The following is a 57,671-nucleotide window of genomic DNA, read 5'->3' as shown; positions in this document are numbered from 1 at the left end:
AGAATTGTTCAATGACATAGTGCCTGCCAAATAATAAGAAACGCCTAAGCTAACGGCCGATAATGCAATTAACCACTTTGAAACGAAGGGCGTCTTTTTTGGTTTTTGTTTATCTTTTAGTAAATCGACCACCTCCGCATTTCCAATGTGGAACAATGAAAGGAGCGATAATAGCTGAAATAGCAAAACGAAACCAACAATCGTATAAACAAAGGCCTCAGGGACAAAAACAAACGATATTGGTTGCTCTACAGCCAATAACCAAGAAACTGCCATTAAGAATAACTTTGAGAATAAAAACCCCAAGCCTACCCCAATCAGGATTGATATGAGGGAAACCATCGTTTGCTCCAGGTAAATCAGTTTTCTTAGTTGGGATTTGGACATTCCAAGCAGTGTCAGCAGCCCAAACTCTTTTTTTCGCGGCTGTATAAATGCGGCATTCGAATAAGCGATAAAGAAAACCGAAAATATGATAATCACTATTTCTGCTGCAATGAGTCCCCTACTAATTAGCTGTCCCCCAGGAATATTCGCATGGACCACATCAGGATGAAAGATAAATGATGCGTAAATAAAAAAGATTGAGACGGAAAGGACAATACTGAAAAAATAAGCTAGATATCGTTGTGCATTTCCCTGGATATTTCTCTTAGCGAGAAGTCGGATGTTCATGATAGACTCCTCCCAAAACGCTTAACGTATCTAAAATCCTTTGATGGAAACTCTGTCTTTCCCCTCCGCTGTGCACCTCCGAAAAGAACTTACCATCCTTTATGAATAGAATCCGGTCACAGAAGCTGGCGGCAGTCGGGTCATGAGTGACCATGAGGATGGTTGCTCCCTTTTTCTCCTGAAGTGTCGTGAGGGTATCCATTACCTGCTTGGCGGATTTGGAATCCAAATTACCAGTAGGTTCATCCGCTAAAATAATGGAAGGCTCATGAATCATCGCTCGTGCACATGCCGTTCGTTGCTGCTGACCTCCGGAAATTTCATAAGTCCGCTTTTCTAAAATCCCTTCTATACCAAGAAGGCTCGCCAACTGATTCACCCTATTTTCCATTTCCTGCAATTTATAATGATCTAACGCTAAAGGAAGGAGGATATTTTCGCGAACGGTAAGTGTATCAAGAAGATTGAAGTCTTGAAAAACAAATCCAATTTCCCTCCTGCGAAACAAAGCCAGGTCTTGATTGTTTAATTCATTAGGATTTTGATCATTTAGAATGACTTTACCTGTGGTGGGCTTATCAATCGTGGCCATTAAGTTAAGCAGAGTGGTTTTCCCGCTGCCTGATGGACCCATCACCCCGACAAATTCCCCTTTCTGTACATTCATGGTGAAATTATGTAACGCTTTATGAAATAAATTCCCCTGTTTTTGAAAATAAGTTTTGGATAATTGCTCCGCTTTTAAAATCGACATCCTGAAAACCTCCCTTTCTTACCGTAAGTATAATGAATAAAGCGGGAGGCTCCCATCGAAGTTTATTACATAATCGTTTAACACCCTTACAATTCTGTCACCTTTCATGTAAGGTATTTGTCTTAAAGAGAAATTCCACAGTAGTCCCTTCTGATACAGTCGATTGAATGGTAACACCATGCCCAAGCCTGTTAACGATTTCCTTCACTAGATATAATCCCATCCCGGTTGACTCTTGTTGGACTCGCCCGTTCTCTCCAGTAAAAAATGGATCAAACACCCGTTTTACATCATGTGGGACAATTCCAATTCCCTGATCAGTTACCCTAAGGAAAATCTCCGACTCTTTTTCAACAATGCTGAACGTTATGCTGTCATGCTCTTCCTGCCTTGAATACTTCAGTGCATTAAAGACCACCTGACTAATGGCGAAGTGGAGCCACTTACGATCCGAATGCACATATAAATTCTCAAGTTCCGTGTCAAGCCTGGGATATATGAACCGTTTGATGAACTGTTTCTTTTCCTCGTTAATCACTTGCTTGACTAGATTAATTAAGTCAACCCTTTCCGATTTTACATCCTCCGAAAAACGCTGCAGCCTTGCTCCATGCAATATAATTTCCAGTCCTCTGCGAAATCGATCATTCTCTTCTTCTACCTCTTTAAGATAATCCTTCATCGACTCATTCGTAAATGTCCTTTTGCCTTCTTGAACCAGTAAGGAAATGACTGAAACAGGTGTCTTCATTTGATGAACCCATTGATGAATCAACAGCTCATATTGCTCCTTCTGTTTGATTTGTTCTTGTAATTGCCCAATTGTTATCCGATTCATTTGTTGAAAAAGTTCCATCCACAACTTTTGTTCATTTGACAGGGGTTCCCTAAAGGCTTCGACAGATTCAAACGATAAGCTCGTTTCTTGCTTCATCCTTGCTAATTGATTAAGAAAACGGTAATGCCTTATGTAATCGGCCGCTAAAAATAGAAACATCATAAACAACGCGAGAATAATTAAATAGATGATATTTGAAATCGATATGTGATTCCCCGCTTCCAGAACGGCTAATGCATAAGCAATAATAAGCAGGCTTACCAATAGAACGGTATAAAAAATAAAATAAAGACGGTCTTTTATAAAGGATTTCAGCTTCACTTTTCTTCACCTTGCACTATTTTTAGTCGATATCCTTTTCCCCTGCTAGTTGTTATGGCTTGGTTGACGCCAATATCCTCAAGTTTTCTCCGTACCCTTGTGACATTGACGGTCAATGTGTTGTCATCAACAAATGAATCATCATTCCATAATGCTTCAAGTAAATCTTCACGCGAGACAATGGTGTCATACTGTCGTAGTAAACAACTCAATAATTTCAACTCATTTTGAGTTAACGTTACCCGATTGTCCTGATATTCGATCATCGCTTTTTCCGTATAAAGCGTTAATCCGTCCATTTCCTTTATTTGTTGGTGGAATGAAGATATTTCCGCATATTCACCATAAACCCTGCGTAGGACACTCTTTATTTTCGCTAGTACCACTTCCAAATGAAACGGTTTTGTTAAATAATCATCTCCCCCATATTCAATGGCCATGACTTGGTTCATTTCATCTGTCCTTGCAGAGATGAATATGATGGGAACCTTTGAAACCGTCCTTATTAGCCGGCACCAATGAAAACCATCATAATAGGGCAGATTAATATCCAATAAAACCAAATCTGGCTTTACCTCTTGGAACTCCGCAAAGACTTGGTCCAGTTGCTTCACTTCAAATACCTCATACCCGTACCTTTTTAAATAATTGACCAAGATTCCCGCTATTTTGAAATCGTCTTCAACCAATAATATTTTATACATCGTTTTCTCCTCATTCACATCAATCCTTCATATCAATTCAGCTATTGAAATGACAATAAAAAACCTTGAATGGTATGAGCCAATCAAGGGGATTCAAATAAAATTAGATTTCTTCCGGGATTTTCAATCCCTCAATGAAGGATTTAAAACTCGATGCAACTTTATAAATATTTTCATCCTGACTTGATGGATCCGAATACCAACCCTGATCCCAGAAGTAAACTCCCTTTTCCTCTTCATTATCTATCAGTAAGATTTTACCTGCACATGTATCATTACCTATTATAATGCAATTCTTATGTAAGTCTTCCCTATTTTCTTCATGCCATTTCTGTAAATCCAGTTCTTTATCTTGAAGCTCTAATCCATAAAGTAAATTTAAGCAAACGAGCGTGTCTAATCCATCTACATAAAACTTACTGTTTCGAACCGCAGTTGTGCCGCCATTATGCGTAAGGAGAAATTGTTTATAATCTGCAGGGATCTCAAAACCCACAAATTCCTGAAAATTATTCACTGCTTCTTGTGTCGCTTTTCCATATCCGTTAATATTAACCATTCTATCACTCCATTTCAGTTTATTGTAGCAAAATCAATTGATAATCTTATTCTGTAAGCCTGCTAATTGCTGTTTATAAAAAGGTCAGGACCTACACTCCATTTATGGAGATCGTTGAAAAATAAATTATCATTACTTAGAAAATAATACTTTTTTTAAATATATTAACATAATTTTACTATCCTTATCAGTATTTTCTGATATTTTTTTTGACAATTTCGTTGCATTTCAATAAGAAAATAGCTTTTATATAAAGAGTTTTTGTCGAAAAATCGATAAATCATATAATTCGTAGATAAATCAGGAGTTTTCGAAGATATATCTCCATTTTCGAAGATATATAGGGGGACGATGATGAAACTTAGCATTATTCCTCCTTCTTTATACAATTAAAAAGGCGCCCAACCATTATCTTCTAGGTTATGCGCCTTTTTCCTATTTATGAATTATCCCATTACAACTCAGACAACTTTATAGTCATCATAAGTAATTAATAACCTGCTCATAGAAACTGTCTCAGCACGAAGCCTATTCTTATCACGACAATAAGCAATGATTGAACTATTGGGAATTTTGGCTGTACAATTCCATTTACTATATTTTTCATTATACCTGGAGGATATTTCGATATTCTCACCACGAATCTTTAATATACTGCGTTCTACCAAGGGCATCATCTCCAATTCCGATAATATTCTTTACCCTAAATCAGATAAAATATTCCTGGGTCTCATTCAGGCATGGCATATTCAAAGATTATGGACATTATAGCAAACCAAACATATATTCAAAACAAAAGATGTCTACATATTCTGCCCATAGCCGGCGACAACCGAAAGATCCTGCCCCTATTATTATAGGAAATGCGGTGAATCCCAATCGTAATCTTATAGAATGTCTCTTTATTTAAGGTATTATAACCAGAATAATCATAATATTTTTTTGGAATATTAAGAGAAATCACAAAAACCACCTAATAACTGTTAATAATAACTATAAAAATTATATTCGTATCACAAAAGAAATATTTGAAATTAAGAGGTTAGAGTCGTATGATTAGTAGTATCGGCGGAAAACACATAAATCAAAATAATTAAGTTTAAAGGGGAATTAGATATGGTAGATGTAATCTCAAAACCTGAACATGAAACACTTAATATTTCTGCAAACCAAGAACAATTGGATATCCTTGATCAGCTTTTAAAGCCCGAGGTTCAGGAATCATTGAACACTTTAGTTGAGCAGTTACCAAAACTAACTGAGTTAGTGAATATTTTAACAAAGTCTTATGATTTCGCTCAATCGGTTGCGACTGATGATGTTTTGAAAAACGATACGGTCAGCGCCATTTCGGAGATCGCGACACCTGTAGTCGATTCAGTGAAAGGGCTTGCGGTTACTGCCATCGAAGCTAAGGATCGTGCTGAAGTGAATCATGACGTGATCGGTCTTTTTGGTCTGTTAAGAATGATGAAAGACCCTCAAGCACAAAAACTTTTCCGTTTCGCCCAAGCTTTTCTTGAAGTCTCTTCAGAACGTAAAAACCAAAAATAATTTGATAAACTTTCAATCAGTAAGGACGGGGGATTAACTATGTCAAAACAAATCGTCATCTTAGGTGCAGGTTACGCTGGATTGCTATCTGCCTTATCCGTACGTGAATATTACAAAAAAGATGAAGTACAGGTTACAGTGGTGAACCAATTTCCAACACACCAAATCATCACTGAATTGCACCGTCTTGCAGGCGGATCCATTTCTGAACAAGCTGTTTCCATTCCGTTGGAAAAACTTTTCAAAGGAAAAGATATCGACCTTATCATTTCCAAAGTGGATTCTTTCTCAGTCGATAACAAAGAAGTGAAACTTGCCAATGGTTCCACTTTATCTTATGATGCCCTGGTTGTTGCTTTAGGAAGCCAAACAGGATTCTTCGGCATTCCGGGACTTGAGGAAAACAGCATGGTCTTGAAATCCGTAAACGATGCAAACAAGATTTACAAACATATCGAAGATCGCATCCGCGAATATGCACAAACGAATAATGAAGCGGACGCAACTATCGTGATCGGCGGCGGCGGATTGACGGGCGTCGAGTTAATCGGTGAAATCGTGGATCATTTCCCTAAAATCGCCAAAAAATTCGGAGTGGACTTCAAGGACTTGAAAATCAAGCTTGTAGAAGCTGGTCCAAAAATCCTTCCGGTCCTGCCTGACCACTTGATCGAACGTGCGATGACAAGCTTGGAAGCACGCGGCGTTGAATTCTTGACAGGTCTGCCTGTAACGGGTGTTAAAGGAAATCAAATCGAATTGAAAGATGGACAAACGATAACGGCCAATACGCTTGTTTGGACAGGCGGAGTTGCGGCTCTTCCTATCGTAGGCGAATCAGGCCTTGAAGTGGATCGCGGCAAAGCGACCGTTAATGAGTATTTGCAATCCAAATCCCATAATGACGTATTCGTTGTCGGGGACAGTGCCGTTGCGTTCCCTCCAGAAGGCGGCCGTCCATACGCTCCTACTGCACAAAATGCTTGGCAAATGGGTGAGCTTGTTGGATACAACCTATATGCAGCCTTTGAAGGCAAGAAACTTGAAGAATTTTCACCTGTAAACTCAGGTACACTTGCGAGCCTTGGCCGTAAGGATGCGGTGGCAACCGTTGGGGCCAATAACACTTCCCTTAAAGGCCTTCCGGCTACATTGATGAAAGAAGCAAGTAATGTTCGCTATCTATCACACATCAAAGCCCTATTCAGCTTGGCTTATTAATTTTTAGATATAGCACTCATTGAATTTAAAAGGACCATTCATCATTTGATGAATGGTCCTCTTTTGTATTTAAGAAATCAAATCTTAACTTGGTTGATGCTGAATCTAAGGGAACATCCCTCAGGTAATTTTGCATTCGTCAAAATCCGGGTTTCTTTCAGGCGTTTATCATTATAAGAGGAGACTTCCATCAATTCTTCATCCATATAAGCAGGATGGGTCATTATCTCCACGCTCGCCCCATCCGTTACCCTCCCCTTCAAGTTTTGAAAATAATCTTCAACCACCATATCTCCATAAAAATCGTCCAGGAATATATCTGTAACGGTTTGAATCCCAGCCAGGTGCCTTCCGGCATTACGCACTGGCAATCCGTATTTATCAGACAGCTTTTTTATTACAGGTAGAAATGCTGTGATCCCGTGTACATGATGATGGCTGTCGAAATGAGTTGGAAATAGACCAAATTCCAAGAATCTTTCGATTTGTGCTGACCACTCCCTCTCCAATTCCCTCAAGGAAATACCGGCAGGATCCCCATATATCAACCCTTGCTTTTTAAAGAAACCTGATTCGTCAACTAAACTTGGAACATCACTCAATAAAGGTTTACCCCATGTCAGCACTAAGTGTATACCTACCTTCAGAGAAGGTGTCTTCTTTGCGATTTCAATCGCATGCTCCGTTGCTTTCGCATTCATCATGATCGTTGCCGAATTGACAATTCCATATTTGTGGCTATCCAAAATCCCATAATTCACCGCTTTAGTTAACCCGAAATCATCTGCATTTACAAGGACTTCAATCATGATAAATTATCCTGCAACTCCTTTTTTTCAAAAAACTGCGGCAAATAATCTTTATGCGCCTCAAGCATTTCGTCTAAGATAAGTTTTGCAACCCGATCACTTGGAACGAGTGGATTGATCGTCATGGCAAGCAACGCAGTTTCATAATCCCCTGTAATTGCAGCTTCGATGGCTACCCTCTCAAAGGATTTGATTTGCTGAATTAAACCGCGGACTGCGATAGGAAGCTCACCTACATTGATTGGCTTAGGACCATCCTTAGTTATCACGCAACTAGTTTCAATCGCCGAGCCATAGGGAATGCCTTCAATCGCACCATGATTTACGGTATTTACCGCTTGAATATCTCGCTTATCAGTATGCATCGAGCAAATCAACCGCACAGCAGCATCACTGTAGTACGCACCTCCGCGCTCTTCAAGCTGCGGCGGCTTGATTGCCAGATCCTTGTCTTTGTATAGCTCGAATAAACCTGTTTCAAGTCTTTGAACGACCTCTGCACGTGTTTCCCCTTTTTCTGCATCCTTCAATTCTTGGGCTAGCACATCTCCCGTTTTATAATAGTAGTTGTGGTATGGACACGGAAATAGGTTTAACGCTCTTAGGAATTCCGGTTCCCAGCCCATTGCATGGATATTCTTCATCGTGACAGCATTAGATGGATCTGTAATCAAATGGATGATTTGATCTTTGACACTCTCGCCATCAACGAATACATCCAAGCCGTAAACCATATGGTTCAAGCCAGCAAAGTCGATCCGGACTCTTGATGGCTCTACATCCATTAAATCCGCAACACCTCGTTCCATACCAATCGGCACATTGCAAAGGCCGATGATTTTGGAAATATTACTGTGACGCAGAACTGCTTCCGTTACCATTCCTGCAGGATTCGTGAAGTTAATCAGCCATGCTTCCGGACATAATTCCTCCATTTCATGAGCAATATCCAGAATGACGGGAATCGTTCTAAAAGCCTTGAAAAGCCCGCCTGGTCCATTCGTCTCCTGTCCGATCACTCCGTGTTTCAATGGAATCTTTTCATCAAGCGCCCTTGCTGCGAGCTGGCCAACCCGCAGCTGGGTTGTTACATAATCAGCGCCTTTAAGCGCTTTCTTTCTATCTAGCGTGAGATGGACTTCAATATTCACATCAGCCTTTTCAATCATCCTTTTTGCCAAATTCCCGACAATTTCTAGCTTTTCCTTTCCCGCTTCGATGTCCACGAGCCAAATTTCACTCACAGGAAGTTTTTCATGATATTTGATGAAACCTTCAATCAATTCAGGCGTATAGCTCGAACCTCCGCCAATCGTGACAATCTTCAACCCCTTGCTCATTCAGCAGTCCTCTCCTTCACAGCATCTGCATGTAAGAATTCTTCGCGTAGATCAATCATTTCAATTGCAAGATCCTTTATAGTCATCGCTGTCATTAAATGATCTTGTGCATGCACCAGGATAATGGGAAGATCAAATTGGTCCCCGCCCGCCTCAGCATGGATTAATTGGGTTTGGTATTTATGGGCCTGCAGTAATTCTGTTTCAGCTTCGGCTATTTTCACGCGAGCAGAATCAAAATTCCTTTTCTTTGCTTCCTGCATCGCTTCCATTGCAAAGCTTCTCGCATTCCCGCTATATAAAATCAATTGAAAGGATAGTTGGTATAATTCTTCTTTTTCCATTTTCATCACTTCTTTCTTAAACGCTTAGCGTTTCTGAATCTTTTGTAAGCTCTGTTTTATTTTTGGTGTCTATCTTCACTTGAGCATAAACGAATGGTAAATAAATGACTGTTGAAATGACTAAGTTGATTGCAGCCAAGACCGCTCCGGACATATGCCCGCCTGTTGCCAGGAATCCACCCACGATCGGAGGGGTAACCCATGGAATCTTGGCGACAATTGGGAAAACCATTCCGCTGCTTACTGCGATATAAGAAATCACAGTTGTAATTACCGGGCCGAGAACAAATGGGATGAACCACATTGGATTCAGAACGATAGGCAATCCGAAAAGAATGGGTTCGTTAATCTGGAACACTCCTGGTGCCCCTCCGAGTGCAATCATCTGTTTATACCGTTTCCGACCGGCAATAATCATTGCAATGATAAGGCCCAATGTTGCACCAGATCCGCCTAAATAAACAAATGCATCCAGGAAAGAACCCGCCAATACCCCGTATTGATCCATGTCTTTGACGCCTTTTGCATATAAATCGATATTTTTCACTCCCGAACTTTCAAAAAGCGGTGTCGTGATCCCGCCAAGGATATTGGGTCCATGCAAACCGATCATCCATAATAAATGAACAAGAAATACTAGTAAAATAGCGAATGGCAGTGAATCTACTGCACTTTGTAATGGAGATACAATCACTTTACTAAGCCAGTCATTCAGTATCTGCCCATCCGTAATTTTACGGAATAGCAGTCCGAATACACCAGCGATAAAGATCGTCGCCATACCCGGCACTAACTTTGCAAATGAACGTGCTACCGCTGGGGGTACTCCATCAGGCAGCTTGATGACTAAATATTTCACTCGTGAAAGTCTCACAAAGATTTCAGTGGCAATTAAGGCAACGACAATACCTGTAAATAGGGCTGTTGCATTAAAATAGTTAACGCTTACAAAACCCCATGCCCCGCCTGTTACATCCTTATCATCGATGGTTAAAGTGACATTTCCGATTTGAGGCAATAATAAGAAGAAACAGGCTGCGGAAACCAGCATCGCTTCAAAACCATCGTCACCGTATGATCGTGCCAATTTATAAGAGATGCCGAATACCGCGAATACCGTCATGAATGCAAAGGTTCCAAACCAAATATCACCGCCCAGCGTATTCCATGCAGGACCGAAGATGGCCTCCATCATTCTTCCGTAAGGCTTGATGACTTGCCCGAGATTATTAAACAGGACGGCGAATGACCCAATCATTGTAATCGCTATCATTCCAATCAATGTGTCACGAATCGCAAGCAAATGCCGGTTATTTCCTACCTTTACCGCCCCAGGCATAATATACTTATCAATAAAAGTCATCATATCCTTATTCTCCTTTTATTAAAGTAGTGGCTTGTTTTAATACTTCTTCACCATTACATAGTCCATAGAACATTGGATTGATGGTTGCGACTGGAATACCCTTTTCTTTCCCCGCTTCCTGTAACTTGGAAAGAAGATATCTAACCTGCGGACCTAATAAAATCACATCGGCCTTATCTATTTCATTGTTCACTTCTGTAGAACCCACAGCCCATATACGACATTCTATCCCTTGTTTTTTAGCGCTTTCCTCCATCTTGGTAACTAATAAACTAGTAGACATCCCCGCAGAACAACATAATAAGATATTCATTGAAATTACCCCCCTTTTTAATGATTGATTATTCAGTATTTTTAAGTAAGACTAAACCGCATTTTTGTAATAATCCATGTTACTTTGTTTTATCACTTCCCTTGAAAGGCTATATGAAATGGGTATTATTACCCTCATACATACATTGTAGTTACAAATTGGAAAAATATCAACACAATTTTTAATTTGTTACTACAAATTTTCGATTTAAAGTTGATTATTGAACTTATCCGAGATAATCTATATGTATAGATTGGGAATGAACATAGGAGGAATCACTGTGGAGACCATGAATAAAGAAGCGGCATTGCATTCCATAGTTAAGGAATCGATTATCGATCTCATAAAAAATGGCGAATATCAACCAAATACAAAATTACCGACTGAGGCCGAATTTTGTAAAATATACGGAGTAAGCAGGACAACAGTTCGTACGGCCTTACAGCAATTGAACGTCGAAGGCTACATCTACCGTGTTCAAGGCAAAGGGACTTTCGTTTCGGAGAATAAAGTGAAGCAATTTCTTACAAGCACGGTTGAAAAGTTCTCTGAGCAAGTCACGATGCAAGGAAAAAACCCTTCTACAAAGGTCATTAGCTTAAAGGTGATTGAAGCAAATGCTACCCTTGCCAAGCTTTTCAAACAAAATATTGGAGACCCCGTAAATAAACTGGAACGGATTCGTTACGTAAACGACATCCCCCTTCAATATGAAATTGCCTTTCTCCCTTGGTATAAAACACCCGGGCTAAATATCGAAGCCTGCGAAAAATCACTCTTTAAAGTACTTGAGACACAATTTAATTTAAAAGTAAAAAAAACAGTCGAACACTTGGAGTTTTCACTTGCCGACGATTCCATTTCTGACAAATTGGATGTACCGAACGGTTCACCTTGTTTTTCCTTAGAAACTTACACATATGAGAATGACGGATCGGTCATTGAATTCTCTAAAACTCTCTTTAGAGGCGATCGTGCACATTTTGTCATCGAGCGGAACTATTGATTATAAATATATAAAAGAAGAAGGATGCCTTATTAATTAAGGCATCCCATTTTTTTGTATACTTTTTATACGGCATATTGATTCTAATACGGAATGCTCACACCGAATCATGATTTTTAAAAGGAGACATTTTTTACTGATGAAACCCTCACAAGATTGAAGTAATTTGCGATACTCCTGCCGACAAGTCTCCGCTGGATGCTTGCTTTGGTGAGGCTTTGCAGACAATCGGCGGAAAGGGAGCGAATTTCTGAAACCAACTGGAACTTATTAAAAAAACTCTGTAGGCAAACTGGCTTTTCATCGAATTCGACTACATTATGAGAGGAAATCATAACGATTGCCTTTTTTCGTTGCGCACCTGGATATAGATATATATTTACATAATTACAAATACATTGATTACATGGGTAAAATTGATAAATATTGCATAATAAACTAATCTAATAGACTAGGGATATACGGACAACAGCCGGAAGCTCTGGACCATTTTAACTTTTATGGTTTGGCATCAAATTTATATAGAAAAACAATATGAATCACAGTCTCAAAAGATTTTACAATATGCTGTAAATTAAGCATCTTTAATGGCTTCACTCATTGCACCCAAGCACCAATGATTGCTTGGGTGCTTTTAATATTTACTTGATATCACCCAAAAAAACGTGTCTCCATTCAATTCAACAATTCGTATATGACGAATTTCTCAAAAGGATTAGATTCAGTCAAGCCAGGTAACATCACTTCGTTTTTCAGCTCGAAGGCAGTTTGATTTTCGAGGAAAAAAATATAATCCTGTGAAGGATAAAATAATATAAGTTCTATTTGGCGCGGTTCTTTTTCAAAGGAAAGCAAAATGTTATTGATGATTTTCATGAAAATCTGTACCGAGAACGGATTAAAGAAATAAAAACGATTGTCTTTCGTATCAATATCATATTCTTCTGCCAAACAACAGTGGAATTCTATATTTCCATTGTTGTTTTTCCTTTTCTTCATGTAGCCATTCAGATTCTCGATCGCTTCTTTATAGAAATTTTCATTCATCTCCACGCCAACCACAGATGATTGATATAAGTGATGGATAAAAAAATTCAAGCGTCCTTTACCGCATCCAAAATCCACAATGCGATCATTTCTTTTCAGTGCATATTTTTTGAATAAATGTTCTAATGCACTGTATGGCGTAGGTTCATAGCGGTGATAATGCAAAGAATCATTGAATTTTTTTTGTTCACCTTCCGTCCTGATGTTCAGCATTAAATCATAATTCGTTTCTTCCATTGTTATTTGCACCTGCTTCATGATTTTTAAAATTTAGGGCTTCCTAATTAAAAACCCCGGATAAGGCTAATCTTATCCAGGGTAAAGTTTTGTTATATGAATGTCCAGACAATTAATTGGATTTTGCTTTAGTTACATAATCATTAAAATCAGAGATGCTTGGGTTGGCCATATAATGACCGCCTTCTACTTGGATCGTCTGACCTGTAATGAATTTGGACTCATCAGATGCAAGGAATAGAACTGTATATCCGATATCATCCGCTTCACCATGATATGGCAATGCATTAAATTTGGCAAAAATATCGAGTACGGCCGGAGGCATATTATTTTTCGCTGCAGGAGTTAAAATAAGGCCTGGTGCCACTCCATTACAACGAATATAATCTTTACCATACTGTGCAGCGATATAACGGGTCAAATTCACTACCCCCGCTTTGGACGCACCATATGCAGATCGTACGGAGTCACCTGTAAACCCAGCCATCGAGGCAGTATTGATTATCGATCCCCCTCCCGCTTTAATCATGTGAGGAATTGCAAACCTGCTTCCCAATAAGACACTTTTTAAATTCACATCCATAAGTCGGTCCCATTCTTCCAAATCTAAATTCACGACATCCAGATCTTTATGCAGGTTAGTTAAACCCACATTATTAACAAGTACCGTAACCGTACCATATTGTTCAATTGTAAAGTCGACTGCTGCCTGGATAGAATCTGCTTGTCCAGCATCCAAGAATACTCCAGCCGCTTCCCCACCTTGTTTTTTAATGTTTTCGGCCGCTTCTTTTGCTCCTGCTTCGTTAAAATCAGCAATCACGACTTTTGCGCCTTCTTTAGCCATCAGTGTGGATATGGATAACCCTATACCCGAAGCTCCACCTGTCACTAATGCTACTTTACCTTGTACTCTTCCCATAATAACCCACCTGCTCTTCAAAATTGAATATCACTGCTTTATTCATCATGAATACCAGTACAAGAATACAATATCTATAAAGTTATTACAAATAATTATACCTATAGTACAATTTCTTAAAATGGAGATCATTAGAATATAATAAACCTAATGAAAATTTTGTTTACCAAATCCAAAACAGAAAAAAGCTGAAGCTTCAAAAAGAGCTTCAGCTTTTTTTCATTTTTCTTCTTCATCATCCCATATGATCCAATCATGAACCTCAAGAATTTCCAGAAACTTCATCAACCGCGGTAAGGCTGGTTCTGCTTCCTCACCAAAATGTTCACTCATCGCTTCAGAAATCTGATTTACATTCCTTTGGAACTGCATCTGTTTAATGGCATATGCCCCAAACTTATCAAGCTTGATTTTACGGACTGATGGTTGTTTAAAGAAACGAATTGTAATTCGTTCCACAAAATTGGTCCTTTGAATGACCAAAAAAGTTGCTTCCGAAGATTCATGTACCATAGTGACGCGTCTTTCCAAAAGGGGAACCATAGTTAACAGGTTCCTCTTTTTTGATTGGCGTTTATGAAGCATCTTCTTTTTTCCCTTTGCTGGATACGAACCATAGCAATCCAGCTAGAGCTAGGAATAGTAAGAATGGCAGCAAATTGCTGGCTAATTTAGCCGCAGCCGGAACTTGGACACCTGCTGCGATCAATATGGCAATAAGTACACCAATCAATGATTCACCTGCAATTAAACCTGAGGCAAATAATACCCCTCTATCAACCCGTGCTTTAAGCGCTTCTTTTGTTTTCGAGAAGAACTCAACGAAGAATCGAATAAATCCACCGATCATGATTGGGGCACTAGTATGAACCGGCAAGTAAATGCCGACTGCAACAACAAGTGAATTCAGACCGAAAAACTCTAATGTGATGGAAATAGCAGCACCGATAAAGATGAGAGTCCAAGGTAAATCCCCCCCAAGAACACCTTCAGCAAGTATTTTCATTAGTGCCGCTTTAGGTGCAGGTAGTTCTGCAGATCCCATCGTATATGCATTATCCATCAGAACCAGGATAAAACCAATGACCGAAGCGGACGCAACAACACCGATCATCATGGCAACTTGTTGTTTCCATGGTGTTCCGCCGACTATATATCCTGTTTTTAGATCTTGTGAAACATCACCTGAAACCGCAAGTGCTGTACAAATGATCGCCGCGACGGTTAATGCGGCTACCATTCCAGTCGTACCAGTAAAACCAGTAGCTTTATAGACAATGGCCACAATCAATAGTGTAGCTATCGTCATTCCAGAAACAGGGGAAGAAGAACTTCCGACGATTCCAACAACCCTTGAAGCCACTGTTACGAATAAAAATCCAAAAATCGCAATTGCAATCGCACCGATGATTCCTACATCTGTTATAGGTGTGAAAGCAATGATTAAAATTACGATGATCGTTCCCAGCCAAACGTATTTAGCCGGCATGTCTTGTTCTGTACGGATTGAACCTGATTTTAGTTGTCCTTTATTGGCTTTTACGCCTTTAAGAGTATCAAAAACTGAACTGAAAAGTATTGGTAATGTTTTGATCAATGTGATTAATCCGCCAGTTGCAACGGCACCAGCACCAATATAGCGTATATAATTATCCCAAATTCCCCATGCATCCAATTCACCGATCGGTACATCAGAAGGGAAAATGGCTGTTCCATTGCTTCCGCCAAAAAAGCTGATGGCCGGTATTAGAACGACCCAGGCTAATAAACCCCCACCTAGCATTTGTCCTGCAACACGCGGTCCAATAATATAACCTACACCCAAAAGGGAAGGAAAGGCATCAAGACCAACCACTGCATTTTTAAAATTCGTGATTCCTGTTTCAACCTCTGTCTTGAAAAGCTTAAACCCATCACCAAGCCCTTTAACGACACCGCCGATAACCAAACCGGCTCCGATTAGTTTCGCGCTTGTACCACCCTTTTCTCCTGATTTCAGGACCTCGGCACATGCCGTACCTTCAGGATATGGTAATGTTTCATGTTCCCTTACAATCAAAAGCTGTCGAAGGGGAACCATCATGAAGACCCCTAAAAATCCCCCAGTTAATACAACGAAAATGATGAATGCTTGACTCACGTCCATGTCCCACATGAATAGTGCTGGTATGGTAAATACAGCACCGGCACCAATAGCCTCACCTGCCGTGGTCATCGTTTGCACAATATTGTTTTCTAATATTGAATCCCTGCGAAAAACCCCTCTTAAGATAGCCATTGAAATTACCGCTGCGGGTATTGAAGCAGAGACAGTTAAACCAATAAGTAGGCCTAAGTATGCATTTGCCGCCCCGAATACGATTGCAAGAATGATCCCTAGAATGATTGCAGTTGCAGTCAATTCCGGTAGAGATTTAGATGCAGAGACGTACGGGACGAATTTACTCTCTTTTGAATTGTTCGACAATTTAGCCACTTCCTATGTTAAACTTTAAAATCATAAAGAACATTATATCACTGTAATTTAAAGTCACGCAATGGGAAAATTCTGCTTATCAAAAGTTTGATTATATCCAATAATCAGATTAGTAGTTTCGATTTTATAATATATAAAAATAACATTTATCTCATAACCATCTGTTTTCGGCCTATTCGTTACATGAAATCACTGCATCTCATTCATTCGATGTCGGGACCATCAGCACTCCTTATTAGCTCCATGAGCAAATAACCCACTGGGTTATTGCACATTAAAATGAGATTTAACATATCCTGAAAAATCAAGTATTAAAAAAAGGAATGATAAATTCATGGTTTCCTATATGGACTATACTTCACCATCCACACAATACTTTTTTGATGTTAATAAAAGCAATTTAATGAAAAAAGACAATCAAAACTATATAAATGTATTAGGTATCAAACAATTGAACACACTCGAAAATGTTTCTCTATTAGATATTTACCTTAGTTCAAACAATGTCGTAGAACCGCATTATCACCAAAATGCTGCAGAGCTAGTGTATTGCATTTCTGGAGCTGCAACCGTTTCATTACTGAATCCTTTTACTAAGCAAATACAAAATTACCCCATTAAACCTGGCCAAGTAGCCAATGTTCCACAAGGTTGGTGGCATTATGAAGTGGCTAATACGGATAATACTCACCTGCTGGCCATTTTTAATGCACCAACACCTGAGGTGATCCTGGGTTCGGATATCTTAAAATTGACACCTGCAAATATTATGGCACATACGTATTGCATGGATGAAAACCAATGGAAAAAAGCAATTGCGCCAGTTCAACCCTCAACATTCATCGGTCCGCCAGCCAGCTGCCATCGAGCGTACGAAGAAGACATGCAGCAATATCCGCAATATAATAATCACTATGATAACCAAATGTATACTGCCCCGGCATACAACTATCAATTCCAGCCCACTCCCCCATATTATTATTATTGAAGATAAGTGTTGTGAACTTAATTAACCCTGTCCAAGTCCTATATCCCTTTCATGGATGGCGTCTAATAAATCAGAATCGAAAAAGGCAATGGAGAACCCCATTACATAAGGGTTCTCCATTGCTTTTCATTACATGATCCTTTTGAACATTTTCTCCATTTCATAAATGGAATAAGAGATGATGATAGGTCTTCCATGAGGACATGTGAAGGGATCGGTTGTCCGCCTTAGTTCATCCAATAGTGCTTGGATTTCATCATTGCGAAGATGACGGTTTGCCTTTATTGAGGCTTTACAGCTCATCATGATGGCTGCTTCTTCACGCAATTTTTTAATGTCGACCTTTTTCATCGATAGCAATTGTTCTATCATTTCCTCAAGGATTTCCTGTTCAATTCCTTTAGGGAACCATTGTGGATGAGATCGGACAATATAGGCGTTATAGCCAAACTCTTCTAAATAGACGCCGACTTTTTCCAATTCATGCCGATATTCATTTATCCTGATACATTGGTCTGTTGAAAATTCAAGGGTGATGGGAACCAGCATATCCTGTAGCTCGTTTTCAACACGTCCGACCTTTTCTTTAAAATATTCGTATTTGATCCGTTCCTGGGCAGCATGTTGGTCTATGATGTACAAACCTTTTTCGTTTTGGGCGAAAATATAGGTTCCATGCATTTGCCCAATTGGGTACATGGGAGGGATGCGGCTTTCCGGTTCATTTACCTCAATTTCTTCCTCTTGTTCGACAGTGTAGGTTGTATACTTTTCAGCTGACTCGTAATTCGGTTTGCTTTCATCATCTTGTAAGACCGGAATATAGGCATCTGCCATTTGCTGCTGTTCATTGCTATAGATTATTTCCTTTATTGGTTCAAGATTGAAATCTTCATTATGATCCACGTAACTCTTTTGTTCCTGCTTTTCCCGAATCAAGGTATCCTTCAAGAGTGAAGCTTCTTTCTTGGCTTCTTCAAGGACCCGCTTGCCGCTTTCCACAACATGGTCCAATTCCAGCGTAGTTTGCTCACTTTTCACCTGCTCCGGCTTTGGTGTTGGTGTATATCCACTTGGTATTAGAGACATCTTTTTAAACGAAGATTTGATCGTTTCCCATACAAGACTGTACAATTCCTGTTCCTTGCTGAGCCTTACCTCCATTTTGGATGGATGTACATTGACATCGACAAGAATCGGATCCATTTCAATATTCAACAAAGCAATTGGAAAACGCCCAATTGGAAGAAGTGTATGGTATCCATCCAGGATTGCTTTCACGAGCGCATAGTTTTTAATGAAGCGGCCGTTTATCATGGTTGAAATATAATTCCTTGAAGCCCGGGTGACCTCAGGCATAACGATATATCCGGATAATTTAAAGTCCAAGGAGCTTGCCTGAACCGGAATCATCTTTTTGGCAATATTCGTACCATAGATTGCGGCTAGCACCTGCCTGACATCACCGTTACCATTCGTATGCAGGATTCGCTTCTCGTTGTGTGATAACCGGATAGAAACATCCGGATGCGAAAGTGCGAGCCTGTTAGCGACATCCGTAATATTTCCTAGCTCGGTATGAATGGTTTTCATGTATTTCAACCTTGCAGGAGTATTGTAAAACAAGTCGGAAACCAGGATATCCGTTCCTTTCCGGCTTGATGAAGCCTCGAGTTCCTTAACCATGCCGCCTTCAAGAAGTATGCGCGTTCCCACACCTTCGCCTGTGCTGCTTTTCATTTCAAAACGGGAAACTGAAGCAATACTGGGCATTGCTTCACCGCGGAAGCCAAGTGTTCGAATTCGGAAAAGATCATTTTCATCTTTTATTTTACTTGTGGCATGGCGTTTAAATGCCGCTTCTATGTCATCAGCCAAAATCCCATCGCCATTATCCACGATCCGAATGGAACCAAGCCCAGCCTCCACCAATTCAATCTCTATAATGGTACTGTTTGCATCTATTGCGTTTTCCACAAGTTCCTTAACGACTGAGGCTGGGCGTTCAACAACTTCGCCAGCTGCGATTTTATTTGATAAAGCCTCATCAAGCTGTATGATTTTTCCCATTTTTATCGCCTCGCTTTAATTCTCATTTAAGTTTCTTTTGTAATTTATAAAGGGTATTCATTGCCTCAAGCGGCGTCATTTCAAGGATATCCAGTGATTTTATGTCATCCAGCACCCTTTTTTCCTTAGGTGAAGAATTCACTCTTCCTTTTGGAGCCTCTTCCCCAAAGAAGGAAAGCTGTGCTTCATTGACGGATGTTACCGGGGCAGCTTCGGCAATAGGTGCTTCTACAGCGGCAGCAGGCTGTTCAGGCATCGCCTTTGCCTGTCCATTTTCATTTTCTAGCTGCGCTAAAATAGCAGCCGCCCGATCTATTAACTGCTCAGGTAAATCAGCTAGCTTAGCCACATGGATTCCATAGCTTTTATCTGCTGGCCCTTCTTTTATTTTATGAAGGAAAACGACATTTCCATTTTGCTCAATGGCACTGACATGGATATTTTTCAATTTTGGCAGTTCCGCCGCCAATACAGTCAATTCGTGATAATGAGTCGAAAAGAGAGTCTTTGCCCCAATTTCCTCATGAATATATTCAATGATGGCCTGAGCAAGCGCCATCCCATCATAAGTTGATGTTCCCCGCCCTATTTCATCAAATAATATCAAACTGTTTTCTGTCGCATTCATAATGGCATTTCTTGCTTCAAGCATCTCGACCATGAATGTACTTTGACCGGAAATCAAATCATCTGCCGCGCCAATCCTAGTAAACACCTTATCAAAAATAGGCAATTCAGCTATACTTGCTGATACGAAGCATCCAATTTGCGCTAGAATCGATGTTAGCGCAATTTGACGCATATACGTACTTTTACCCGACATATTGGGTCCTGTGATCAAAAGTAACTCCCTTTCTCCACCCATAAAGCAGTCATTGGGGACATACTCCTGTGATTGAAGGACTTTCTCGACCACTGGATGCCGGCCTTCCTTCAGTACGATTCTCCGATCATCAGAAAAGACTGGCTTCACATAATGGCGTTCTTCGCTAATCGTTGCAAAGCACTGCAGGACATCTAGTTCACTGACGCCTTTCGCTAAATCCTGTAAGCGCGGGATATAGCTTTTGACCTCTTCACGAAGATTGAGGAATAGGTCATACTCCAAACTGATGCTTTTTTCTTCTGCTTGTAAAATCAAAGCTTCCTTTTCTTTCAATTCAGGTGTGATATAACGTTCGGCATTCGTTAAAGTTTGCTTTCGTTCATACCGGCCTTCTTCAAGCAGATGCAAATTGGCTCGTGTGACTTCAATGTAATAGCCAAATACACGATTATATCCGATTTTCAATGATTTGATCCCGGTACGTTCCCGCTCTTCGCGTTCAAGCTGCGCAATCCAAGTTTTCCCGTTTCTGCTGGCATCCCTGTATGTATCCAGCTCCTTATGGAAACCATCCTGAATGATATTCCCTTCCTTCACGGACAATGGCGGGTTTTCTACAAGCGCCGTTTCAAGCAAATCCGTCACTTCTTCGCAAGGATCCAATTTATCGGCCAAAATTGAAATATCCTGATTGGATGCCATTGATTTCACGATTTCACGAATGATCGGCACCTGTTGCAATGAACGTTTCAGTTGAATCAAGTCCCGAGCGTTTACATTCCCGAAGGCCACCCTTCCGGCAAGCCGCTCCAAGTCGTACACTTCCTTAAGGCGTTCACGTAAGTCCTGCCGTTCGAAGTATTGATTTTTCAGGGTTTCAACAAGGCTTTGTCTCCGCTCGATCTGCTTTTTATTAATAAGCGGTCTATCAATCCATTGTTTCAACATCCTTCCGCCCATGGCCGTTTTCGTTTCATCAAGCAGCCATAATAATGAGCCTTTTTTACCTTTGGAGCGAATGGTTTCAGTTAATTCCAAATTGCGTTTGCTATAATAATCAATTTTCATATATTGTGATGTTTCATATGCAAGCACTGGCTGTAAATGATCCAGGCTGCGTTTTTGGGTACGGTAAAGATAATTCAATAAACGCGAGGTCGTTGTCGCCAGTTTCTGGTCTTTTAACAGATGAAGCAATGCAACGAATGACTCGCTTTGAACCAAATTATTCTCTAGGGATAGAGCGGCAGCGCCCCGTTCTTGCAGCCTTTTTTTCCATTCTTCATTGAAATCCTCGGCAATGACCACTTCACTCGCACCAAGTATGGCAAATTCATTCAGGACTTCCTCGAAACTCTCAATCAAAGTGACCTTATTTTCCCCTGTCGATAAATCATTGTATCCAAAGCCAAACTGACCATCCGTGAAATATGTGATGGTGGCAATATAATTATTTTCCTTTTCACGTAGACCCTTACTATCCATTTTCGTTCCCGGAGTAATCAGCTGGACAACTTCCCTGCGTACCACACCTTTGGCTTGCTTCGGATCTTCGGTTTGTTCACAAATAGCTACTTTAAAACCTTTTTCTATCAATATATCAATATAATTAGCAGCCGAGTGATACGGAATGCCGCACATCGGAATTCGCTCTTCACTACCGCCTTCTCGGCTCGTTAATGTGATTTCGAGCTCTTGTGATGCATTCAGTGCATCGTCAAAAAACATTTCATAAAAATCGCCTAAACGAAAAAATAAAAAGGCATCCTGATACTCTGCCTTAATTTTTAAATATTGCTGTATCATCGGAGTATATCCTGCCATTCCTTCAAAACCTTTCCAAACTAAAATCTATTACACATTTATGTCCTTCATTATAACATACGGGAAAGCAACATTGCCTGTATTCGAAATTGCATGGTAAATCAATTATCCTTTGAATTCAAACTTTTTTTTGAGCTACCTATGCAAAGCCATACGCACTGATATAGTAACATTCCATCCCTTTTTTAAATCATGGCCAGCCCTGCAATGGACTTGTCCCGCTTCAAATTAAATAAAACCGGATGAAGGGAATGTCATCCGGTATTAATTTCTAAATTCTATTCGTCTTCGAATTCATCAAGGAAATCCGGATCTAAATCTTCGAAATCCTCATCATCGAAATCAGAGCCCCAGTCATCCTCGCAGCGGCCATCTGGACTAACAGCGACACAAATTTTCGTTTCGCCGACGACTTCCACAAAGAATTCCCTTTCCACATGGACAATGATTTTTTGTCCACATGGGGAGATGACAGCTTCTAAACAATTCGGCTGTTGGACAGCGTTTGCAACGATTTCATGGTCATCAAGACAATCAGGATCACGGTATTTCAGCGAAATAACGTCGGTATATTGTACTTTTTCAGTTACAACTTCCGTCTTCGAATTACGGTTATAAGAATACCAGACGTTGATTTCGTAGCTGCCGTGAATTTCTACCTTTTTGCCGACTTTCTTTGCATCGTATTTATGGTTGATGATCCAACAACCTAGAATGCTAGAAGGATGATGAGCCGGGCAAATGGTGTGAGAGGACTTTGTGAATTTACGTCCTTTTGCCACCACCGCTTTAGTAATTATCTCTCTATATTGTGACATGCTAGCGAACCCTCCTCATACAGTTTCCATTCATCCTATGCGTGGTAAAAGTCTAGTGTGCGTAGAATTTTAATTGTTTGAAAACTGCTGTAATGTTTTAAACCTAGGTTATTTTATGCTCAAGTTTTGGGATATGTGTCACGAATGGGCACTGTATAAGGATTTCCGAATATTAAAAAGCCCTTCTGAAATCAGAAGGGCTTTTTATAATATTCATGAACAGCTTCCGCCGCCTGCTTGTACCTGTGAACCTGTCTCACCGCGAAGGACGTCTCCTTCGGTCGATTCAATGATCAGGTCGGTCACCTTGTTCGATACTTGTGATGAGACCATTTGTAAAAGATCATTTACATCCACTTGGGATTGTTTGAATTCCTGCACGATCGGAAGTTCATCCAATTGTTTTTCCAGCAAATCAATTTTGGCCTGAACTTGGCTGTATGCTTTCTCTTTGCCGTAATGCTGGAAGTTTACAGCCTGTTTTTGCAAGCTCTTGATGCTGGCGATCATTTCACGGATTTTTTGGTTTTCATTGATGTGAGCTTCTGCCCGTTTAAAGAAATCGACTTCTTCCGTGCTGGCGATCATTTCAGCAAGCTCGGCCGCTTTATTCAGAATGTCATCTTTAGTATATTTAGTCATATTACTCCACCTCAATCGCCGTTGCTTCTTCAACCATATCCCCATTTAATGACCATGTTTTCGTTCCGGTGATTTTCACTTTTACGATTTGGCCAATAGCGGATTTGGGTCCTTTGAAGTTCACGAGCTTATTTTTCGTTGTATAACCTGCTAATACTTCCGCATTCTTCTTGCTCTCGCCTTCAACGAGCACTTCAACAATCTGTCCATCATACTCTTTCATTTTCAATGCGCACGTTTCATTGACAAGGGCATTCAAGCGTTGCAGACGTTCCTTTTTCACTTCCATCGGTACATTATCCTGCATTTTAGCAGCCGGTGTTCCTTCACGTGGTGAATAGATGTAAGTATATGCTGCATCGAAACCAACTTCACGGTATAAAGACATTGTTTCTTCAAAGTGCTCTTCCGTTTCATTCGGATAGCCTACAATGATGTCAGTGGTTAGCGATGCACTTGGGATAGCTTCCTTGATCTTTTTTACTAGCTCTAAATATTGTTCGCGTGTATATTTACGGGCCATGATTTTAAGTGTGTCCGTACTTCCCGATTGAACTGGAAGATGGATATGGTCAACGAGATTGCCGCCTTTAGACAGTACTTCAATCAAGTGATCATCAAAATCACGGGGATGGCTTGTCGTAAAACGAATACGCGGAATATCGATTTTACGGATTTCATCCATCAAATCGCCGAAACGATATTCGATATCCGTAAAATCTTTGCCGTAAGCATTCACATTCTGCCCAAGCAGGGTTATTTCCTTGTAACCCTGTGCCGCTAAATGACGGACTTCTTGGATTATATCTTCAGGCCTGCGGCTTCTTTCTTTCCCCCTTGTGTAAGGTACGATGCAGTAAGTACAAAACTTATCACAGCCATACATGATATTGACCCACGCCTTCGTTTTTCCTTTACGCACTTTCGGAAGGTTTTCGATTACATCACCTTCTTTGGACCAAACCTCAATGACCATTTCCTTGGAAAGATAAGCTTCATTAAGAATTTGCGGCAGCCGGTGGATATTATGCGTTCCGAAAATCATATCCACAAAATGGTGCTTCTCTAGAATCCGCTTTACAACTGACTCCTCTTGTGACATACAACCGCAAACCCCAAGCAATAGATCCGGCTTTTCCAATTTCAATGATTTTAAATGCCCCAATTCACCAAACACTTTATTCTCTGCGTTTTCCCGAATCGCACAAGTGTTAAGTAAAATGACGTTAGCATCATCCACCGTGTCTGTCGGCTGATAACCAAGTGCCATAAAGATGCCCGCCATGACTTCTGTATCATGTTCGTTCATTTGACAGCCATAAGTACGAATGTAAAACTTTTTACCTTCTCCCATTCCACGGAAACCTTCAGGAATTGCAAAGTCATCATGATATTCTACTTCTTCTTTTCCTCGCTTTTTCGCATCTTTTAAGGAAGGCGGAATATAAACGGCTTGAAAGTACTTGCTGAAGTCCTTTTCGGATTTTTTGTCCGCTGGATTCTCAGCCTGTACTTGTTGTGATTCTAATCGTTGTTTCTCGTTCATAGTTAATCTCCTTTCAAAATAGTTAGTTTATTTCTTTCACCAACTATTTCAAGACCTATCTTCAAATGGTTTTATACGGTTTCCTTTTTAAGAATTCCCAGTAAATATTAGCTATTAAGTGTGATATATCCACATTATTATAGTATAAAGCTTTTAACAGCAAGAAACAATCATTCTGTCGTGGCTTCTTCGATTGTAAGAATTTTTTCACAAATACGGAAAATAGGAACATGAAATAAGAGGCTATTACAAAATTAGCCTCTCATCATTTTTGGATGACGTTTTCCATTGCTGATATTTTCCAAATCCAGACAATTCAATTTCAACCTTTTCAGATGATTAAGGAATAAGGAGAACCTTACCACACTGACCTTTGATCATCAGTTCAAATCCCTTTTCAAAATCGCCAAGTGAAAAACGGTGGGTAATCATTGGTTTTACATCAACCTTGCCACTTTCAAGCAGACTTGAAACCTGTTGCCAGGTTGAAAACATCTTCCTTCCAGTTATCCCTTGGACAGTAAGACCCTTGAATACAATATCCTCCGTTATATTAAGCGTGACGGGCTTAGAAGGCAGACTTAGTATTGATATTCTACCACCATTCGTCGCCATCTTAAACCCTTGTTGGATAGCTGCAGGATTACCGCTCATTTCGCAAACAACATCCACCCCATCCGCACTTGTGAGGCCTTTCGTGATTTCCAATGGATCCTGTTTAATTGAATGAATGAGGTCTGTTGCACCCATCTTTTTGGCAAGCTGAAGTCGATAATCATTAATATCTAGAGCGATTACTTTATCAGCTCCCGCGGCCTTTGCTACAGCAATCGCCATAAGCCCAATTGGACCACAACCGATTATTGCCACCGTTTTACCCAGCACCTCGCCAGCTAGCACTGAATGGACTGCGTTACCCATCGGTTCTTGGATGGTAGCAATATCGAGTGGCATATCACTTGGATTTTTCCATAAATTTTTGGCTGGCAGAGCTATATACTCTGCAAAGCACCCTTGTTTATCAACACCGATAATGTTTGTTTTTTTACAAATATGGAATTGCCCGGTTAAGCACTGCCTGCATGTACCGCAAACGATATGTGTTTCGGCAGATACACAATCACCAACTGAAACATTACTGACCCTTGCTCCTATCTCGATTACTTCCCCAGCAAATTCGTGCCCAAATACGTATGGTGGACTCACTCTTCCCTGTGACCATTCATCCCAGGTGAAAATATGAATATCCGTTCCGCAGATCGAGGTCATTTTCACTCGAATCAAGACCTCGTCATCACGAATATCCGGTATATCGACAACTTGTAATTGTGCCCCATAACCTCTGTGGTGTTTGACCACGGCTTTCATTTTACCTCTCAACATGTACATTCCCCCTGAAATAGGGCTGCTCTCTTCATCTACCTTAATATATAAAGATATGAAAAATCCATCACAAAAATACCATAATCACTTTTGTACCGACCTTTTCACATTAATAATGATGATTTTTAGGGCATTCGTACATTTTTGTTAAATGGGTCATGTTTCTATAGCATCTTGTCCGCTCTCGAATAAGATATCTTGTAAAACAAAATTATGAAGGAGTGACTTATATGTCATGTGGATGCAATAATCATGATCATCATGATCGGGACCGCGATCGGGACAGAGATCGGGACAGAGATCGGGACAGAAATAACGATAGAATCGCAGACGATTTTTGTCGTGCTGTGAGGGGCTGTAATAGGCGCGATCGAGACCGCGATCGGGACAGAGACCGTGATCGGGACCGCGATCGGGACAGAGACCGTGATCGGGACCGCGATTGTGATCGTCATCATCATCATCATCATCACAATGACCGTTGTTGTTGTAGAAGAAGGAATCGTTGCAATTTCTTCGGTTTCGGCGGTTTCGGTTGCGGTTTTTAACCGTAACTTCGGCGGATGCCATAACGATTGTTAAGCTAAGCCAGTAATAAGCGTTCTAGCATGAGGCATAATTACTGGAGCGCTTAATTTTTCACAAAAAAGGTTCACCCCATCTTAAGGGGTGAACCTTTTAACTTTTTACATAAATTCAGCAACAAGCTTATCAAAGTGTTCTTGATCCAGTGTCAGCTCTGATTTATTTAACGCTTTTTCAGCATACCCTGGCACTAATTCCTGGTACGAAGGGCGTGAAGAGTCCTGATAAATAATCCCTGTCACAAGGCTGTCATGTTGCATCAAAGTCTGCATGGCCTGTTCTTTATTTGATGAATCATAGCCTTCAATCGTGTTCAATTTAGTTAAGTTTTGTTTAAACCAATCATACGTATTGATCTTATTATATGTTACGCAAGGAGAGAAAACATTGATAAAGGAGAACCCTTTATGGTTTATCCCTGCTTCAATGATCGCCGTCAGGTCTTTCAAGTCAGTGGAAAAGCTTTGGGCGACAAACGTAGCACCAGCTGACAATGCTAATTCCATAGGTGAAACAGCTTGTTCTATTGATCCTTCTGGAGTGGATTTGGTTTTAAATCCAGCAGCGGACCTAGGAGAAGTCTGGCCTTTTGTCAATCCATAAATTTGGTTATCCATGACAATATACGTAATGTCGATATTACGGCGGATCGCATGGATGGTGTGTCCCATCCCGATTGCAAAACCATCTCCGTCACCGCCTGAAGCTATAACGGTCAATTCACGGTTGGCCATTTTTACTCCTTGGGCAATTGGCAGTGAGCGGCCATGGATGCCATGAAAACCATAGGACTTGATGTAACCCGATATACGACCTGAACAGCCGATACCGGAAACAACGGCCAAATTCTCCGGCTCCAATCCTACATTGGCTGCCGCACGCTGCATGGCAGCCTGAACGGAGAAATCTCCGCAGCCAGGACACCAGTTAGGTTTTACATCATTCCGAAACTCTTTAAACGTTGCCATATTCGAACATCTCCTTGCATTGTGTGTGAATTTCATGCGGGAGGAATGGGTTGCCATCATATTTTAGGATGCTTTTAATTTTATTAACATGTCCAACATTCATCTTGATAATATTAGCCAATTGTCCAGTCGCATTATTTTCAATAACCACTACTTTCTTAGCACTTTGCACCAATGATAGGACCTCATCAGCTGGGAAAGGATGAATCAAACGGATATGCGCATGATTCACTTTCATTCCATCCGTTTCTAACCGGCCGATCGCTTCATCAATCGTCCCGCGTGTTGAGTTAAAGCCAAGAATTAATAAATCCGCTTCTTCATGCGGTGTGTTTTTGTATACTGGTGTTTGGAATGTGTTAGTTAAATTATTCAGCTTACGCATCCGTTTATCCATTTGCAATTTACGATTCATAGCCGTCTCAGAAGGTCTGCCCGTTTCATCATGTTCAACACCTGTAACATGGTGAATTCCATTTTTCATACCAGGCACTACACGTGGTGAGACTCCGTCTTCCGTTACTTCATAACGCTTGAAGTAAGATTTGTTTTCAGACTCTTCAATTTCAAAGTCAACCAATTTTCCGCGTCTTATCTCCACTTTGCCATAATCAAGCGGCTGAACTGTTTGTTTACCTAATGATAGCTGTAGGTCGGATAAAACGATAACTGGACATTGATATTCCTCTGCAAGGTTGAATGCTTCTGCCGTATCATAAAAAGCTTCCTCAACAGTACTCGGAGCCATGACGATTTTAGGTATTTCACCATGTGTACCATAAATCATTGCCATTAAATCTGATTGCTCTTGTTTTGTAGGAAGTCCCGTAGATGGACCGCCACGTTGAGTATCGACGATGACAATTGGCGTTTCGGTAATGCCCGCTAAACCAATCGCTTCCATTTTCAAGGAAAGTCCAGGTCCAGCTGAAGCTGTGATGGCGCGTACACCGCCATAGTTTGCACCGATTGCCATTGTAGCCGCCGCGATTTCATCTTCAGTTTGTATGACCGTCCCACCAAATTGAGGAAGTTTTTTAATTAAGTATTCCATAATTTCAGAAGCCGGGGTAATCGGGTACGCTGCCATGAAGCGGCAACCGCCTGCAACTGCGCCTAAAGCGATGGCATCGTTACCGATCATGAACATTCGTTTTTGGCCGTCTGCCTTTTCCAGTTCCATTGCTCCCAGTTTTTCTCCAAGCATTACTTCCATTGCCTTATAGCCAGCAGTAATGGCATCCATATTCTTCTTAACGATTTCTTCACCTTTACGGCCGAATATTTCATCAACCACATCGTTGAATACGGAAATTTCCATTCCTAGAACAGCACATGTCGCGCCGATGGCCACCATATTTTTCATTAATGATGTTCCTAATTCAGCTGCTATTTCCGTAAATGGAACAATATATAATTCTGCCTTGGTATCTTCTGGGCAGACAGGTTTGAATTTTGCATCTGCGATTATGATGCCACCCTCATGTAATTCTTTATAATTGACGTCAATTGTTTCTTGGTCAAAAGCAACTAAGATGTCTAAATCATCAGAGATAGCACGAGTTTCCGTAGTACTTACACGAATTTTGTTATTCGTGTGTCCACCCTTGATTCGGGATGAGAAATGACGGTAGCCATACAAGTAATAACCTAAGCGATTGAGGGCAATACAGAATATTTCTCCTGTACTTTCAATACCTTCACCTTGTTGTCCGCCAACTTTCCATGAAAGTTGATTGATCATGTCTTACACTCCTTTAGGACGTTCGTATATAAATGCATTTAACCGCACCTCTCTTCAGAACATTCAACTATGTATAATTAATCGTTCTAATTTAGGAAAGGTGTACTAAACGCTTTCAATTCTATCGGTTAAATCATTAAATTGCAACCTTTTTGCTTTTATTTTTTATATTTTCAGAATATTTATTCATATCTATATAGTAAGAATTGAAAATCACTTAAGATATTACCTTTTCAGGGGAAAATTACGAGTGAAATTATCAAAAAGGAGTCCTTTTACAAACTCACTGGAATAAAGCCTGATCAGTTCATTGATTAAGTTATGATAATCCTTATATGACTTTAAATTTTCCACCATATGATCGATTCCATCAAAGTCAGACCCTAATCCAATTTGTCTTTCCCCGCCCAAACTGCATATATGTTCTATATGTTTCAAGATATCCTTTATCGTAGCCGAACCGCCATTTGAAAGAAATTGCGGGACAAAGGTTACGCCGATCACCCCATTTTTCTGCAAAAGGGCATTAATCTGCGCGTCCTTTAAATTTCGTGGATGCGGACAAAGATGATGAGCATTCGAATGAGAGGCAATTGGGAATTTCGCCAACTTTAGGGTGTCCCAAAATCCAGCTTCAGATAAATGGGATAAATCACACCAAATTGACTTCTCATTCAATAGGGCCACCACCTCTGTTCCAAACCCTGTCAAGCCGCCCCCTCTTGTTTCTAATGCCCCATCCGCTACCAAGTTAGCGTAATTCCAAGTTAGACCTACGGAGGACACTCCTAGATGAATAAGTGTTCTCAGTTTCAACAAATCATTCCCAATGCAATCGCACCCTTCCAAAGTTAGCATTGCACCTATTTCCTTTTCTTTTAAAGATTCGATGTCTGCCTTGGTCTTTATAAATTTCATTTCCGGCTCTGATAAAATCTTTTCATGAAAAATATCCACCATCGCCAAAGCGGCTTGAAACCTCATATCAGGGTGGACTTTTTCAGGAATATATATTGCAAAACATTGGACCTTTCCCCCTTCATCCAATAATCCCCGCTTTGTTATATGTAATTTATCACTATTCGTAAAAGAAATATCCGGATCGATGAACATTTTCATCAGCACATCACAATGTGCATCAAAAATCGCCAATGTAATTCTCCTTCCTGTATCTTTTTTAAGATCATATATTCCATTATAAAGGGACATTGAATTTTCGTCATTTGGATTTCAGGACAAAAAAGAGCCTGCTCGCCTTCCGACAAACAGGGCACCCAAACATGAAATTATCTTGGTTCAATGATTAGTTTTATTGCCGTTCTCTCTTCGCCATCAATAAGTATATCTGTAAAAGCAGGAATACAAATCAAGTCGACTCCACTAGGTGCGACAAACCCTCTCGCGATTGCTACTGCCTTGACGGCTTGATTTAACGCACCTGCACCGATTGCTTGAATTTCGGCTGCTCCTCTTTCCCTGAGCACTCCCGCTAGTGCGCCTGCTACAGAATTAGGATTAGATTTTGCTGAAACTTTTAATATTTCCATTCCTAGTCCTCCTTGTTTTCCCTGCCGATTCTAACTTGGCTCAATAGTTATAACACTTTCCACTGCTACTATATTCATCAAGTAAAACTTGTATGACAAAGAAAACCGGGATTGTCCACCATTTATTACTGAATGGAAAAACGGATGGACAGTTTGACTGTCCATCCGTTCGAATCATTGATAAAATGGATGATCTTCGTTAATCAGTATCCTTTCTATTTTTATTGCCTTGCCGGTTTTATCATCAATTTCAAGGAGAACCCCACTCAATAGCGTCCGACCCTCTTTTGGCACTTCGAAACGAACAGGAAGGCTAGTTAGGAACCGATGGATGACTGCCCCTCTCTCCATACCAAGGATGCCATCATATGGTCCTGTCATGCCTACATCTGATATGTAAGCGGTGCCTGCAGGTAATATACGGTTATCGGCTGTCTGGACGTGTGTGTGTGTACCGACAACGGCTGTAACCTTCCCATCCAGGAACCACCCCATAGCTTGCTTTTCACTCGTAGCTTCTCCATGAAAATCGACAAAGATGATCGGTGTCTTTTTTCGAGCCTCCGCCACGAGTTCTTCCGCCTTTTTGAACGGACAATCCAAATCAGGCATGAACGTTCTCGCTTGCAAATTGATGATCGCTATTTCATGATGGTTCAATTTTAAAAATTTCATTCCTTCTCCAGGTGCCCCGTCTGGAAAGTTAGCTGGACGGACGAGATATTTCGCTTCATCAATAAAATTGAAAATATCACGATTATCCCATGTATGGTTTCCCATGGTCACCGCCTGCGCTCCCCACTCTAAAAAACTTCGGTAAATCTTTTCTGTAATTCCCCGGCCACTTGCTGCATTCTCGCCATTGATGACCGTGATATGCGGACGATACTTTTCTTTTAACTTAGGAAGGTATTCTTGGATCATGTCACGACCAGGAGACCCCACTACATCTCCAATAAATAGCAATTTCATTGTAAAATCCTTTCTAGATTCACCTAAATAATATGAATTATTCAAGTATGTATTGTAACATAATTTGGGGTAATTATAGGAATTACGCTTAACGACTAAAATCGGAAATAGAAAAAACGAAGTGGTTTGCACCACTTCGTCTTTCCTTTACAATTATTTGGCGTATTCGACTGCTCTTGTTTCACGGATGACCGTGACTTTTATATGACCTGGGTAATCGAGCTCTTCTTCAATCCTTTTCCGGATATCACGAGCGAGTCGATGTGCCGAAAGATCATCGATTTGTTCTGGTTTCACTAGAATCCGCACTTCTCGTCCGGCTTGAATCGCAAAAGATTTTTCCACTCCATCATAGGATTCGGAAATTTCCTCAAGTTTTTCAAGTCTTCTAATGTAATTTTCAAGCGTTTCACTTCTAGCTCCCGGTCTTGCAGCTGATAATGCATCAGCGGCAGCCACAAGCACTGATATGATGGAAGTTGGTTCCGTATCGCCATGATGTGAAGCGATGCTGTTAATGACAGTTGGATGCTCTTTATATTTGGTTGCTAATTCAACGCCAATTTCAACATGACTGCCTTCTACTTCATGATCAATCGCTTTCCCAATATCATGCAATAAACCTGCACGGCGGGCAAGAACTTCATCCTCACCAAGCTCAGCGGCCAGTAAACCTGAAAGCTGGGCCACCTCAATTGAATGTTTAAGTACGTTTTGCCCATAACTGGTACGGAACTTCAAACGTCCTAGTATTTTGATGAGATCTGGATGGAGACCGTGAACTCCAACTTCAAAAGTTGTTTGTTCACCAATTTCACGAATATGTTCATCTACCTCACGTCTTGCTTTGTCAACCATTTCTTCAATGCGAGCCGGATGGATCCGTCCGTCCTGAACAAGTTTCTCAAGAGCCAAGCGTGCCGTTTCCCGTCTAATTGGATCGAATCCGGATAAAATGACAGCTTCAGGAGTATCATCAATAATAAGGTCAATACCTGTTAGCGTTTCTAACGTCCGGATATTTCGTCCTTCACGTCCGATTATCCGTCCTTTCATTTCATCGTTTGGAAGATTCACTACAGAAACGGTGGTTTCTGCAACATGATCAGCCGCACAACGCTGAATGGCAAGAGAAAGGACTTCTTTTGCTTTTTTATCAGCTTCTTCTTTGGCACGGGTATCACTTTCTTTAATCATAAGCGCTACATCGTGAGCCAGCTCGTTTTCCATTCGGTCGATAATGATTGCTTTAGCTTCTTCACGAGTTAAACCGGAAACACGTTCAAGCTCTGTTTGCTGCTTACGAACCGTCTCGTCCACTTTGCTTTCCATCTCTTCAATATGCTGTTGTCTTTGGTTTAGAGAATCTTCTTTTTTCTCCAAAAGGCTCTCACGTTTGTCTAACGTTTCATCCTTGCGGTCCAGATTCTCTTCTCTTTGCAATAACCGATTTTCTTGTTTTTGTAATTCGTTCCTTCTTTCACGGGCTTCCCGATCCGAATCGGCACGAACTTTATGAATTTCATCTTTTGCTTCCAACAAGGCTTCTTTCTTAAGTGCTTCCGCTTCACGTTTTGCATCCTCAAGGATGTGTTCTGCAGAGCCCTTTGCCCCTGCTATTTTACTCTCAAATTTTGATTTGTGAATAAAATAACCAACAACTGCACCGACGATTAGGCCAAGCAAAGTGAAGATGATTGTCATGGGTTCCATCGTTTCACCTCCCCTTGCTATGAACTTTTTACATAAAATGTTGAACTGTCGGCAAGTACATTGCACATAAATTCAATATACAGCACTTAATTTTCAAAATTTTAGTTTGAAAAATTGTAAAATATACATATTAATTGTATAGTTGAGAATTTTTATTGTCAAGCGTTTGTCCCTTATGTATCAATGATTATTCAAGTTTTCTTAATATCAACCATCATAATCTACAGCATTCATTATGGAAGAAGTCTGTAAATCTGATTTCAATGCCCTTTAATCCGCTGAAAATTTCGCACTTTTCTCAAAATATACATAAAAGGCCTAAGCGAACAAGCTTAGGCCTTTTATAAATATCATTAATCAAGCAATTCAAAATGCTCTTCTGGTTCATTTTCTTCTGGCGGTAATTCATGCTCTCCATCGAGATTATAGTGATCTCTGATTTTCTGAGAAATTTCCTGAGCGATATCCTGATTTTCTTTCAAGAACAGCTTCGCATTTTCGCGACCTTGTCCGACACGCTCTTCATTGTATGAATACCACGAGCCACTTTTAAGGACGATATCAAGATCTGCACCCATATCGATGATTTCACCTTCCTGTGAAATCCCTTGACCATACATGATGTCAACTTCTGCTTGACGGAATGGTGGAGCAACCTTGTTTTTTACAACTTTGATTTTCGTTTTATTACCGACGATTTCATTACCTTGTTTTAATTGTTCCGCACGGCGCACTTCCAGACGAACAGTTGAATAGAACTTCAATGCCCGGCCTCCCGGAGTCGTTTCCGGATTTCCAAACATAACACCGATTTTTTCACGGACTTGGTTAATGAAAATGGCAATGGTATTTGATTTATTAATGGAACCAGACAGTTTTCTAAGTGCCTGAGACATCATCCGGGCTTGAAGACCCATATGGGAATCTCCCATTTCGCCTTCGATTTCAGCTTTAGGAACAAGTGCTGCCACCGAGTCAATGACAATGATATCCACCGCTCCACTTCGAACTAACGCTTCAGCGATTTCTAAGGCTTGTTCACCCGTATCAGGCTGTGAAAGCAGTAACTCATCGATATTCACACCAAGTTTTTCTGAATATGCTGGATCTAACGCATGCTCGGCATCAATGAATGCAGCCGTGCCGCCAGTCTTTTGTACCTCTGCAATAGCATGTAATGCAACAGTCGTTTTACCCGAGCTTTCAGGTCCATATATCTCAATGACCCGGCCTCTTGGATATCCGCCCACTCCCAATGCTACGTCCAATGCTAAAGAACCGCTTGAAATCGTTGAAATCCTACGATCAGTCTGTTCCCCAAGTTTCATAATAGAACCTTTACCAAATTGTTTTTCAATTTGCTTTAACGCCATATCTAAAGCCGCTTGACGATCACTCACTCAATTTCCTCCTCTATATTCAAATAATCGGCTGCCCGATTAAAGATGTACTTACGTTAGCAATTATTTGAGATCAAGGTTTGTACCCTGTCTCAAAACCTATCTTTACTATATACTCTTTTTACTATTTTGCCAAGCAAAAAGTCGAACATTCATTCGTTTTTTTCTTCTGGGATATTATTTATAAAAAAAGCGTTTTATCTAAAGGAAATCTCCATTTCGTTTCACTTACTCCCCCAAAAAAACATTTTCATTGAATTAACTTTTTTCTTTTTATCCCTATTTTTCAAGAAACAAACTTCTAAAACCAAATAAAAAGCAGAGCTGTAAAAAGCTCTGCTTATAGCGTTTATAAATCCCTTAATAGGTAATGACAGCCGTACTTCACACTCCGAATACGGTTTTGCGCCCTGCTGCCTGAAAGATTCAACTCCTTGAAATGAGTGTTTCCATCCCGATAGGAAATGCCAATAAATACTGTACCTACAGGCTTGCCTTCTTGTTCATCCGGCCCTGCAACGCCCGTAAAGCTTATGCCTACATCCGCATCGAGCTTGCTCCGGACATTAGAGGCCATTTCCATAGCACACTCACCGCTGACCACCCCATACTCGGAAATGGTATCATCACTGACGCCGAGGACATTAGACTTCGCATCATTCGTATAGCAGACAATTCCGCCTTTGAAGACTTTACCGGCGCCCGGGATGGTTGTCAGCTGTTCTTGGAACATCCCTCCGGTCAAGCTTTCAGCTGCCGCAATCGAAAGCTTGCGGACCGTTAATTCTTTTACAAGTTCCTTTATTAGCGAAGTATTATCACTTCCATAATGGAACTTGCCGACCCTGCTAAGAATTTCTTTTTCCGCTTCCAATATAAGCTCTTCGCATTTTTCTTTAGATGAGTCTTTAGCGGTGATCCTTAACGTCACTTCCCCTTCGGCTGCCAGTGGGGCAATTGTCGGATTCGTTTGATTGACAAGGAGATCTTCAATCACCGTTTCCAGTTCGGCTTCGCCTATACCGTAGAACCGAAGAACCTTGGAATCGATCCGTTCATGCTTTTCCAATTTATTCATGATCTTTTCATAACCATAACTTAAAAACATCGGCTCCATTTCACTTGGCGGACCAGGTAGAAGCATATATGTAATCCCAGATTTGGACAAGACCATTCCCGGTGCCATCCCATGATCGTTTGCCAACACTTCACTGCCTTCTAAGACAAGGGCCTGCTTTTTGTTGTTTTCCGTCATCGGACGTTCCCGTTTTTGGAAGTAAGCTTCAATGGATTGCAAAGCTTCATCATTAAAAACGAGCTTTTTCCCTATATGGCGAGCAATCGTTTCTTTCGTCAAATCATCTTTGGTAGGACCAAGTCCACCGGTAAAGACAATCAAGTTCGCCCTTGATTCAGCGATTTCTATAGCTTGTTGTAAACGGCGGTCGTTATCCCCGACCACAGTATGGTAAAAAACGTTGATCCCCATTTCCGCAAACTGCTGCGATAAGAATCTTCCATTAGTGTTATTGATTTGTCCTAGAAGAAGCTCTGAGCCCACTGCAATGATTTCTGCATCCATCTTTTCAAAACCACCATTCGTTTTACTTTGAATTAACAAATACTTCTTTGTTTTTTATAAAATAATCCAAACCTGACCAGATTGTAAAGATTAATGCAATCCATAATGCGATATTAGCAAAAGGCAGTGAAATGAGGGCAAATGGAAGGTTATGCAGCAATAAAGCCGAAATAGAAACAATTTGTGCCCATGTTTTAATTTTTCCAAGCTGGTTCGCTGCTACCACTTCCCCTGTACCCGCTAACACCAAACGTAATCCGGTGACTGCAAACTCGCGACTTATGATCACGATGGCAATCCAAGATTGACCGTACATTAAATCTAGATCAACTAAAACGATTAAGGCAGCCGAAACCAGAAGTTTATCAGCCAATGGATCTAAAAATTTCCCTAAATCAGTAATCATATTATATTTTCTGGCAAAATGGCCATCGATCCAATCCGTAGTGGAAGCGATAATAAAGAGGATGGCTCCAGCTAAGTGCGCCACTGGCAAACTGTATTCTCCCCAAGTTAGCGTTCCCCATGAAAAGGGAACAAGCATGATGATTAAAAATACTGGAATTAAACAGATTCTTGCTACTGTAATCTTATTAGGCAGATTCAAAACTTTTACCTCCAAAATTTACGCCTGCCATTTGGGCAATGCGTCTTAGATCTGAAATAATGCTTATATGTATAATTTAACTCAAAATCCAATCTTATATGCCGGGTAAACCATTTCCCGTCGCCTTACTATTATATAGAGCAAAAATAGTCATCTAAAAGATGACTATTCGGCTTTCGTAAATTGTATCGTAACCAATTGCGTATTCACTTCAGTCGGTGAAATGGAATACTCCAGCTTCTCATCATTCACATAAATCTCAGTTTCATATGCTCTGCCTATATTGATGACAGCTTCTTTTTCATTGGTGAAATCAATTACCTGACTTTTGTCCTTGTCGATAGTGCCCTGGAAAAGTAATTTACCTTCACCATTTTTGATGCCTACCCATGGTGAGCCTTTGGAGGTCACCTTTAATTTAAAGGTATCGGTATTTTTTAATTCATACGTACTATTTTTACCGCTGGAACTGGTGACGGCAAGTTTTTGCTCTTTCTTTTCATCTTTGACAACTGCATCATCTTCATTCTTCTCATCAGATGAATCCGATTTTTCTTCATTCTGTTTTTGGTCTGCATTCTCTTTTTCTTCGTTAAACCCATCACTTTTATTGTAGCCCACGGCTTCATTCTCTTTAGCGTTCTTTTTGTCATCATTATCCGGGTTACTCATATAGTTCGATACCAGCACCCAAATCAATACGGCCGCACCAATTACTAAAACGACAGCCAAGATCTTCGGTAACATTTCTACAACCTTCGAATCCCCTGCCGGTATCGTTTTTCTGGATTGGACCCTTGAAAGCTGTTCTGGCAATTCCTCGCTATAGACCGATGGTATTTCACTCTTATATTGTTCGAAAATCTCTTCTGAATCCAGTCCGACCGCTTCACAATATTGCTTTATGAATGCCCGTACATAAAACTTTCCAGGCATCATACTGTAATTTCCCTCTTCAATGCCAATGAGGTAACGCTTTTGAATCTTTGTTAATTCCTGCAAATCTTCTAAGCTAAGACCTTTGGCTTCCCTAGCTTCCTTTAATCGATTACCTAACTCAGTCAAATAAAACACCTGCCATTTTAAAAGTCAAAGGAACCAAAATCGGACCCTGAAAACTGGTCTTTTTGGTCGACAACTTCATATGTTATTTCTTCTTCAGGATTGTTTCGCAATTCAATAATATAATCAAAGTCTTCGAGGGTATACTCCGTATTTTGGACAAAAACATCCGGATGTTCGATTACTTTGACAGCATCAAGCCTCATTATTTCGCGGATCAACTGCCAATGACGCTCATTTGCACGGCGAGTGGAAACAATTCCATCTAAAATGAACAAATTATCATTATTATATTCATCCTCAATAAGCTGACTGCGGATAGTCTGCTTTAAAAGGGTCGATGACACAAACAACCATCTCTTATTAGCACATACACTCGAGGCTACGATAGATTCAGTTTTCCCGACACGAGGCATCCCTCGTATCCCAATTAATTTATGACCTTCTTGTTTAAATAGCTCGGCCAGGAAATCGACAAGCAAGCCTAGTTCATCACGAACAAACCTAAAGGTGTTTTTCTCATCGGCATCGCGTTGAATATAACGTCCATGCCTGACTGCGAGGCGATCACGCAATTTAGGTTCCCTAAGCTTAATGACCTTAATCGTATCCATCGTACGGAGGATTGACTCGAATCTTTCTATATTACGGCTGTCTTTCGCCAACAAAAGTAAACCACGCCTGCCTTCATCGACCCCGTTGATGGTGATGATATTAATGGAAAGCATACCCAGAAGGGATGAAATATCCCCTAATAAACCAGGACGGTTGACTTGAATTTCATATTCAAAATACCATTCTTTATTATCCACGATAACACTCCTTAAGCCTAAAAGTTTTTACCCTATTCAGGGGCAAAAAACTTATCCATCGTAAATTTTCAAGGTCTGAACACTTTAATATTAATTGTCTAGCTTCTATAATATAGCATTTCGTGATAAGTTAAAAGGAAAAACCCTAGAAAAATATTCATTTTTATATAAGGGGATAAATAGTCATCCACTTCAATCCAAAAGGCCCTGTTAATTAATAACAGGGCCTTTTGGATTGATATTTTACTTCGTTGCATTGTTCTCGACTAACTTGACCATGACGCTTGCCATGGCATGCTTTTCTTCATCGCTTGCGACCGACCAAAGATCAGCAAGCACTTTCTCTTGATCATTCTGGGGCTCAACCTGATTAGCCAGGTAATCACCGATTTCGAAAGCCAAGTTGTTAACAGCACCTTCTGACAAACCTTGTTGTTCACCTTGATTTAATCTGTCGCCTAAGAAATTTTTCCATTGATCCCAATTGTCCAGTACAGACATGAATGGTCACCCTTTCCTTCAAAATAGTACATAGATATTTTGTGAAGGAACCGAGAAAATTATACATGTCTAAAAAAAATCATGTGTACCATCCGCCATTTACGCCTAAGATTTGCCCGGTTATATAAGACGACTTGTCGGAAAGTAAATAATATACGGCCTCGGCGACTTCTTTGGAATGCCCCATCCTGCCCATCGGGATATCGCCTTTGATGATCTCCAGATCTTCTGCACTGAATGATTCGAGCATGGAAGTGGAAATCGCACCGGGGGCAACGGCATTCACCCGGATTCCATTAAGCGATACTTCTTTGCTAAGCGCCTTGATAAAAGCATTTTGACTGCCCTTGACCATAGAATATAATACTTCACAAGATGCACCTGTCTGCCCCCAAATCGATGTGACCGCAACGATGGCAGCCTGTTCTTGGTACATAAGCTTTGGAAGCAGTTCCTTGGTTAATTGGAAAGGGCTCGTTACATGCAGCTGGACCATTTCATTAACGATTGTCTCATCCATGTCCGATATAAGCCCATAATAGCTATTGCCACTATTAAGGACGATTGCATGGAGGGCAAAAATATTTTCCGCCAATTTCTTGTATCCATCCGGTGCAGCCAAATCCGCTTGAACCGGAATAAGTTCGACTTGATGAGGCTTCAGTTCTTCAATCAGTTCAAGTATCGCTTCTTCATTGCTGTTATAATGTAAATAAAGTGAGTAATTCTCCTCGGCAAGCTTTATAGCGATTTCCCTGCCGATTCCTCCGCTGGCTCCAGTAATAAGGGCAAAACGTTTCCCCACATTGCCGCCCCCTTTATATTATTTAGGAAGTACCTGGCAGACAGTCATCCGTTGATCGGATATTAAGTCCTTGGCGACCTCCCTGATATCTTCGATCGTTAGTTTTTCCAATACCGATACAACATCGAACAAGTTCATATCATTGAATGCATATCTGGTGAATTGATTCGCTATATATTCCGGCGAATTCAGGGAACGAAGGAAAGAACCGATTTTTTTCTTGATTGTCCTTTGCAGGCTTTCTTCATTCAGGCCGGTTCCGGCTTTTGATTTTTGCAGGATACCAAATAAAGACTCCGTCAACTCGTCAGGTTTGGCACTGTCCCCGCCAATTAACGCAAACCCAAAACCTTGTTCCTGTGTATAATCATAAGAAAAGCTTTGATCAATCAACCCTTCCTCATATAGCTCCTCATGCAAAGGTGAACTCTTGCCAAACAGCATTTCCAAATAAATATTGGTCGCTAATTCCCTTTTCAAAAGCTGTAATCCTGATTGGTGCACGTTGATGGCCTTGATGCCCAGCATCACTTTTGGTGTCTGGACATTCATCCTTAAGACTTCCTTATCCTTGGCAACGACTTCCGGCTCTTCGTCAAATTTACGTTCCACTGCAGGTTGTTCGTTGTACCCTTTATTATTTTGATTATCCCGAATCAGTTTCATGGTGCTTTCGACATCTACCGGTCCTACAACGAATAAGAGCATGTTGCTAGGATGGTAAAACGTATTATAACATTCGTAAAGCATATCCTTCGTAATATCTGCAATGGATTCCACAGTACCGGCAATATCGATTTTCACTGGATGTTGATGATACATATTGGCTATCGTCCCGAAATATAATCGCCAGTCTGAATTATCATCATACATATTGATTTCCTGCCCAATGATTCCTTTTTCCTTCTCTACCGTCTTTTCCGAAAAGTAAGGATCCTGGACAAAGTCAATTAAGGTGGTTAGATTCCTATCGAAATCGGACGTGCTGGAAAATAAATATGCTGTACGGGTGAAAGAAGTAAAGGCATTTGCAGATGCTCCCTGCTTTGAAAATTGCTGAAAAACATCACCATCTTCCTTTTCAAATAGCTTATGTTCAAGAAAATGGGCGATCCCATCAGGTACTTTAGAGAATTCCGTTCCATTCAATGGTTTGAAATGGTTGTCGATTGAACCATAATTCGTCGTGAAAGTCGCAAATGATTTATTGAACCCACTTTTCGGAAGAATATATACTTCGAGACCATTATCCATTTTTTCATGGAAAAGTTCTTCTTTCAATTGAGTGAATGCTATTTTTTCCATTACCCTTGCACCTCCGCTTCCGTTAGGAAATAAATCGTATCAAGCTGAATCTTTTGAGCGACTGCAATGATTTCTTCCTTTGTCGTCCGTTCTGTTTTTGCAAACCAATCGTCGAGTGATATATCCTGCCCGGAAACCACATTATGATATAAAATTTCCACAAGTCCTCTCGAAACGTCAATGGTTTCAAGGAGTTGGTTCTTAACGACTGCCTTTGTCTGTGCCAGTTCTTCTTCGGAAAAGTTCCCTTGCTTCATTTCCTTCATTTGTGCGTGGATGATATCCAATGCCTGCTTGTAGTTGGCATTTTCAATGCCCGCCATGACCATTAAAAGTCCTTTATGACTTTCGAGCCTTGAAGCTGCATAATAAGCAAGGCTGGCTTTCTCCCTGACATTAATGAAAAGTTTCGAATGTGAAAAGCCACCAAAAATCCCATTGAATAGCTGAAGAGCATAATAATCCGGATCACCGTATGCAACTTGGGTTCGATAACCGATATTCAATTTACCTTGTTTCACATCTGAATTTTCAATGATTTCATTTTCCTTCTCCACTACCTTGCCTGGCTTCCTTGGCAGTCCCACAGGCACTCGTTCTTGCAACGACACATACTTGTCAGCTAGAACCTCCACTTCCGATTCATCGATGTCACCGATTACATATAAATCGATTTCATCCTCCGTCAGCACTTTTTTATAATGGGCGTAAAGGGATTCTGGAGTTATCGTTTCCAAGTCTTGAAGATTGCCGCTCGCTTCTAGAGAATATGGTTCGTTTTTGCACATTTCCTCTACAAGGCGTGTAGCTGAATATCGCATCTTGTCATCGGAAATGGATTGAATCCGCTGTTTTAAAGAACGGATTTCATTCGAAACCGTTTTAGAGTCAAAGGCTTCACCGTTCTTCTTCGGATTAAAGATCACCTCTGATAATAACCCAAAAGCCTTTTCGAGAAGCGGGGTTGAATCACTAAGGAATTTTTCATTAACGATATCGATCGTAAAACTTATGATTTGATATTCTCCTTTTTTAGCTACATCGACGTAAAACCCTGCTCCATATAAATCATCAAGATAAGATCGAAGCTCGGGTGTTGTAGGGTATTTACTTGTATTGCTTTGTAACACATATGGCAGCAATGCACGATATGTAACGTCCTCTTTTGTCAACGGGGCCTTCATCTTCAGCACGAGAGTATTCGTTTTATATTTATCCGTCTGGACCACATGAAGCTTGTAGCCGCTTTTTTCCGTAATTGTATCGGAAGCAATAGACATGAATAATCCTCCTCATTATATAAATCACCTTTATTAGCTTATTGTTTGTAGATTGGAACCCTTTTAAACATCTACTTAAAATATACATGTGAAAGGAAAAATCATGCAAGTTACAGCTACTTTTTTTGGTATTTCACCAGCTCACCATCACTTATGGCTCAATCTCAAAAGAAAAAACCGGCCAGCAAAGTTTGCTGACCGGTTAAATAATTATCTTTTCCCTTTGATGTATGGCTGTCCGGATGCTTTCGGAGCATCTGCACGTCCAATGAAACCAGTTAGTGCAATGATCGTCAGAACATAAGGAGCGATCAAGAGGTAAACAGATGGAATATCCTTGAAGAAAGGAAGGCTCGAGCCAACGATGCTTAAACTTTGAGCCAAACCAAAGAATAGTGCTGCACCCATTGCCCCGATTGGGTGCCATTTACCAAAAATCATAGCGGCAATGGCCATGAACCCTTGACCATTGATTGTCGCATGATTGAATTCATTCGAAAAGATGGTAGCATAAATCGCTCCGCCGATACCGCCAAAAGCACCTGATAATAAAACGGCGGCATAACGGATTTTCGTAACATTGACACCCATCGTGTCAGCAGCCATCGGATGCTCCCCCACTGCACGGATCCTTAATCCAAATGGCGTTTTATAAAGTACATACCAAACTACAAACGATATTAGGATCGCTATATAGACGATATAATACCCATTTGCGAAAAAGATAGGTCCTATAAATGGAATATCACTTAGTAACGGAACATCAATCCTTGGGAATGTTTCTGTGATCCTATCAGTTTGACCTTTGTCAAAAATCAGCTTCACCAAAAACATGGTCAGACCTACTGCCAACAAGTTGATGGCGACCCCACTAACCGTTTGGTCTGCCCTGAACGTAATGCATGCCACAGCGTGTAGAATGGAAAACAGTAATCCGGCAATCATTGCTGCTAAGACGGCAAGCCACGGAGTCCATTCGCCAAAGACATCAGCAAACATTAAGTTAAAAACGATCCCTGTAAAGGCACCAATGACCATCAATCCTTCTAAACCGATGTTTATGACACCTGCCCGTTCAGAAAACACCCCTCCGAGTGAAGTAAAAATAAGTGGAGCAGCTAGAGCAATCATGGATGGAATAATTATTTGCAGTACTTGGTAAAAATCCACTTATTTCACCCCTTTCTTAAATCGAGCGGCAATCCAACGAATAAAATAACTGGATGCGACAAAGAAAATAATCAATGCTATGACAATATCTACAATTTCACTTGGTATGCCGGTTTCTAGCGGCATATTTAAGGCACCTGCTTTCAGTCCCCCAAATAATAAGGCGGCCAGAACAACCCCAATAGCTGTATTCGCCCCTAGTAAGGCTACTGCAATCCCGTCAAAGCCCATACCTGTGAACCCGCCTTTGACCGCTGCATAACCGAAAGTTCCAAGACCTTCCATCGCACCCGCAAGCCCTGCAAAAGCACCAGAAATAACCATGGAAAGGATGATGTTCTTATTTACACTCATCCCTGCATATTCGGACGCGTGCTGATTGAAACCTACCGCTTTCAGTTCAAAGCCCGTTTTTGTTCTTTCAAGAATGAACCACATGATGATTACGCATATAATTGCTACGACTATTCCCCAATGCATCCGGGAAAAATCCGTAATACTTTCAAAAAAAGGAGAACGCAGTGATGCTGTATCTGCAATTCTTTCTGTTTTATCCAGCTTGTCAGTCAGTACATTCCGAATTAAATAATTCGTTACATATAAAGCTGTATAATTCAACATGATAGAAACGATTACTTCATGTACACGGAACTTCGCTTTTAAATATCCAGGGATGAATGCCCACAAGGCGCCCGCAGCTGCACCAGCTAAGATCGCCAACGGCAAATGGATGATCCTTGGAAGCTCAAAAGCGATTCCGACCCAAACCGCCGCCAGCCAGCCAACTATTAATTGCCCTTCCACACCGATATTGAATAGGCCCGTACGAAAAGCAAAAGCCACTGCCAAACCAGCAAGGATATAAGGGATGATTGTCCTGACGGATTCCCCTACATAATAAGAATCCCCAATAATTCCATTAACCATGGAGCCATAGCCGGCAACTGGGTCATAGCCGCTTACCAACATGATTATGGCCCCAACGACCAAGCCGAGGATAACTGCTATTAACGGACTCGTTAATTTAGATAAATACTTAGACATGTTGTTTTCCACCTGCTTCCGTCCGTTTACTGCCGGCCATAAGAAGGCCAAGCTCCTGTTCAGTCGTTTCTTTCGGATCGACAATTGCGACGATTTCCCCTTCGTATATAACGGCAATTCTATCGCTCACATTCATGATTTCTTCCAATTCAAATGAAATGAGAAGTACCGCTTTTCCTGCATCACGCTGTTCAATTAAACGTTTATGGATAAACTCGATCGCTCCGACATCAAGCCCGCGTGTTGGCTGTGCCGCAATCAATAAATCCGGGTTCCTATCAACTTCACGACCGATGATTGCCTTTTGCTGATTGCCGCCAGAAAGCGCCCTTGCCGGGGTATATTCACTCGGAGTACGAACATCGTAACTTTTGATCAATGAACGGGCTTTTTCAAATATTTTCTTTGAGTTTAAGATACCAGCTTTTGAGAAAGGCTGTTGATAGTAGGTTTGCAAGACAATATTTTCCCCAATGCTGTAATCAAGAACCAAACCATGCTTATGCCTGTCTTCTGGAATATGACCAACGCCCGCTTCCGTGATTTTACGCGGCTTCAGATTACTGATTTCTTTTCCATTTAACTTTATGGAACCTACTGTTGTCTTCCTTAGACCAGCCAATGCTTCAATTAATTCGGATTGACCATTTCCATCCACTCCAGCGATTCCGACAATTTCTCCTGCACGGACAGTTAAATCCAAGTTCCGAACAGCTGAAACGCCACGGGGATCCTTGACTTCCAGTTCCCGAACCTCGAGAACGACATCAGAAGGAGCAGCTGCCGTTTTTTCCGTCTTAAATAAAACTTCCCTACCGACCATTAAGCTGGCCAATTCGTTAGGGTTCGTTTCGCTGACATTCACTGTTCCGATTCCTTGCCCTTTGCGTATAACCGTTACCCGGTCACAAACCTCCATGATCTCTTTAAGTTTGTGTGTAATTAAAATGATAGATTTCCCCTCTTTGATAAGAGCTTTCATTATAAAAATCAGTTCCTTGATTTCTTGAGGAGTCAGAACAGCGGTTGGTTCATCAAAAATTAATATCTCCGCACCACGGTAGAGTGTCTTTAGGATTTCAACACGTTGCTGCATCCCTATTGAAATATCGGCTATCTTTGCATTGGGGTCGACACGAAGCTGATATTGTTCTGATAGTTTCCTAACTTCCTCACTCGCTTCTTTTAAATCGATCTTACCAGCCTTTGATGGTTCTTTTCCTAATATGATATTTTCTGTTACAGTAAAAGGGTCAACGAGCATAAAATGCTGATGGACCATTCCAATCCCTAAATCATTGGCAATGTTTGGACTGGTAATCTTGACTGGCTCACCATTCACACGAATTTCTCCCTGCTCTGGCTGGTATAAGCCGAATAAAACATTCATCAATGTGGATTTTCCCGCGCCATTCTCACCTAATAATGCGTGAATCTCCCCTTTTTTAACCTGAAGGGTAACGTTATCATTTGCGACGATGCCTGGGAATTCCTTACGGATATTGAGCATCTCAATTACATATTCCACGTATTATCAACTCCTAAAATGAGTGTAAATATTCTTAATTAATAAATTGATATCTTACCTTATTGATTTTTTTGAAAAAAACCAAATGAAAAACTACGAATCTATCATAGTTTTTCATTCGATATTTTACAGTGCCAAGCGCATTTTTTAGGAAAAGAAAGAATAGAGGGCAATTCTGCTCCCTATTCCTTCTGGCATTACAGCTTATAAACCAAGTTTTTCGAATTCTTCATCCGTACCCGGAACTACGAATTCACCTGATTTAATTTTTTCTGTCCACTCATCTACCGCTTTTAAAGATTCTTCTGTTACGTTATCTTTTGTATCGGAAATGCCTACACCATTTTCTTCGATACCGTACTCAATTACTTTTCCGCCTGGGAATTTTCCTTCTTTCGCTTTCTCGGAAAGGTCTTTAACTGCTACGTCAACACGTTTAAGCATGGAAGTCAGTGTGATATTGTCGTCAGTTCCCGGAACTGCCCCTAATTTAGCTTGGTCGCTATCTACACCGATTACATAGATTTCTCTCTTTGGATCTTTTTGCTTTTGCTCTACAGCTTCAGTGAATACACCTTTTCCAGTTCCGCCAGCAGCATGATAAATGATATCGATACCAGAAGAATACATGGAGCCTGCAGTGGATTTACCGATATCAGCTTTATTGAAATCTCCGGCATATTTAACTTCAACTTTTGCATCCGGATTTACAGATAAAACCCCAGCCTTAAAGCCAACTTCGAATTTCTTGATTAATTCAGATTCAACTCCGCCGATAAAACCGACCTTGTTTGTTTTCGTTTGCAATCCGGCAATTACACCTACAAGGAATGAACCTTGCTGCTCTTTAAAATTAATGCTGGCTACGTTCTTTTTATCAACAACAGTATCCACGATAGCAAAGTTTGAATCCGGACGTTGGTCAGCCACTTCACCAACAGCTTCGGCTAAAAGAAAACCGATACCATAGATTAGTTGGTAATCTTCACGTACAAGCGTATTCAGGTTTTTAGCGTAATCGGCATCAGATTTAGATTGCAGGTAGTTATAGCCATCTTTACCTTTTTCCAGACCATTATCCTTACCGAATTCCTGAATGCCTTTCCAAGCGGATTGGTTGAACGACTCGTCATCCACGCCGCCAGTATCAGTTACCATCGCAACCGTGAAATTATCTTTGTTTTTCCCATTTGAAGATTCTTTATCATCATTCTCTGAATTACCACATGCCCCTAGTAGCGTACCGGCTGCAAGAACAAGTGAAAGAGCTAGACCTAATTTGCGCTTTTTCAATTTTTATCCCCCTAATTTACATAGTTTTTTGAGCAGGAATGTTCTGAAAAGTCATTTATGTTTGCGTTTTCACTTCTCGTTAATTTTTTTTGCATACGTTTGATTTGACTTTTACGGAATCAAAACAAACGCTTGCATTCACCCGTATGCAGAGTCAAAGCCTACACACGTTTACGAAGAACATGAAAGCTGAACATATTGGCTTTAAAGTAGTTAACAGAATACAGAATAGGCTGGTCCCAATCATCCAGATGCATCTGCTTTAGAACGAGTAGTGCGGCTTCTGGAGAGCAATTAAGGATAGGAGAAACTTTCTCATGATATCCAATAGGCTCAATCTCCGCTACGGCATGCGTAATTTTCCGATGCGCATCTCTTTCCAAAATATCAAAAAGAGACTCATCATTACGGTCAAAATTTTCTGATAGTATAGATTCAGGAATTTTGTCAATACAGTAGACAACTGGCTCCCCATTCGCTGTCCTTACTCGCTCGATGATGACGATGCGTTCATCTGTTGAACAAGAAAACCTGCGTATATCCTCTTCTGTAGGTTCTTGGGCCGTCGAGCTTAAGAAAATCGTACCCGGCTTCATTCCTGCCTCTTCAATCATGTTCGTGACACTTTTTAATTGCTCGATACCTGAAGTGAACCGAGGTTTTGGATTGACGAAAGTCCCAACTCCATGGCGGCGAATGATGATGTTTTCTTCTTCTAAAATTCGCAGCGCTTCTCGAAGTGTCGCCCTACTCACTCCCAATTTTTTTGCAAGATCGAATTCTGAAGGGAATTTTTCATTTTCCTGATAGACTCCTGCTTCAATATCCTGCTTCAGGTAATCAATGACCTGCAAATATAAATGTCGACTATCTGATTTTATTGACATACAGTTTCCCCCAGCTAATTTCTTAAGACATCAGACCTCTGATGTTGAATCATTCCTACTAATCGAAAATAATATAACATTTTTTTTGATATAAATAAATAGTGTTTTACTATTTACTTTAAAAGAATTTAGGAGAAATTACCCTTCCATGTGTCTTTCAATCTAGATACAGCCGAGGAATTTGTACGATTATTCTCCTAAATCAGATAAATTTATTTTGAAAATGCAAAATGATTGCAGCTCTGTTCAAGATGATGTTTTCCTGTATAATAGGATTTATCTTCTTTGAAGGGATGTACACAAGATGTTAAAGATTACAGAATACACGATTGAAAAATTGAATGATCCATTTGGTATTTTGTCCGGGGAACGTTACGAGTTGTTCTTGGATATTGAAGTGCCTGAAGAGGATGAGCTCTTTTCAGAAAATGGTTTATATATCCGGGTGCTTTTTGCATTGGAAGAACAAATAGGCAAATTGATTAAATATGATATTTTTGAAAAAGGGAACGAAGGCGCACTCGAATTCGATTTAGAAGAAGATGAAGAAGCGATGATTACCGACTTCTGCCTTAAACATTTAGAAGAGGCGATGAATAATTAAAAAACCGGGCTGCAGCCCGGTTTTTTTCAACTATGATGAATGCGCTTCATCCTGTTCATCTTTAGTAACCAATACATTTCGTGGTTTACTGCCTTCATATGGACCGACAATTCCCCTCGCTTCCATTTCATCAATCAATCTTGCTGCCCGGGTATAGCCAATCCGGAAACGGCGCTGCAGCATGGAAACAGATGCAGTCTGCATTTCTACGATCAAGGACACCGCATCCCCGTATAAACTATCTTCGACTTCACCATTTGAAGTTTCTGCAATTTCATCCGGTATCATCTCTTCGTTATATTGTGCTTTTTGCTGTGAAATGACATATGTGACAACTTCCTCGACTTCATTGTCAGATAAAAATGCCCCTTGAACGCGAACCGGTTTTGAAGCTCCTGCAGGCAGGAAGAGCATGTCACCCCGTCCTAACAGTTTTTCGGCTCCGCCCATGTCGAGGATCGTTCTTGAATCGGTCATTGATGAGACACTAAAAGCAATCCGAGATGGGATGTTCGCTTTAATAACCCCTGTAATTACATCTACGGATGGCCGCTGAGTGGCAATTATCAAGTGGATGCCCGCGGCACGTGCCATTTGTGCAAGCCGTGTGATGGCATCCTCTACATCATTTGAGGCGACCATCATCAAATCTGCCAGCTCATCGACAATGACTACGATATAAGGCAAGAGCGGTTGTTTGGCATCTTCTTCTATGTTATACCGATTAATATAATCATTGTAGCCTTCAATATTACGGGTACCGGAATGAGAAAATAGCTCGTAGCGCCTTTCCATTTCACTGACCACTTTTTGCAAAGCCTGTGCAGCTTTCTTTGGATTCGTCACTACAGGTGCGAGTAAGTGGGGAATTCCATTATAGACATTCAACTCCACCATTTTTGGATCGATCATCATCATTTTCACTTCATGCGGTTTTGCCCGCATCAGAATACTCGTGATAATCCCGTTGATACAAACGGATTTCCCGCTGCCGGTAGCACCAGCCACTAGTAAATGCGGCATTTTATTAAGCTCCGCCTTAACCGCTTCACCAGAAATATTCCGCCCTAAGCCTATTTGCAGTTTTGCGTCAGGCTTGTCAACTTCTTTGGCCTCTAAAACTTCCCTTAATGACACCATTGCCACTTCGGAGTTAGGCACTTCTATTCCGATAGCCGATTTTCCGGGAATCGGGGCTTCGATCCTAATATCCTTTGCGGCAAGTGCAAGGGCCAAGTCATCGGATAGGCTGACAATTTTACTGACCTTCACCCCTACATCCGGATGGACTTCATATTTGGTTACGGCTGGGCCTAAATGAACTTGAGTGACTCTCGCTTTCACTCCAAAGCTATGAAAGGTGCGCTCAAGTTTTGCCGCATTTTCATGGATCAATTGGTACTCTCCGCTTTGGTCCGTTTTTTTGGGCTGCAATAACAAAGAAAGAGGCGGTAAAAGATATTCTTTATTTTCCACTTCCGTAAAATTCATAGGCGGAACGGCGTCATCCTGTTCCTCTGCACTTTCAGCTGCAGGTTCCGTAACTACGGGAATTATTTCGTTTTCGTCGCTATAGGCTTTATCAGCAAAGCTGGAAATGATCCGTTCGGTCGCCATTTGCTGTGTTTCCTCTTCTTGATGAAGGGGCTGATCCGTTTCCTCCACCGGATCTTTTTCCCGTTTCTTCTTTTTCACGGGATTCTTTTTCTTTTCTTTTTTGTCGTCATTCCACGTTTTCATATCATCTATGAATGCGGACCATTGCTTTTTGAAAAAGCCGCCAAGACCCTTGAAAAACTTCCCGAGGGTTTCACCTAACGTTTTCCCGGTCAATAGGACGGCACCTACAATGATAAAAAGGAATGAAACGATTTTCGATCCAGCTTCGTCGAATAAAAAGTATGAGGCTGCAAATAATATCGCTCCAATCATACCGCCCCCAAGGTCCTTTGTGCTGGCCTTGCCGGTCACTTCCATCCAGAATAGTTCCCATGTATTCGAAATGACGCTTGGCTTCGTAAACGGTCCTCCATCTGCAAGCATGTTAAACAGTGTCACATGGCTTAGCAGGAGCATGCTCGCGACAAGAAAATACATCCCGACGAATTGCCGTTTTAACAGGTAAGGGACCTCCCTCTTTATCATCAAATAGAAGCCAGCTGCAATTGCTCCCAACAATAAGAGGATATACCATTCCCCCATGAAAAAGCGGATTAAAAAGACCGTCCCGTTTCCCACTGCTCCAAGCTTGGCAATGGCAATGATGGCCAAACCTATTAAAGTGAGGCCGATCAATTCATATTTAAGCGTTAGTTTTAACTTCTCTGTACTATTCTTTTTTCTGCGTTTCTTCTTTGCCATAATATCACCTGATTCTTCATGAAACTATTCTAACTTTCCTATTCAACATCACTACATGATTTCCCTTCTCGAAACAAATGTTCGCTCACTGATTATACCAAATATATATGTACCTGTCCTTGTTATATATACCATTTATTATTAAGACGAACATTTTGCCCATATAATGAATAAAGCAGCCAAGCGGCTGCTGATTTTCATTCCAGTATATCATAATTTACCTCAGTTAGTCGTTTTTACTAATGATTCATCTGTTCGAACACATTTATGACAGCCCCCGGCTGAATGTGTACATTCATATAATCTTCAGGATCCGTGCTTACAATTCGATCAATGCGAAACGTGCGGCCACCGTCATGTTCAACCATTACATGTACACCATTATAGATCATTTCTATTAAATTTGCCGTCTTCTCATGGTGATGAGGGAAAATTATTTCTTCAGGAACGATCGTGTAAAGCGTCATTGCAGAAGCCCCTCCTCTTCCCCGGCAATTTTTGGCCTTCTTTCTTCCATGAAGCTATTTAGTTTTCTCATGGCCTGGCCTACTCCTCCTACATCATCGATCATACCGATTTCAACTGCCTCGGCCCCGATTACATTCGTGCCGATATCACGGGTTAAATTTCCTTTAGCAAACATTAAATCCTTAAAACTTTCTTCCGAAACGTTGGAGTGCCGCGTAACAAATTTAATGACTCTTTCCTGCATTTTATCTAAGTATTCAAAGGTTTGAGGCACGCCAATGACTAGCCCTGTCAAACGAATGGGATGAATCGTCATCGTTGCTGTTTCTGCTATATAGCTATGGTCACACGAAACCGCAATCGGCACACCGATCGAGTGACCTCCCCCAAGTACAATCGAGACGGATGGCTTTGAAAGGGAAGCCAGCATTTCTGCGATGGCTAGTCCTGCTTCGACATCTCCTCCGACTGTATTTAAAATGACAAGCAGCCCCTCTATATTGGGATTTTGTTCAATTGCCACAATTTGCGGAATAACATGTTCATATTTGGTCGTTTTATTTTGAGGCGGCAGCTGCATATGTCCTTCAATTTGTCCAATGATCGTCAAACAATGGATTTTTGAGTCTTGAGATAGTTGCGGAACATTAGTAGCCCCCAGCTGCTGAATCTTTTCGATTAAAGTTGAATTCTTACCTTCCTGCTTGCCTTCATTTTCATTTGGTAATGGTGCATTATCCACTATGCCAACCCCTTTCTCTTAAGCCTATAGCTTTATTATGTCTCGAGTCTCGGACTTCATTCTTCAAGATATAAGAGGTTTGACACAGAAAAAAGAACCCCTGACTGTTTAAGCCAGGGGTTCCTTACTTAATATTCCATGATTATTGGTAAAATCATTGGGCGGCGTTTCGTTTTTTCATAGAAGAATTGGTTTAACGCATCACGCATTTCCTGCTTCAGCGTGGACCAATCAAAAGGTTGGCGCGACCCATTTTTCTTTACGATTTCACTTACTATTTCAGTTGCTTCCCCAATCATTTTTTCAGATTCGCGAACATATACGAAGCCCCTTGAAATGATTTCAGGTCCTGCTGCAATGCTTTTATCCTGACGGTTCAACGTGACCACTACAATCAAAATGCCATCCTGGGATAACAAGCGCCGATCACGAAGAACGATATTACCCACATCTCCAACACCGCTGCCATCTATCAAGATATTTCCTGCAGAGACTTTGCCGGAAAGACCCATTTTATTGCCCTTTAGTTCGATGACATCACCTTTTTCGGCAATTATGATGTTTTCACGTTTAATTCCCGCAGCAACCCCAACTTTTTGATGGGCATATAAATGGCGGTATTCCCCATGTACAGGGATCAAGAATTTAGGATTCATCAAATTGATCATCATTTTAAGTTCTTCCTGGCTGCCATGCCCTGTTACGTGCACTTTATATTTATTTGCAGATACCACTTCAGCACCTACCCTGTAAAGCAAATCGACGGTTTTGGATAAAATAAGTTCGCCGCCCTGTAGGGGTGATGCACTGATCAAAACTGTGTCTCCCTTTTTGATCGTTACCTGCTTGTGGGTCTGTTTTGCCATTTTTTGAAGTGCCGCAATAGGCTCCCCCTGATGACCTGTCGATAACACGACGATTTCACGGTCGTCATACTGGCTAATTTCATTAATCGGGATTATCAGCTCTTCTTCGACCTTTAAGTAACCAAGGTTCAAGGCTGTTTCATAAACGCGTTGCAAGCTTTTTCCTACAACTGCCACTTTTCTGCGACTAGCTGCCGCTGCATTGAAAACATGTTGAATCCGGTTGATGTTCGAAGCGAAGCACGCTACGATGATCCTTCCGGAGGCTGCATGAAAAACCTCTGTAATATCTTTGGCCACAACTGCTTCTGATGTCGTATAACCTGGCCTCTCGGCACCGGTACTATCCGAAAGCAAGCATAGGACACCTTCTTCACCGATACCAGCCATTTTACCGATTTCCGGTTTATATAGATCTGTTGCTGCTTGATCGAATTTGAAATCCCCTGTATAAACGATTGCACCTTCACGAGTGTGGATCACGACTCCGACAGAATCGGGAATACTATGGTTTGTCCGGAAAAAAGACACGGCTGCTTGAGGGAAACTTAAAAGAGAATCAGAATCGATTTCAGTGAATGTTGCCCTGCCGTTAAAGCCATCTTCCTTTAATTTCGTTTTGATTAAAGCTAGTGTAAGCTTTGTTCCATAAACAGGTGCCGGTAAATATTTCAAGACATAAGCAAGCGCTCCCATATGGTCTTCATGACCATGGGTAATGAATATCCCCTGCACCCGTTCCTTATTATCCATCAAATAAGAAATATCAGGGATAACCGCATCGATTCCGAGCATTTCGTCTTCTGGCAGCATTAACCCTGCATCAAGAAGATAGATGTCTTCGTTCACCTCAACGACGTACATATTTTTACCAAGTTCCCCTTGTCCTCCAAGAGAAATGACTTTTATTCCATTATTTTTATCTTTACCCAATCGAATATCCTCCTTAAAAATTCCCGTTCATAATTTCCCACTGAATTCATTATAACCGATGTTTAAAAAACATGACAACACTTACCATTTTCAGAGGGACTTTTTCATTTAATTCAAGAAAACAACCTATTATGTAAGAGATCCTTTGTACTTTTATCCAGTTTCGATTGATAATAAAACATTCAAATATTTTCATCCCGAAATCGGAAAGGATATCCCATTCATATACATCATTATGTAAAAACAAGCCAATCTTCAACGATCAGCTTGTTCCGTGTCTTTTTATTTATTTAATACCTTGGTTAATGCAAGGCGCTCCTGTTCAGTCAATGGCACGATTGGAAGTCTCACCGAGCCAACGTCAATTCCATTTAACTGAAGCGCTGTTTTGACAGGTGCAGGGCTTGGCGCTGCAAACAAACCTTTTATAAGCGGTAACAGTTCCTGATGCAGCCTGGCTGCCTCTTTCAAATTCCCACTGATGAAGGCCTCCACTATTTTCTGCAACTCATTACCAGCAATATGTGAAGCAACCGAAACTACACCCACACCACCAATCGCCAATACTGGAAGTGTTAAAGCGTCGTCCCCACTATATAACGCAAAATCTTCATCCGTGCCGGCTATGATTTGGGTCATAGCGTTTAAATCCCCGCTCGCTTCCTTAACGGCCACGATATTAGGAATTTTTGAAAGGCGGATGATCGTTTCCGGTTCAATGTTAATCGAAGCGCGCCCAGGAATATTATATACCATAACAGGGAGAGTCGTACTAGCTGCAATAGCCTTAAAATGCTGGTACAGACCTTCTTGATTCGTTTTACTATAATACGGGGCCACCAGCATTATCGCATCGGCGCCATTTTGTTCCGCTTTTTTTGTCAACTCGATGGAAGCATACGTATTGTTGCTTCCTGTACCCATGATGATGGGCACACGTTTTTCAACAACCTTAGAAACATGACGCAATAACGCAATTTTCTCCTCCGAAGATAAAGTCGGGGATTCCCCTGTCGTTCCCGAAAGCACAAGCGAATCGGTTCCATTCGTTAATAAGTAATTAACCAATGAAGTCGTCTTTTGAAAATCGACATTTCCCTTGCCATCGAAAGGGGTGACCATTGCGGTTGATACTCTACCAAATATCATCATCTAACACCTCTTTAATTTTTAAAACCTTTATTCATTAAAAAACCAGATCATTGGACTTCCCTTTCATGCAATTGAAATGCATAGTGCAGGGAATTAACAGCTTCTATTAAATCTTCCTCTTTTACGAGTACCCAAATTGTCGTATGGCTATCCGCTGACTGGAGAATGGCAATTTCCTTTTCGGAAAGCGCTGTGACAATCTTCGCTGCAACGCCTGGCACTCCATTTATACCTGCACCGACTACAGAAACCTTGGCACAATTTCTTTCAATGACCGGTTCATGACCAAGCTCGGCCAAAATCGAGAGGGCAAGTTCTGTCATCTCTTCCGAAACGGTATACACTACGCCGCTTGGATATATATTTATAAAGTCCACTGAAATAGAGGCATTGGCCATTGCTTTGAAAACTTCTGCCTGAAGATTATATTGATCTTTTTTCGCACGGACCTTGATTTGAGTGATCTTTGGTACATGGGCAATCCCGGTCACGAGCCTTTCACGTATGTCACTGCCCTGGCTTCCCTTGTTCATGCTTGTAACAAGGGTCCCCAATCCTTCGCTGTATGTTGACCTTATCCGAATCGGGACTTTCGCCTGCATCGCAATTTCAACAGCTCTCGGATGAATGACCTTCGCCCCTTGATATGCCATATTGCAAACTTCCGTGTATGAAACGATTGATAATGGACGAGCTTGATCGGCAATACGTGGATCTGCCGTCATGATTCCTTCCACATCCGTAAAAATATCGACCCGCTCAGCTTGCAATGCCGCACCTAATGCAGCGGCTGAAGTATCACTTCCACCACGGCCGATGGTCGTGATGTCCCCGTTTTTAGCCGCTCCCTGGAAGCCTGCTACAACGATTACATCCTTCACCTCAAGTTCTTTCATGAGACGGTCGCATTTCATTTCGGTAATTTTCGCACTTGAATAGTCGGTATTCGTCAAGAATCCCGCCTGAGCTCCAGTATAAGCGACCGCATCAATACCATGTTCCAAGAGCATGTTCGTAAATACGACAGATGATATAGTTTCTCCAACTGACATAAGTAAATCCTGTTCCCGTTTTGAAAGGCTGGCCTTCGCTCCATTTACTAGGGAAAGTAAGGTATCCGTTGCATAAGGATCGCCTTTTCTTCCCATTGCTGAAAC

Annotated in this window: 52 protein-coding genes (2 of these 52 only partly in view); 6 read left to right on the top strand and 46 right to left on the bottom strand. The window is 40.9% G+C overall.

Annotated features, from left to right (window positions below):
• The 5 genes from MKY17_RS08875 to MKY17_RS08855 all read right to left on the bottom strand — a co-directional run.
• Positions 1-675, bottom strand: partial view of an ABC transporter permease gene (locus MKY17_RS08875; RefSeq protein ID WP_098372702.1) — the 5' portion only. It extends 1,266 nt beyond the left edge of the window; only the first 675 of its 1,941 coding nucleotides appear in the window; its start codon is at positions 673-675; its stop codon lies beyond the left edge, outside the window.
• On the bottom strand, positions 653-1,429 hold the full coding sequence (locus MKY17_RS08870; protein WP_096341012.1) for an ABC transporter ATP-binding protein: 777 nt from the start codon (positions 1,427-1,429) through the stop codon (positions 653-655). Before MKY17_RS08870 ends, MKY17_RS08875 begins: the two co-directional genes overlap by 23 nt.
• A gap of 97 nt (positions 1,430-1,526) precedes the next feature.
• Positions 1,527-2,588, bottom strand: a complete 1,062-nt coding sequence (locus tag MKY17_RS08865; protein WP_098372701.1) for a sensor histidine kinase — start codon at positions 2,586-2,588, stop codon at positions 1,527-1,529.
• Positions 2,585-3,292: a response regulator transcription factor gene (locus MKY17_RS08860; RefSeq protein WP_098372700.1), complete on the bottom strand. Its 708-nt coding sequence runs from the start codon at positions 3,290-3,292 to the stop codon at positions 2,585-2,587. Before MKY17_RS08860 ends, MKY17_RS08865 begins: the two co-directional genes overlap by 4 nt.
• Before the next feature lie 103 nt (positions 3,293-3,395).
• Positions 3,396-3,851 (bottom strand): SMI1/KNR4 family protein, encoded by a 456-nt coding sequence (locus tag MKY17_RS08855; RefSeq protein WP_098372699.1) that lies wholly within the window; start codon positions 3,849-3,851, stop codon positions 3,396-3,398.
• A 1,116-nt stretch (positions 3,852-4,967) separates the two neighbouring features.
• On the opposite strand from MKY17_RS08855, the gene MKY17_RS08850 reads away from it, so the two are divergent.
• Together MKY17_RS08850 and MKY17_RS08845 are read left to right on the top strand one after the other, a co-directional pair.
• Entirely contained in the window at positions 4,968-5,405 is a 438-nt protein-coding gene (locus tag MKY17_RS08850) for a DUF1641 domain-containing protein (protein ID WP_339201663.1), read from the top strand.
• A 39-nt stretch (positions 5,406-5,444) separates the two neighbouring features.
• Entirely contained in the window at positions 5,445-6,626 is a 1,182-nt protein-coding gene (locus MKY17_RS08845) for an NAD(P)/FAD-dependent oxidoreductase (RefSeq protein WP_098373865.1), read from the top strand.
• Positions 6,627-6,703: 77 nt separating this feature from the next.
• Here the strand turns inward: MKY17_RS08845 and chbG are convergent, their stop codons facing one another.
• Genes chbG through MKY17_RS08820 form a run of 5 tightly spaced genes read right to left on the bottom strand, consistent with a single transcriptional unit; the run spans position 6,704 to position 10,798 of the window.
• Complete coding sequence (gene chbG, locus MKY17_RS08840) at positions 6,704-7,435, bottom strand: chitin disaccharide deacetylase (protein WP_339201662.1); 732 nt, start codon at positions 7,433-7,435, stop codon at positions 6,704-6,706.
• Positions 7,432-8,775 carry a 6-phospho-beta-glucosidase gene (locus MKY17_RS08835; RefSeq protein ID WP_098370951.1) on the bottom strand — a complete coding sequence of 448 codons (1,344 nt, stop codon included), beginning with the start codon at positions 8,773-8,775 and terminating at the stop codon, positions 7,432-7,434. The genes chbG and MKY17_RS08835 overlap by 4 nt, the downstream gene beginning before the upstream one ends.
• Positions 8,772-9,119, bottom strand: a complete 348-nt coding sequence (locus MKY17_RS08830) for a PTS lactose/cellobiose transporter subunit IIA (protein ID WP_098370952.1) — start codon at positions 9,117-9,119, stop codon at positions 8,772-8,774. The genes MKY17_RS08835 and MKY17_RS08830 overlap by 4 nt, the downstream gene beginning before the upstream one ends.
• Before the next feature lie 16 nt (positions 9,120-9,135).
• Positions 9,136-10,485 carry a PTS transporter subunit EIIC gene (locus MKY17_RS08825; protein ID WP_098370953.1) on the bottom strand — a complete coding sequence of 450 codons (1,350 nt, stop codon included), beginning with the start codon at positions 10,483-10,485 and terminating at the stop codon, positions 9,136-9,138.
• Positions 10,486-10,489: 4 nt separating this feature from the next.
• Entirely contained in the window at positions 10,490-10,798 is a 309-nt protein-coding gene (locus tag MKY17_RS08820; RefSeq protein WP_076366378.1) for a PTS sugar transporter subunit IIB, read from the bottom strand.
• Positions 10,799-11,087: 289 nt separating this feature from the next.
• Here MKY17_RS08820 and MKY17_RS08815 point away from each other — a divergent pair, with 289 nt between their 5' ends.
• Complete coding sequence (locus MKY17_RS08815) at positions 11,088-11,804, top strand: GntR family transcriptional regulator (RefSeq protein WP_098371373.1); 717 nt, start codon at positions 11,088-11,090, stop codon at positions 11,802-11,804.
• A 675-nt stretch (positions 11,805-12,479) separates the two neighbouring features.
• On the opposite strand, the gene MKY17_RS08810 is transcribed toward MKY17_RS08815, so the two are convergent.
• The 4 genes from MKY17_RS08810 to MKY17_RS08795 form a co-directional block, all read right to left on the bottom strand.
• Positions 12,480-13,088: a methyltransferase domain-containing protein gene (locus tag MKY17_RS08810; protein ID WP_098370954.1), complete on the bottom strand. Its 609-nt coding sequence runs from the start codon at positions 13,086-13,088 to the stop codon at positions 12,480-12,482.
• Positions 13,089-13,200: 112 nt separating this feature from the next.
• The gene (locus tag MKY17_RS08805) at positions 13,201-14,010 is read right to left on the bottom strand and encodes an SDR family NAD(P)-dependent oxidoreductase (protein WP_098370955.1); all 810 of its coding nucleotides are present in this window, start codon (positions 14,008-14,010) and stop codon (positions 13,201-13,203) included.
• Positions 14,011-14,229: 219 nt separating this feature from the next.
• Positions 14,230-14,595 carry a PqqD family protein gene (locus MKY17_RS08800; RefSeq protein ID WP_098370956.1) on the bottom strand — a complete coding sequence of 122 codons (366 nt, stop codon included), beginning with the start codon at positions 14,593-14,595 and terminating at the stop codon, positions 14,230-14,232.
• Positions 14,585-16,477, bottom strand: a complete 1,893-nt coding sequence (locus MKY17_RS08795) for an oligopeptide transporter, OPT family (protein ID WP_098370957.1) — start codon at positions 16,475-16,477, stop codon at positions 14,585-14,587. Before MKY17_RS08795 ends, MKY17_RS08800 begins: the two co-directional genes overlap by 11 nt.
• Before the next feature lie 343 nt (positions 16,478-16,820).
• On the opposite strand from MKY17_RS08795, the gene MKY17_RS08790 reads away from it, so the two are divergent.
• The gene (locus tag MKY17_RS08790) at positions 16,821-17,474 is read left to right on the top strand and encodes a cupin domain-containing protein (protein WP_098370958.1); all 654 of its coding nucleotides are present in this window, start codon (positions 16,821-16,823) and stop codon (positions 17,472-17,474) included.
• 129 nt (positions 17,475-17,603) lie between these two features.
• Here the strand turns inward: MKY17_RS08790 and mutL are convergent, their stop codons facing one another.
• The 6 genes from mutL to tdh form a co-directional block, all read right to left on the bottom strand.
• On the bottom strand, positions 17,604-19,544 hold the full coding sequence (mutL, locus tag MKY17_RS08785; RefSeq protein WP_339201660.1) for a DNA mismatch repair endonuclease MutL: 1,941 nt from the start codon (positions 19,542-19,544) through the stop codon (positions 17,604-17,606).
• Positions 19,545-19,566: 22 nt separating this feature from the next.
• Entirely contained in the window at positions 19,567-22,194 is a 2,628-nt protein-coding gene (gene mutS / locus MKY17_RS08780) for a DNA mismatch repair protein MutS (protein WP_098370960.1), read from the bottom strand.
• A 278-nt stretch (positions 22,195-22,472) separates the two neighbouring features.
• Positions 22,473-23,012, bottom strand: a complete 540-nt coding sequence (locus MKY17_RS08775; protein WP_098370961.1) for an outer spore coat protein CotE — start codon at positions 23,010-23,012, stop codon at positions 22,473-22,475.
• 213 nt (positions 23,013-23,225) lie between these two features.
• Entirely contained in the window at positions 23,226-23,654 is a 429-nt protein-coding gene (locus MKY17_RS08770) for a RicAFT regulatory complex protein RicA family protein (RefSeq protein WP_098370962.1), read from the bottom strand.
• 1 nt (position 23,655) lies between these two features.
• Entirely contained in the window at positions 23,656-25,200 is a 1,545-nt protein-coding gene (gene miaB, locus MKY17_RS08765; protein ID WP_098370963.1) for a tRNA (N6-isopentenyl adenosine(37)-C2)-methylthiotransferase MiaB, read from the bottom strand.
• Positions 25,201-25,539: 339 nt separating this feature from the next.
• Positions 25,540-26,580, bottom strand: coding sequence for an L-threonine 3-dehydrogenase (gene tdh / locus MKY17_RS08760; RefSeq protein ID WP_098371374.1), 1,041 nt, complete (start codon positions 26,578-26,580; stop codon positions 25,540-25,542).
• A 399-nt stretch (positions 26,581-26,979) separates the two neighbouring features.
• Here tdh and MKY17_RS08755 point away from each other — a divergent pair, with 399 nt between their 5' ends.
• Positions 26,980-27,165: a hypothetical protein gene (locus tag MKY17_RS08755; protein WP_179891035.1), complete on the top strand. Its 186-nt coding sequence runs from the start codon at positions 26,980-26,982 to the stop codon at positions 27,163-27,165.
• Between the two features lie 104 nt (positions 27,166-27,269).
• On the opposite strand, the gene MKY17_RS08750 is transcribed toward MKY17_RS08755, so the two are convergent.
• The 20 genes from MKY17_RS08750 to MKY17_RS08655 form a co-directional block, all read right to left on the bottom strand.
• Positions 27,270-28,136, bottom strand: coding sequence for a 2-oxoacid:ferredoxin oxidoreductase subunit beta (locus MKY17_RS08750; protein WP_098370964.1), 867 nt, complete (start codon positions 28,134-28,136; stop codon positions 27,270-27,272).
• A complete protein-coding gene (locus tag MKY17_RS08745; protein WP_098370965.1) occupies positions 28,123-29,880 on the bottom strand; it encodes a 2-oxoacid:acceptor oxidoreductase subunit alpha in 1,758 nt (585 codons plus the stop codon). Before MKY17_RS08745 ends, MKY17_RS08750 begins: the two co-directional genes overlap by 14 nt.
• Positions 29,881-30,105: 225 nt before the next feature.
• A complete protein-coding gene (locus MKY17_RS08740; protein ID WP_098370966.1) occupies positions 30,106-31,032 on the bottom strand; it encodes a dipeptidase in 927 nt (308 codons plus the stop codon).
• Between the two features lie 134 nt (positions 31,033-31,166).
• On the bottom strand, positions 31,167-31,427 hold the full coding sequence (gene spoVS, locus MKY17_RS08735) for a stage V sporulation protein SpoVS (RefSeq protein ID WP_029281188.1): 261 nt from the start codon (positions 31,425-31,427) through the stop codon (positions 31,167-31,169).
• A 174-nt stretch (positions 31,428-31,601) separates the two neighbouring features.
• Positions 31,602-32,399: a TIGR00282 family metallophosphoesterase gene (locus MKY17_RS08730; protein ID WP_076366401.1), complete on the bottom strand. Its 798-nt coding sequence runs from the start codon at positions 32,397-32,399 to the stop codon at positions 31,602-31,604.
• Between the two features lie 153 nt (positions 32,400-32,552).
• On the bottom strand, positions 32,553-34,112 hold the full coding sequence (gene rny / locus MKY17_RS08725; RefSeq protein WP_063231807.1) for a ribonuclease Y: 1,560 nt from the start codon (positions 34,110-34,112) through the stop codon (positions 32,553-32,555).
• A gap of 353 nt (positions 34,113-34,465) precedes the next feature.
• Positions 34,466-35,512 carry a recombinase RecA gene (recA, locus tag MKY17_RS08720; protein WP_098370967.1) on the bottom strand — a complete coding sequence of 349 codons (1,047 nt, stop codon included), beginning with the start codon at positions 35,510-35,512 and terminating at the stop codon, positions 34,466-34,468.
• Positions 35,513-35,861: 349 nt separating this feature from the next.
• A complete protein-coding gene (locus MKY17_RS08715) occupies positions 35,862-37,094 on the bottom strand; it encodes a competence/damage-inducible protein A (RefSeq protein WP_098371375.1) in 1,233 nt (410 codons plus the stop codon).
• Positions 37,095-37,116: 22 nt separating this feature from the next.
• Positions 37,117-37,701, bottom strand: a complete 585-nt coding sequence (gene pgsA, locus MKY17_RS08710) for a CDP-diacylglycerol--glycerol-3-phosphate 3-phosphatidyltransferase (protein ID WP_034313524.1) — start codon at positions 37,699-37,701, stop codon at positions 37,117-37,119.
• A gap of 165 nt (positions 37,702-37,866) precedes the next feature.
• Positions 37,867-38,775 carry a helix-turn-helix domain-containing protein gene (locus MKY17_RS08705; protein WP_311608284.1) on the bottom strand — a complete coding sequence of 303 codons (909 nt, stop codon included), beginning with the start codon at positions 38,773-38,775 and terminating at the stop codon, positions 37,867-37,869.
• Between the two features lie 8 nt (positions 38,776-38,783).
• Entirely contained in the window at positions 38,784-39,575 is a 792-nt protein-coding gene (locus tag MKY17_RS08700) for a DUF3388 domain-containing protein (protein WP_034313530.1), read from the bottom strand.
• A gap of 243 nt (positions 39,576-39,818) precedes the next feature.
• Positions 39,819-40,076 (bottom strand): DUF3243 domain-containing protein, encoded by a 258-nt coding sequence (locus MKY17_RS08695; RefSeq protein WP_076366409.1) that lies wholly within the window; start codon positions 40,074-40,076, stop codon positions 39,819-39,821.
• Positions 40,077-40,155: 79 nt separating this feature from the next.
• On the bottom strand, positions 40,156-40,881 hold the full coding sequence (locus MKY17_RS08690; protein ID WP_098370969.1) for an SDR family oxidoreductase: 726 nt from the start codon (positions 40,879-40,881) through the stop codon (positions 40,156-40,158).
• Between the two features lie 18 nt (positions 40,882-40,899).
• Positions 40,900-42,186, bottom strand: a complete 1,287-nt coding sequence (locus MKY17_RS08685; protein ID WP_098370970.1) for a pitrilysin family protein — start codon at positions 42,184-42,186, stop codon at positions 40,900-40,902.
• The gene (locus MKY17_RS08680) at positions 42,186-43,466 is read right to left on the bottom strand and encodes a pitrilysin family protein (protein ID WP_098370971.1); all 1,281 of its coding nucleotides are present in this window, start codon (positions 43,464-43,466) and stop codon (positions 42,186-42,188) included. The genes MKY17_RS08685 and MKY17_RS08680 overlap by 1 nt, the downstream gene beginning before the upstream one ends.
• A gap of 210 nt (positions 43,467-43,676) precedes the next feature.
• Positions 43,677-44,636, bottom strand: coding sequence for an ABC transporter permease (locus tag MKY17_RS08675; RefSeq protein WP_094246576.1), 960 nt, complete (start codon positions 44,634-44,636; stop codon positions 43,677-43,679).
• Positions 44,637-45,680: an ABC transporter permease gene (locus MKY17_RS08670; protein WP_098370972.1), complete on the bottom strand. Its 1,044-nt coding sequence runs from the start codon at positions 45,678-45,680 to the stop codon at positions 44,637-44,639. It lies immediately after the preceding gene.
• Positions 45,673-47,208, bottom strand: a complete 1,536-nt coding sequence (locus tag MKY17_RS08665) for an ABC transporter ATP-binding protein (protein ID WP_098370973.1) — start codon at positions 47,206-47,208, stop codon at positions 45,673-45,675. The genes MKY17_RS08670 and MKY17_RS08665 overlap by 8 nt, the downstream gene beginning before the upstream one ends.
• A 204-nt stretch (positions 47,209-47,412) precedes the next feature.
• Positions 47,413-48,501: a BMP family protein gene (locus MKY17_RS08660; protein ID WP_098370974.1), complete on the bottom strand. Its 1,089-nt coding sequence runs from the start codon at positions 48,499-48,501 to the stop codon at positions 47,413-47,415.
• A 161-nt stretch (positions 48,502-48,662) separates the two neighbouring features.
• A complete protein-coding gene (locus tag MKY17_RS08655) occupies positions 48,663-49,388 on the bottom strand; it encodes a GntR family transcriptional regulator (RefSeq protein WP_098370975.1) in 726 nt (241 codons plus the stop codon).
• 304 nt (positions 49,389-49,692) lie between these two features.
• Here MKY17_RS08655 and MKY17_RS08650 point away from each other — a divergent pair, with 304 nt between their 5' ends.
• A complete protein-coding gene (locus MKY17_RS08650; RefSeq protein ID WP_098370976.1) occupies positions 49,693-49,992 on the top strand; it encodes a DUF6509 family protein in 300 nt (99 codons plus the stop codon).
• Positions 49,993-50,022: 30 nt separating this feature from the next.
• Here MKY17_RS08650 and MKY17_RS08645 read toward each other — a convergent pair whose 3' ends face one another.
• The 6 genes from MKY17_RS08645 to dapG form a co-directional block, all read right to left on the bottom strand.
• Positions 50,023-52,353: a DNA translocase FtsK gene (locus MKY17_RS08645; protein ID WP_098370977.1), complete on the bottom strand. Its 2,331-nt coding sequence runs from the start codon at positions 52,351-52,353 to the stop codon at positions 50,023-50,025.
• Between the two features lie 239 nt (positions 52,354-52,592).
• Positions 52,593-52,820, bottom strand: a complete 228-nt coding sequence (locus MKY17_RS08640; RefSeq protein WP_098370978.1) for a YlzJ-like family protein — start codon at positions 52,818-52,820, stop codon at positions 52,593-52,595.
• Complete coding sequence (locus tag MKY17_RS08635; RefSeq protein ID WP_228467355.1) at positions 52,817-53,563, bottom strand: ATP-dependent Clp protease proteolytic subunit; 747 nt, start codon at positions 53,561-53,563, stop codon at positions 52,817-52,819. The genes MKY17_RS08640 and MKY17_RS08635 overlap by 4 nt, the downstream gene beginning before the upstream one ends.
• A 128-nt stretch (positions 53,564-53,691) precedes the next feature.
• Positions 53,692-55,362, bottom strand: a complete 1,671-nt coding sequence (locus tag MKY17_RS08630; RefSeq protein ID WP_098370979.1) for a ribonuclease J — start codon at positions 55,360-55,362, stop codon at positions 53,692-53,694.
• A gap of 282 nt (positions 55,363-55,644) precedes the next feature.
• Positions 55,645-56,514 carry a 4-hydroxy-tetrahydrodipicolinate synthase gene (gene dapA / locus MKY17_RS08625; RefSeq protein ID WP_098370980.1) on the bottom strand — a complete coding sequence of 290 codons (870 nt, stop codon included), beginning with the start codon at positions 56,512-56,514 and terminating at the stop codon, positions 55,645-55,647.
• A 47-nt stretch (positions 56,515-56,561) separates the two neighbouring features.
• On the bottom strand, positions 56,562-57,671 hold the 3' portion of the coding sequence (gene dapG, locus MKY17_RS08620) for an aspartate kinase (protein ID WP_098370981.1). It continues 117 nt past the right edge of the window; the window shows 1,110 of its 1,227 coding nt (coding positions 118-1,227); its start codon lies off the right edge, out of view; it ends in the stop codon at positions 56,562-56,564.

Source organism: Peribacillus sp. FSL P2-0133 (assembly GCF_037975445.1).
GTDB lineage: Bacteria > Bacillota > Bacilli > Bacillales > DSM-1321 > Peribacillus > Peribacillus simplex_E.
Note: the sequence above shows the minus strand (reverse complement) of the source record. Positions and strands in the feature narration are given on the sequence as shown.

Coding starts and splice junctions, on each gene's coding strand:
- mutL (WP_339201660.1), bottom strand. CDS start 19,544: ATGGGAAAAATCATACAGCTTGATGAGGCTTTATCAAATAAAATCGCA.
- MKY17_RS08670 (WP_098370972.1), bottom strand. CDS start 45,680: ATGTCTAAGTATTTATCTAAATTAACGAGTCCGTTAATAGCAGTTATC.
- MKY17_RS08810 (WP_098370954.1), bottom strand. CDS start 13,088: ATGGAAGAAACGAATTATGATTTAATGCTGAACATCAGGACGGAAGGT.
- MKY17_RS08835 (WP_098370951.1), bottom strand. CDS start 8,775: ATGAGCAAGGGGTTGAAGATTGTCACGATTGGCGGAGGTTCGAGCTAT.
- MKY17_RS08825 (WP_098370953.1), bottom strand. CDS start 10,485: ATGATGACTTTTATTGATAAGTATATTATGCCTGGGGCGGTAAAGGTA.
- MKY17_RS08800 (WP_098370956.1), bottom strand. CDS start 14,595: ATGCTTCATAAACGCCAATCAAAAAAGAGGAACCTGTTAACTATGGTT.
- dapA (WP_098370980.1), bottom strand. CDS start 56,514: ATGATGATATTTGGTAGAGTATCAACCGCAATGGTCACCCCTTTCGAT.
- MKY17_RS08850 (WP_339201663.1), top strand. CDS start 4,968: ATGGTAGATGTAATCTCAAAACCTGAACATGAAACACTTAATATTTCT.
- spoVS (WP_029281188.1), bottom strand. CDS start 31,427: ATGGAAATATTAAAAGTTTCAGCAAAATCTAATCCTAATTCTGTAGCA.
- miaB (WP_098370963.1), bottom strand. CDS start 25,200: ATGAACGAGAAACAACGATTAGAATCACAACAAGTACAGGCTGAGAAT.
- MKY17_RS08640 (WP_098370978.1), bottom strand. CDS start 52,820: ATGACGCTTTACACGATCGTTCCTGAAGAAATAATTTTCCCTCATCAC.
- MKY17_RS08775 (WP_098370961.1), bottom strand. CDS start 23,012: ATGTCACAATATAGAGAGATAATTACTAAAGCGGTGGTGGCAAAAGGA.
- MKY17_RS08860 (WP_098372700.1), bottom strand. CDS start 3,292: ATGTATAAAATATTATTGGTTGAAGACGATTTCAAAATAGCGGGAATC.
- MKY17_RS08650 (WP_098370976.1), top strand. CDS start 49,693: ATGTTAAAGATTACAGAATACACGATTGAAAAATTGAATGATCCATTT.
- MKY17_RS08790 (WP_098370958.1), top strand. CDS start 16,821: ATGGTTTCCTATATGGACTATACTTCACCATCCACACAATACTTTTTT.
- MKY17_RS08715 (WP_098371375.1), bottom strand. CDS start 37,094: ATGGATGCAGAAATCATTGCAGTGGGCTCAGAGCTTCTTCTAGGACAA.
- MKY17_RS08805 (WP_098370955.1), bottom strand. CDS start 14,010: ATGGGAAGAGTACAAGGTAAAGTAGCATTAGTGACAGGTGGAGCTTCG.
- MKY17_RS08820 (WP_076366378.1), bottom strand. CDS start 10,798: ATGAATATCTTATTATGTTGTTCTGCGGGGATGTCTACTAGTTTATTA.
- MKY17_RS08750 (WP_098370964.1), bottom strand. CDS start 28,136: ATGGCAACGTTTAAAGAGTTTCGGAATGATGTAAAACCTAACTGGTGT.
- MKY17_RS08680 (WP_098370971.1), bottom strand. CDS start 43,466: ATGTCTATTGCTTCCGATACAATTACGGAAAAAAGCGGCTACAAGCTT.
- MKY17_RS08770 (WP_098370962.1), bottom strand. CDS start 23,654: ATGACTAAATATACTAAAGATGACATTCTGAATAAAGCGGCCGAGCTT.
- MKY17_RS08845 (WP_098373865.1), top strand. CDS start 5,445: ATGTCAAAACAAATCGTCATCTTAGGTGCAGGTTACGCTGGATTGCTA.
- MKY17_RS08730 (WP_076366401.1), bottom strand. CDS start 32,399: ATGAAATTGCTATTTATTGGAGATGTAGTGGGGTCTCCTGGTCGTGAC.
- MKY17_RS08870 (WP_096341012.1), bottom strand. CDS start 1,429: ATGTCGATTTTAAAAGCGGAGCAATTATCCAAAACTTATTTTCAAAAA.
- MKY17_RS08645 (WP_098370977.1), bottom strand. CDS start 52,353: ATGGCAAAGAAGAAACGCAGAAAAAAGAATAGTACAGAGAAGTTAAAA.
- MKY17_RS08830 (WP_098370952.1), bottom strand. CDS start 9,119: ATGGAAAAAGAAGAATTATACCAACTATCCTTTCAATTGATTTTATAT.
- MKY17_RS08855 (WP_098372699.1), bottom strand. CDS start 3,851: ATGGTTAATATTAACGGATATGGAAAAGCGACACAAGAAGCAGTGAAT.
- MKY17_RS08745 (WP_098370965.1), bottom strand. CDS start 29,880: ATGATCAATCAACTTTCATGGAAAGTTGGCGGACAACAAGGTGAAGGT.
- MKY17_RS08655 (WP_098370975.1), bottom strand. CDS start 49,388: ATGTCAATAAAATCAGATAGTCGACATTTATATTTGCAGGTCATTGAT.
- MKY17_RS08695 (WP_076366409.1), bottom strand. CDS start 40,076: ATGTCTGTACTGGACAATTGGGATCAATGGAAAAATTTCTTAGGCGAC.
- chbG (WP_339201662.1), bottom strand. CDS start 7,435: ATGATTGAAGTCCTTGTAAATGCAGATGATTTCGGGTTAACTAAAGCG.
- mutS (WP_098370960.1), bottom strand. CDS start 22,194: ATGGCAGGATATACTCCGATGATACAGCAATATTTAAAAATTAAGGCA.
- MKY17_RS08815 (WP_098371373.1), top strand. CDS start 11,088: ATGAATAAAGAAGCGGCATTGCATTCCATAGTTAAGGAATCGATTATC.
- MKY17_RS08685 (WP_098370970.1), bottom strand. CDS start 42,186: ATGGAAAAAATAGCATTCACTCAATTGAAAGAAGAACTTTTCCATGAA.
- rny (WP_063231807.1), bottom strand. CDS start 34,112: ATGGAACCCATGACAATCATCTTCACTTTGCTTGGCCTAATCGTCGGT.